A 57,035-nucleotide genomic window follows, 5' to 3' on the forward strand; every position below is an offset into this window, starting at 1 on the left:
CCCAGCCCGGCCTGAGCATTACCACACTCCACCAACCCACTCCGACCAGCACAAACCACGATGAAACAACCCCAATGTGGCGTTGGGTGCGTCCAACGCACCCAACGTGGCGTTCGGTGCGTCCAACGCACCCAACGTGGCGTTCGGTGCGTCCAACGCACCCAATGTGGCGTTCGGTGCGTCAGATGCGCCCAACGCCACATTGGGGCGGTGTGGGCTGAGCTCCTGCCGCCGGGCGGAAGGGGCCGTGGAGGGCGGCCCACTGCAGGAGCAGGATCGTCTTGGCGTCTGCGATCTCGCCCGTGCCGATCATCTCCAGGGCTTTGGCGAACGGGAGTTCGAGGACCTCGATGTCCTCGCCTTCTTCGGCCAAGCCGCCGCCGGCGCCGCGGTCGGCCGGGTCGTAGGGCGCGGCGTAGCAGTGGAGGCGCTCGGTCACCGAGCCCGGGCTCGTGTAGGCGTCGAACACGTGCTCCAGCGCGCCGATCCGCACGCCCGTCTCCTCTTCGGCCTCGCGGCGGATCGCCGTCTCCGGGTCGTCCGCGTCCAGCAGGCCCGCCGCCGTCTCGATGAACATGCCGTCGGGGTGGTCGTTGACGTACACCGGGTAGCGGAACTGGCGGGTCAGCAGTACCGTGCCGCCCTCCAGGTCGTAGAGCAGCACCGTCGCCCCGTTGCCGCGGTCGTAGGTCTCGCGCTGCTCGGTCGTCCAGCGGCCGTCGGCGTGCTGGTAGTCGAACGTCGTCCGGCGCAGCACGTACCAGGCCGACGACAGCAGCTCCACGTTCGTGACCCGGACACGCGGGTTGCGGGACAGGCTTGTCGAAGAGGTCATGCCGTGACCATAATGTGCATGACTCGGAAAGAACAAGGAGGATCGTGCATGCTGGTCGGGGAACGCCGTGAACTGCTGCTCGCCCGGCTCGCCGCCGACGGCAAGGTGCTGGCCAAGGACGTCGCCGCGGAACTCGGGGTCTCCGAGGACAGCATCCGCCGGGACTTGCGCGACCTCGCCGCGGCCGGGCTCTGCCAGCGGGTCTACGGCGGTGCACTGCCCGTCTCCCCCGCCGTCGCCGACTACGCCGGCCGGACCGCCATCGCCCGCGACGCCAAGGACCGGGTCGCCGAGGCCGCGGCCGCGCTGGTCCGGCCCGGCTCGACCGTCATCCTCGACGGCGGCACCACGACCCTCGCGGTCGCGAAAGCCCTCCCCCACGACCTCGAGGCCACCGTCGTCACGCACAGCCCGACCGTCGCGGTCGCCCTGCTCGACCACCACGGCATCGAGGTCTTCCTCCTGGGCGGGCGGCTGTTCCGGCACTCCGCGGTCACCTGTGGCGCGGCCGCCGCCGAGGCCGCCCAGTCGATCAGCGCCGACGTCTTCCTGCTCGGCGTCACCGGCGTCCACCCCGAAGCCGGCCTGACCACCGGCGACGCCGAGGAAGCCGCGATGAAACGCACCCTGGCCCGCCGCGCGGCCGACACCTACGTCCTGGCCAGCGCCGAAAAGCTCGGCGCGGCCTCGCGGTTCACCGTGCTGCCCCTCGCCGACGTCGCCGGGATCGTCACCGACGCCGCAGACCAGAACGTGCAGAAACTTGCAGACCAGGGTGTGCCGATCCTGACGGCTTGACCTCGGCGTACCACTCCCGCCCGGCGACCAGCCCGAACAGCGGCGCCGGCAGCCACACGAGCACCCGCAGCACCGCCGAGAGCCGCCCGGTGCCGCGCACGTCCGACACGTGCGCGGCCAGCGCCGCCTGCTTGCGCGCGGCGAAGCGCCGCACGTCGAACCGGTGGGTGATGGCCGAGGCGGGGCTGTAGCCGAGCGCTTCGACGTCGTAGTCGAACGGGATCCGCAGCGCCTTGACCACCCGCACGAACCGCTGCGCGAAGTCGCGGGGCAGGGTGGCTTCCAGCAGCCGCGTTCCGGTCAGCCGGGCCGCCCGGCGGGCCACCTGGTGCACCTTGACGTGGTCGCGGTGCCCGTAGCCGCCGTTGGCGTCGTAGCCGAGCAGCAGGTCGGCGCGCTCTTCGTGCAGCACGGCCGCGAGCCGGTGCGCGGCTTCCTCGGTGTCCGCGCGGGCGAAGCGCTGCCGGCCCGGCGGGTCCGCGAAGAGCCGGGGACCGTGGCCGCTGTCGGCGTAGCCCAGGTGCACGACGCGGTGCACGCCGAGGATGGCCGCGGCCGCCTCCAGCTCGGCCCAGCGTGGCGTCGGGTGCTCGGCGGCCATGCCGTCGGTGGCCACGACGACCACCACCCGGTGCCCGTCGGCCGCGGCGCGGGCCAGCGTGCCGCCGCTGAGCAGGACGGGGTCGTCTGCGTGCGCGTGGAAGGCCACGATGGTCGTCACCGGGCCCATCATGGCCCAGAACGGCCGAAAACGGCTCAGGCGCGCTTGACCAGCTTGCGCAGCTGGTGCCAGCGGCGCCCCAGGCCCCACTTCGCCACCCGTAGGAACGCCTCCTGGATGATCGAGCCGTTCATCTTCGACTCGCCGATCTCGCGCTCGGTGAAGGTGATCGGGACCTCGACGATCTCGAAGCCCGCCTCGTCGGTGCGGATGGTCAGGTCGATCTGGAAGCAGTAGCCGTGCGAGTTGACCTCGTCCAGGGCCAGCTTCTCCAGCACCGGACGGCGGTAGGCGCGGAACCCGGCGGTGATGTCGCGGACCCGCATCCCGAGCGCGACCTGCGAGTAGAGGTTCGCGCCGCGGGAGAGGACCTGGCGCTTGAGCGGCCAGTTGACGACGCTGCCGCCCGGCACGTACCGCGAGCCGATCGCCAGGTCGGCGTCGCCGACCGCGTCGAGCAGGCGGGGCAGGTCCTCGGGGGCGTGCGAGCCGTCGGCGTCCATCTCGACGATCGTGTTGTACTCGCGGGCCAGGCCCCAGCGGAACCCGGCGATGTAGGCGGCGCCGAGGCCGGCCTTCTCGGTGCGGTGCAGCACGTGGACGTGGTCGTTGGCCGCCGCGCGCTCGTCGGCGAGCTCGCCGGTGCCGTCCGGGCTGCCGTCGTCCACCACGAGCACGTGCACGTCCGGGAGTGCCTTGTGCAGGCGGTCCAGGATCGGACCGAGGTTCTCCCGCTCGTTGTAGGTGGGGATCACCACCAGCACCGGCTCGATTCCCCGGGCCCCCCGCGGCGCCTGCGACATCCGTGCTCCTCCGATATCCGCGGCGGTCAGTCCGCCGCTTCCCCTGCCGTGCCGGCGCTGCTGCGCCGCGTGCGAAAACGGAGTACGAGCCCACCGGCCACCCCGGCGATCGCCAGAGCCAGCAGCCCGTACTCCGTCCACGCACCTAGTTGATCCGACAGCGTAGTCTGCGTCCGCAGCGGGACGCGCCCGACCAGGGAATCCGCCGTGAAAAGGCCCGTTGAGCTGGTCACGGTCCCGTCGGGCGCGACGATGGCGCTCACCCCGGACACGGCCGACACGACGACGGCGCGGCCGTGCTCGACCGCCCGCAGCCGCGACATGGCCAGCTGCTGGTAACTCATCTCGCTCTCGCCGTACCAGGCGTTGTTGGTCGGTACTACGAGCAGTTCGGCGCCGTCGCGCACGGCGTCGCGGGCCGGGTAGTCGAACGCCGTTTCGTAGCAGATGAACACGCCGACCTTGGTGCCCGCGGCGGCCATGGCCTGGTTGGCGCCGTCGCCGGGGACCATGTCGACGGTCTCGGAGTCCAGGAACGGCGTGACGAGCTCGGCGACCTTGCGGGCCGGGACGTACTCGCCGAAGGGCACCAGCTGCTGCTTGGCGTAGCGCGGCCCGGGCCCGGTGCGCGGGTCCCAGGCGATGACGGAGTTCTGCAGGTGCCCGTCGGGCAGCCGGTAGATCGCGCCGATCAGCGCGGGCACGCCGAAGTTCGCGACCAGCTGGTCGACCTGCAGGTCCGGGCCGGTGACGGTGGTCGCGCTCTCCGGCCAGACCAGCAGGTCCGGCTTGGGGATCTTCCCGGCCTTGATGTCGGCCAGCAGCCGCCCGCTTTCGGCGATGGTGTTGTCGCGCAGCACGGTGCGCTGCCCCTGCAGGGCGAGCCCGATGTCCGGGGCGTTGCCCTGGACGGTGGCGACGGTGCGTTCGCCGTCCTGGGCACCGGTGCCGATGGCCGGCCACAGGGCCAGGCCGGCGACGACCGGCAGCAGCGTGCCGAGGGCGGCGAGGGTCACCGGCCGGGTGAGCTTGCGCACCTCCCACAGCCGGGCGGCGAGGCCGGCCAGGCAGAAGCCGGTCAGGACGACGGCCAGACCGAGCAGCGGCGCACCGCCGACGGAGGCCAGCGGCAGGAACGCGCCTTCGGGCTGGCTGAAGGCGACCCGGCCCCAGGGGAAGCCGCCGAAGGGGAACCACGCGCGTGGCGTCTCCAGGGCGATGAACACCAGCGCGCCCCACAGCGGCGCGGCCGGGAGGCGGGACACCAGGGTGATCAGGCCGCCCGCCAGGCCGTGGTAGAGCGCCAGCGCGACGGACAGGCCCAGCCACGGCCAGGGGCCGAAGTCGGGGCCCAGGAAGTCCAGCAGCCAGGTCAGCAGCGGCAGGAAGAACACGAACCCGAACGCGAAGCCGTAGCCGAAGCCGGCCCGGAAGCGGCGGCCGCGCAGGACGAGGGCCAACCCGGCGAAGGCCAGCGGCGCGAGCCACCACAGCGGGCGCGGCGCGAAGCTCAGGTAATAGGCGAACCCGGACACCACGGCCGCGATGGTGCGCAGCAGCCAGGCCGGGGGGAACCGCCGGGTGCGGGCGGGCTGGTGCTGGGCGCCCGGTTCGGGGTCGGCCACGGTGACTGCCACAGGTGCCAACTCTAGGAGATCGTGTCGTGGAGGACGGCACCCGCGCGGACCGTGCGCAGGCACCGCGGGAGGGTGGCGTCCGGTTCCAGCCTCGGCAGCGGCGGCACACCGGCCCGCGGGTCGGTGGACCAGCGCTGCACGCGGCTGTCCGGGGTGGCCACCACGAGGTCGGCGGCGTCCCAGATGGCGTAGTGCGCCGGCGCGCCCGGCACGAGGCTGCCGGTGACGCCGTCGTTGACGCCGGCCGCCCGGTGCCCGGCGCGGGTGTGGGCGGTGAACGCCGCCCGCGGGGACAGGCCGGCACCGGGTGTCCGGTGGTAGGCCGCGGCGCGGACGCTCGCCCACGGGTCCAGCGGCGTCACCGGCGCGTCGGAGCCGAAGGCGAGCAGGACGCCTTCGGCGGCCAGGGTCGCGAAGGGGTTGAGACCGGCTGCGCGGTCCGCGCCGAGGCGTTCGGCGTACATGCCTTCCGGGCCGCCCCAGAGCACGTCGAACAGCGGCTGCATCGAGGCGGTCACCCCCCAGCCGGCCAGGTGCTTGGCCTGCTCGGCGGTGACCATCTCCAGGTGCTCGAGGCGGTGGTGGCGGGCCGCGAGGGCGCGCTGCCCGACCTCTTTTTCGGCCAGCCGGAAGCCCTCGACGACTTCGGCGACCGCGGCGTCGCCGATGACGTGGAAGCCGGCCTGCAAGCCGGCCTCGGTGCAGGCGGTGAGGTGTTCGGCGATGCGGAGGGCGTCGAGGTAGCGCGTTCCGGTGCTCGCGTGGTCGGCGTAGGGCTCAGTGAGCGCGGCGGTGTGGGAGCCGAGGGCGCCGTCGACGAACAGGTCGCCGGCCAGGCCGCGGGCGCCGAGGTCGCGGGCGGTGCCGACGGCGCCGAGCTCACCCCAGTAGCCGACGACCTCGGGCGTGCCGGGTCCGGCGAGGGCGAGGAGGGCGGCGAGGTCGTCGCGGCCGGAGATGTCGGGGCCGGCGCACTCGTGGACGCTGACGATGCCCTGCTTCGCGGCCTCGGCGAGGAACGCCCGCTGGGCGCGTTCCCGCTGTTCGGGGCGGATGGCGGCGCGCACGGCCGCGCGGACGGCGTGGTGGGCGGCGCGGGTCAGCGGGCCGTCGGGTGACCAGCCGTCGGCGTCGCGGGCGGTGGGGGCCAGCTCGACCAGGGCGGTGGAGACGAGCGCGGAGTGGACGTCGACGCGGCTGAGGTAGACCGGCGTGCCCCCGGCGGCGGCGTCGAGCTCGGCGCGGCTGGGCAGGCGCGGGTCGGTCCAGGTGGTCTCGTCCCAGCCGTGGGCGAGCAGGACCTGGCCGCCCACGGCGGCGTTGCGCACGCGGACCAGCAGGTCGGCGCCGCTGCGGACGCCGGTGAGGTCGAGGCCGGTCAGGTGCAGGCCGGTGGCGGTGGCGTGGACGTGCGCGTCGACGAACGCGGGGGCGACGAAGGCGCCCTGGAGGTCGATTTCGCGGGCGCCGGGGTGCAGGGCGCGGGCCGGGGCGTCCTGCCCGACCCAGACCACGGTGCCGCCGGTGACCGCCATCGCCGTGGCGTCGGGACCGGCGGGGGTGTAGATGCGCCCGCCGAGCAGGAGCGTCGTCTGTTCGTCCGTCACGCCCCTGAGTCTGCCCCCTGCGTCCACGTGGGGGACGCCGCCCCGGCAGGCAGGAAGATTTACTCCGTGAGAACGTTATGACAGGATATTTTAACGCGTTCCCGACGACTAGGAGTACAAGTGACTGCGATCCAGGAACCTGTGACGCCTGCCGCCGCCTTCGACCAGCCCTACGAGTACGCCCGCGCCGAGCTGGTGGAACCCGATTGGCGCCGCTTTCCCGGCTGGCACGACGTGACCGAGGCCGAGTGGCGTGACGCGCAGTGGCAGCGGGTGCACTGCGTCCGCAACGTCAAGCAGCTGCGCGCCCTGATGGGCGACCTCCTCGAGGAGCGCTTCTACGACGACCTGCTCGCCGACCAGCGCGAGATGGCCACGATGTCGATGCTGCTGCCCCCGCAGATGCTCAACACGATGGCCCCCACGGCCGGCACCGACCCGGCCAAGGTGACCGAGGCGTTCTACGCCGACCCGATCCGCCGCTACATGCTCCCGGTCCGCAGCGACCGCGACCCGGTCTGGGCCAGCCACCCCCACTCCGAGCGCGACTCGCTGCACGAGGCCGAGATGTGGGTCGTGGAGGGCCTGACCCACCGCTACCCGACCAAGGTGCTGGCCGAGATGATCTCGACCTGCCCCCAGTACTGCGGCCACTGCACCCGCATGGACCTCGTCGGCAACTCGACGGAGACGGTGGAGAAGCACAAGCTGACCCTCAAACCGGTCGACCGCCAGGACGCGATGATCGCGTACCTCAAGAAGACGCCGGGCGTCCGTGACGTCGTGGTGTCCGGCGGCGACGTGGCCAACGTCCCGTGGCCGCAGCTGGAGTCGTTCCTGATGCGCCTGATGGACATCGAAACGGTCCGCGACATCCGCCTGGCGACGAAGGCCCTGGCGGCCCTGCCGCAGCACTGGATTCAGCCGAAGGTGGTCGAAGGCCTGGAGCGCGTCGCGGTGACGGCCCAGCGTCGCGGGGTCAACCTGGCGATCCACACCCACGTCAACCACGCCCAGTCGGTGACCCCCCTGGTGGCGGAGGCGGCCCAGACGGCGCTGAACGTCGGGGTCCGCGACGTCCGCAACCAGGGCGTGCTGATGCGCGGGGTGAACGCCACGCCGGCGGCGCTGCTGGACCTTTGCTTTGCGCTGCAAGGGGAAGCGAACATCCTGCCGTACTACTTCTACATGTGCGACATGATCCCCAATGCCGAGCACTGGCGCGTGGCGGTGTGGGAGGCCCAGGAACTGCAGCACTCGATCATGGGGTACCTGCCCGGGTACGCGACGCCGCGGATCGTGTGCGACGTGCCCTACGTGGGCAAGCGGTGGGTGCACCAGCTCGCCGAGTACGACCGGGAGCTGGGGATCTCGTACTGGACCAAGAACTACCGGACCGGCATCGAGCTGGACGACCCCGAGGCCCTGCAGCGGCGGTACCCGTACTACGACCCGATCTCGACGCTGCCCGAAGCCGGTCAGACCTGGTGGAGCACCCAGCCCCGCCCCTGATGACGGCGGAAGCGCCGGGCTGAAGACGGGGCTGTCGACGGACTGCAACCGAACTGTCGACGGTCGCTGCAAGACTCTGCCTGCCCCGGGGCGGGCGCCGTCTCCAGCCGCCCTGCGTGGCGCGCGCGGCGAGGGGCGCCCGCGATGAGGTTCTGGGGGAACGGTGAACCAGCAAGCGAACGAGCTCGCGTGGACGCCCGCGCTGCCGGCCCGTCGGCACCTGACCCGGCGTCGTCCCGGGATCGAAGTGGTGCCGGACGTCCCGTTGGCGACGGTGGTGCTCGCGGACACCCGGCCGGCGGTGCGCCGCGGCGTGCGGTCGATGCTCGAACGCTCCGCGGCGATCAGCGTGGTCGGCGAAGCCGCCACCACGGCCGCGGTGCTCGCCGAGACCACGCGGTTGCGGCCCGACGTGCTCGTCACCGACCTGCAATTCGGTGACGACGACGGCATCGCGGTGATCGCCGGGATCGTGCGCGCCGCGCCGGGAACGGCCGTGCTCGTCTTCAGTGAGGTCGACGCCGATCGCACGATCACCGCGGCGTTCCAGGCGGGGGCGCGCGGGTACCTGATCAAGGACGCCGGCGCGGACCAGATCCTCCGTGGCGTGCAGGCGGTCGCGGCGGGCGAGCTGATCGTCGGCCGGGCGATCGCCGGGCGGCTCGGGGCCTGGCTGCGTCCGGGCGCCGAGCCGGAGCCCTACCCGTTCGCGCAGCTCACCGCGCGCGAACGAGACGTACTCGACCGCGTCGCCGCCGGCAAGTCGAACTCCGCGATCGCGAGCGAGTTCGCGCTCACGCCGAAGACGATCAGCAACCGGGTGTCCGCGATCTTCGCCAAGCTCGGCACCGCCGACCGCGCCCGGCTCATCGTGATGGCGCGCGACGCGGGGCTCGGCCTGGACTGACCCAGGACGGCTACCCCGCAGCCCGGGAACCGGACCCCGGTTCCCGGGCAGCCGTGGGCCGGGCTCAGCTGGTGAGGCCCAGGCAGAGGCGGAACTCCGGGGTCCCGCCCAGCAGGTGCGCTCCCGCCGACTGCAGGATGCGGTCCTGGGCGAGCAGGTGCTGGCACATCGTCGTGGTGTCGCGGAGCCAGCGGTCCAAGGGACCACTGCGGTGGATCGAGCCCGTCTGCATCAGGTCGTACAGGCGCGCCACGACCGAGCGGGCCGTGCGCAACGCGTGCAGCCGGGACAGCGGCAGCGCCGCCTCCAGCTCCACCGGAACCTCCGCGCCCGCCGAGAGCAGCTCCCACTGCTCCCGCATCGTGCTGTACACGCCGGCGCGAGACGCGATGAAGTCGGCTTCGCACTCCGCGAGCGTCACCTGCATCCGCCAGTTGTCCGCCCACGGCACCCCGGTCGCGCGGTCCACCCGGGTCCGCACGATTTCGCGAACGTGGTCGAGCGCGGCCCGCGCGACCCCCAGCGGCACGCCCGGCACCGTGCGCATGAACGACTCCGGCCGCGCCAGCGGGCTCGGCCTGCCGTGGACCGTGTCGAACGACAGCGTGCGGTCCTCGGGCACGAACACGTCGGTGATCGTGTAGTCGCAGCTGCCGCTGCCGGCCAGGCCCGTGGTGTGCCAGTTGTCGATGACCTCCGCCTCCGAGGCCTTCACCATGAACAGGCGCGAGTCGTGCGGGTCACGGCCGTCCGGGCTGGGCTCCGGCTTGCCGTCGCGGTAGAGGAACGCGCCGGAGATGACCCAGTCGCAGTGGGTGATCCCGCTGCCGAACGTCCACCGCCCGGTCAAGCGGTACCCGCCGGGCACGCGCTCGGCGCGGCCGGCCGGGAACAGCATGCCCGCGGTGATCAGGTCCAGCCGCGGGAACATCTCCCGCGCGGCGGCGTCGGACAGGAACGACGCGTACAGCCCGGTGCCGGACCCGATGATCGCGCACCAGCCGGCCGAGGTGTCCCCGTACGACAGGGCCTCGATCACCTCGGTCTGCTCGATCGACGTCAGTTCCGGGCCGCCGAACTCGCGCGGGAACGCCATCCGGAACACTCCGGTGTCGCGCAGCAGCTCGACGACGTCCGGGGGCAACCGGCGGGCCTGTTCGAACTCGGCTGCCCGCTCACGCAGCACCGGCGCCAGGGCCTTCGCCCGGGCCAGGATCTCTCCGGCGGTCAGCGGCGGCGCCGGGCGGGTCATGCTGCCGGCGGTCATGCGTCCACGTCCGACAGTCCGGCGGGCATCACGAACGACGGCCCGGGCTCGGGTGGGTCGAGCGGGGCTGCGTCGACGTCGACGAGGGCCGCTGCCGCGTCGAGCCGCCGGCCGCAGGTCGCCACGTCCTCACCCTCGCACACGACGAACGAATGCCGGGCCAGGTAGCCGCCCGGGGGCAGCCGCAGCGACGCGCCGGGTTCGACCATCCGCGCCGCCGTGACCAGCCCCGGTGCCGCCGCCGGCACGGTCACCGATCGCACGACGCAGTCGTGGTCCGGGCAGCCGAACCGGATGCCCACGACCGACCGGCGGGTGGGAGCCAGGTCCGGCCGCCGGCCGGTGGCGACGTCGAAGAGCACCTCGCCCGGGTCGATACCGGTCGCGGTCAGCCCGAGGAACGGGATGAGGTCACCGCCGAGCCTGCCGTTGACCTCGATGATCAACGGCCCGCGCTCGGTGAGCCGGACCTCGGTGTGGGTGATGCCGTCTTCGACGCCGAGCAGCCGGTGCGCGCGGGCCAGGGTGTCCACCAGCTCGCGGTCGTCGAGCAGCGGGTCGGCCGCGTCCACGATGTGCCCGGTCTCCTCGAAGTACGGCTCTTCGCCGCTTTGCTTGCGGGCCAGGAACATCGGCCGGTACTCGCCCTTGTGGACGGCGGCGTCGACGCTGATCTCGGGACCTTCGGCGTAGCCCTCGACGAGGGCACTGCCGCCGTACGGTGCGTTCTCGGCCCGGCTCGCTCCCGCCGCCACTTCGAACGCCGTCGCGACCTCGGCCGCGTCGGCGGCGAGCACCACGCCGATGCTGGCGCCCATCGCGCGGGGTTTCACCACCACCGGGTAGCCGATTCCGCCGGCCGCGACGACGGCTTCGCGCACTGTCGTCACCGTCGCGAACCCGGGCTGGTGGAGACCGCCCGCGGTGAGCACCGATCGCGTCCGGTACTTGTCCCGGCAGCCGTGCACGCCCCGCACGCTCAGCCCGGGCACGCCGAGTTCGGCGGCGAGCTCGCCGGCGGCCAGCACCAGGGGCTCGTCCCAGCACGTCAGCCCGGCGATCGGCGCCCGCGCAGCCACCTCGCGGGCAGCCGCGGTCAGCGCTTCGGGGTCGAAGACGTCGGTCACGACGATCTCGTCGAAGTACTTCCGCTGCCACGTCGGCTCGAGGTGGTTCAGCAGCACCAGGCGCAGGCCCGCCGACCGGGCCCGCCGGTGGATCGACCGGACGAGGTATTCGCGGTAGAGCTTCAGCCCGCTGCCGATCACCAGCAGCACGCCGTCGGGCTCGGTCATGCCTTCTCCCCCACAGGTTCGGTCGCGGCGACCACGGCCGGCGCGGTCTTCTGCTTCATGCCCGCCCAGGCGAAGAGCCCGGCGGCGACCGCCATGGCCCCGCACAGCGGCCAGATGCCGCTGCCGAGCCGAGTCCAGGCGAACACCCCGAACGCCGGGCCGAGCGCCGAGGCCAGCCCGATCACCGCGTGCGAGGTGCCGACATACCGGGCCTTCACGCGGGACGGCGACTTCGCCGGGTGCGCGAACATGCTCGGGCCGGAGATCATCAGGCCGGACACGAAGAACACCGCGCTGACCAGCACGAGCACGCTGGACCCGGCGGACAGGCCCCAACCCGCGACGCCGAGCGCGAAGACGAAGTGCCCGAGGCCGCCGGCCAGCTGCGGCGGCCATCGCGTGACGTAGGTGGTGAGCTTCAGCTCGGTGACGATCAGCACGATGGACGACGTCGCGAGCACCGCGCTGTAGAGCGCCTCGGGGTGCCCGTCGGCGACGATCTGCAGCGGCAGCGCGACGGTGAACTGGGCGTAGACGATCGTGCCGACGAAGACGGCCCCCAGGTAGAGCAGGAACCTGCCGTCGCGGACCAGGGTCGCGTACGCCGAGCGCCGGTCCTCCTCGGGCTCCGCCGCTTCCTTTTCGGCCCCGGCGGTCTTCGGCAGTAACGCGAACGCCAGCAGCGCGTACAGGGCCGCGGTGAGGCCGTCCAGCCAGAACAGCAGGTCCCAGTCGAGCAGGATGAGTCCGGCGGCGATCAGCGACGCCAGCGCAGCGCCGATGTTGAGCGCGATCCGCATCATCGAGAAGCCCATCACCTGGTACCGCTCGGGCATCAGGTCGGACAGCAGGACCGCCGCCGCGGGCCGGTAGGCCTGGGTGACCAGGCCGGCCAGCGCCACCACGGCGAACAGCGGCCAGATCAGGTCCGGGCGACCCAGCCACGGGATCGACGCGACCAGCGGTGCCGACGCCGTCATCGACGCCACGATCGTGGCCCGCGGGCCGAGCCGGTGCGTGAGCTCGCCGCCCAGCAGCGTCCCGAAGATCGCCCCGACGCTGTAGGCGACGAGGCACAGGCCCGCGAGACCGACCGAGACACCGCGCACCGTCAGGTACAGCAGCAGGAAGGTCTGGACGAACGCGCCGAGCTGGTTGACCAGCACACCCCCGAGCAGGTAGCGGACGGGGGTGGGGGTCGCCTTCAGCACGGCGAACACACCCGCCGGGGCATCGTGGCTCATGCCGTCTCCTCTGCGATGGTTTCGACGATCCGGCTCGCGGCCGGCAGCTCGGCGAGGCCGGGCGACGAGGAACACCGGGTCCGTGCCGAACGGCACCCCGCGGCCGGTGACTGCCGCGTGCCGGACCGATGCTAGCTGCGCGTTTTTCCTGGCCGACAGGGAAAACGTTCCCGGGCGGCCGGGAAAAACGGCCCGTGCGCCGCAGAACCGTTCGAGGAAGGCGACCATCGAATCGACGGCGAGCTCGGTGCCCGACCCGACCGTGACAGGTCCACCGGAAACGGACTTTTCCGGCACAGGGCGGCAAACCGCAAATCGGAAAACGCTACCCGGCGGGCGCACCGCCCTTCCGCAGACGCCGGCGGCGCCCGCGGACGTCTGCCCTTCCGACCCGGAAACCTGCCCCGTCGGGCAAGCCGGCGCCGATCCGAAGACCACTCTTGGGGGCGTTGCTATCCTCCGGCCGAGTGATTGACACGGTTCGCCGTCCCCTCGGAAAGGTCGCGTAGTAGTGGGAAACCCGCTGGTCGCGGAGACGAAGGATTCCACCAAGGCGTACTCGGGCATTTCGCTGCTGGAAACGGCGAACGACCTGAAGTCGGCCATCGAGAGCGGGGACTGGGCCTCGGTCGCCCTCGGAGCTGTCGGGACGGCGCTGGACGCGCTGTCGATGGCGATGGACCCCTTCGGCGCGATCCTCGCCGCCGGAGTCGGCTGGCTCATCGAGCACGTCGGACCGCTCAAGGAAGCCCTCAACGGGCTCACCGGCAACGCCGACGAGATCGCGGCGCAGTCGGAGACCTGGAAGAACATCGCGACCGAGCTGGGCAGCGTCGGCGAAGACCTGACCGGCATGGTCACCGCCGACATCGCCTCCTGGACCGGCGCCGCCGCCGACACCTACCGGCAACGCGCCCAAGACACCGTCACGCTCCTGGAGACCGCGCAGAAAGGCTGCGAAGGCGCCTCCAGCGGCGTCAAAACCGCCGGCGAGGTCGTCGCCGCGGTCCGCGCACTCGTGCGCGACATCATCGCCGAACTGGTCGGGCACCTCATCAGCTGGGCACTACAGGTCGTGTTCACCCTCGGCATCGGCATGACCTGGGTCGTACCCCAGGTCATCAACGCCGTCGCCAAGACCGCCTCCAAGATCGCCGACCTGGTCAAACGACTGGTAACGGCGTTGAAGGCCCTGGTACCGCTGCTCAAACGCGCCGGGGACCTGTTCTCAGACGCGGCCAAGGCCTTACGGAAGATCAAGCCGGGCAAAACCGCGCCGCCACCCAAACACGCCGACATCAAAAGCGGCCCGAAGGACATCGGCGGCCCCAACGGCAAGGGCGGCCCGGACGCGCCGCCGCCGAAGGGCGACGACACCTCGCCCTCGGGGGCGAAAGGCGACGGCACCAGCACTTCCGGCGCCAAAGGCGACCCGCCGCCCAAGAGCGACCCGCCTCCGGGCTCCAAAGGCCCCGACGACACCCCGAAGGGGCCGGATTCCTCCCCCGATGGCGGCTCGACCACGCCCTCCGGCGGCGGGAAGGGCGCCGGGAACGGCGGTGGCAAGCCGCGCAGCGGCGGGCTTGCCGACCAGAACGGCTCCCCCAAGGAGAACTCGACCCCGACCGACTGCCGCCCGGGCAGCGGGGACCCGATCGACATGACCACCGGGCGGATGATGCTCGCCCAGACCGACGTCGAGATCGACGGCGTCCTGGCGCTCGTTCTGGACCGCGCCCACTTCTCCGGCTACCGCAGCGGTGTCCACTTCGGACGCTCCTGGGCGTCGACCGCGGACCAGCGCCTGGAAACCGGAACCGACCGCGTCGACTTCGCCGCCGAGGACGGCACCCTGCTCGTCTACCCCCTCCCGGGCGCCGCCGCCGTCAAGCCGGTCGAAGGTCCGCTGTGGCCGTTGCGGCGGCTCGGGGACGAGTACGTCATGGAGCAGCCCGACCTCGGCCGCACCCTGCACTTCCCCGCCGGCGGGGACACCGGCTGGCTGGCGGCGATCTCCGACGCCGACGGCAACCGGATCGTCTTCGACCGCGACCCGCACGGCACGCTGCGGGAGGTGCGGCACTCCGCGGGGCACCGCGTCGCCGTCACCACGGCCGGCGGCCGGATCACCGAACTCACCTCCGTCGGCGCCCGCGACGACGACCGCGTCACCCTCGCCCGGTTCGCCTACGACGAGCGGGCGAACCTGGTGGAGGTGGTCAACTCCTCGGGCCGGCCCTACCGGTTCGGCTACGACGAGGCCGGGCGCATCACCAGCTGGCAGGACCGCAACGGCCGGGGCTACGCGTTCACCTACGACGAACTCGACCGCTGCGTCCACGGCACCGGCCCGGGCGGCGTGCTCGCCTACACCTTCGCCTACGACCGGGAAAACCGCGTCAACCGCGCGACCGACTCGCTCGGGCACACCACCACCTTCGAGCTGAACGAGGAGTTCCAGCTCGTCCGCGAGACCGATCCGCTCGGCGGCGCCACGACCTACGACTGGGACCGCCACGACCGGCTGCTCGCCGTGACCGACCCCCTGGGCCGGACCACCCGGTACGGCTACGACGAGCACGGCAGGCGGACGTCGGAGACCCGCCCGGACGGGAGCGTCCACAGCGTCTCCTACGACGGGCGCGGCCGACCGCAGGCCACCGTCGAACCGGACGGCGCGGTCTGGGCCCACGAGTACGACGAGACCGGCAGGCTCGTCGCGACCACCGACCCGATGGGCGGGGTCCGCCGCTACGGCTACGGCCCGGGCGGGGCGCTCGGCTCGTTCACCGACGAAGAAGGCCGCACGACCCGGATCGACTGCGACGGCCTCGGCAAGCCCCGGACGGTCCTCGACCCGGCCGGCGGGCGCACCACCTACACCTACGACCGGCTCGGCCGCGTCGAGACCGTCACCGACCCGGCGGGTCACACGACGACGTTCGCGTGGACGGTCGAGGGCGAGCTGTGGAAGCGCGTCGCCCCGGACGGCTCCGTGGAGCGCTTCACCTACGACGGCGAGCTCAACGCGACCGAGCGGACCGACGCCGCGGGCGCGGTGACCCGGACCGACTTCGGCCCCTTCGACCTGCCCGTCTGCGAGATCGCGCCGGACGGCAGCCGCACGCGGTTCACCTACGACACCGAGCTGCGGCTCGTCGCGGTGACCAACGCCGCGGGTGCGCAGTGGCGGATCGACTACGACGCCGCCGGGCGGGTCGTGCGCGAGACCGACTTCGACGGCCGGGTCGTCACCTACCGGAGGGACGCCGCCGGCCAGCTGCTCGAAAGCGCCACCGGCGCCGGGGAACCGACGACCTACACCTGGGACGCGCTGGGCCGGCTGACCGCCAAGCGCCGTGGGGACAGCGTCACGACCTACGCCTACGACGCCGCGGGCCGGCTGGTGCGCGCGACCAACGCCGACGCCGACCTCACCTTCGCCTACGACCGCCTCGGCCGGGTGGTGGCCGAGACGTGCAACGGCCGGGAAGTCCGCTCGGGCTACGACCGCAGCGGGCTGCGGACCGCGCGCCGCACCGCCTCGGGCGTCACCAGCACCTGGACCTACGACGCGGCGAGCGCGCCGGCCGAGCTCGGCACGGCAGGCCGGACGATCCGGTTCGCCCACGACCCGGCCGGCCGCGAGATCGGCCGCGTCTTCGGCACCGCGACGCTGACCCAGACCTGGGACGCGAACGACCGGCTCGTCGAACAGGTCGTCGCGGGAGCCGACGGGCGGCCGCGGCAGCGGCGCGCCTACCGGCACCGGGCGGACGACGTCCTCGCGGGCGTGGACGACCTGCTCTCCGGCCGCCGCGAGTTCGCGCTGGACCGGCTGGGCCGGGTCACCGGGCTGCAGCGGCCCGGCGCCAGCGAGCGGTACGCCTACGACGCGGCGGGCAACATCGCCGTGGCGGAGTGGGCCGCCCACCCGGCCGCGGGCCCCCGCGAGTACACCGGGACGCTGGTGCGGCGGGCCGGCGACGTCGAGTACCGCTACGACGACCTCGGCCGGCTGACCTGGCGGCAGCAGCCGGGCGGCCCCGCCGGCTGGAGCTTCGCCTGGAACGCCGACGACCGCCTCGAGCAGGTGCGGACCCCGGACGGCCACGAGTGGCGCTACGCCTACGACGCGCTGGGCCGCCGGGTCGCCAAGCGCCTGCTCGGCCCGGACGGCACGGTCACCGCCGAGACGGTCTTCGTCTGGGACGGGATCGTCCCGGCCGAGGAGATCGTGACGACCGGCGGCGCGCCGGCCCGGACCACGACCTGGGACTGGGAGCCGGATCGGCCGGTGCCGGTCAGCGTGCTGGACCGCCGCACCCGCGCCGACGGCGGCCTCGACGAGCAGTTCCACGCCGTCGTCGCCGACCTGATCGGCAGCCCGGCGGAGCTGGTCGACGAAGCCGGCCGGATCACCTGGCACTCGGCGCAGACCCTGTGGGGCCTGGACGCCGGCGGCCCGGCGCCGACGCCGCTGCGGTTCCCCGGCCAGTACTTCGACGCCGAAACGGGCCTGCACTACAACGTCAACCGGTACTACGAGCCGGAGACCGGGCGCTACATCAGCCCGGACCCGATCGGGCTCGGCGGCGGCACCAACCCGCACGCCTACGTCCGCAACCCCACCGGCTGGCTCGACCCGGTCGGCCTCAAGGGCGGCAAGGGCAAGTGCAAGGGCGGCAAGGCGAACAACCCGGTGCTGGCCAACAACCGCCCGGGCCAGCCGGTGTTCCACGGCAACGCGAACGTGCCGGTGACGGAGATCAGCGACAAGAAGTTCGTCGGCATCCTGGAGAACCTCGCCGCCGGCCGCGGCGAAGGCGCGCGCCGCGCGAAAGAACTGCTGAAGCAGATGCAGGAGGGCCGCGGCTGGCAGCAGACGGCCGGCATCCACCAGGGCGGTCTCGGCGGGGCGGCGGGCGGCGCCGACCCGCGGCCGCACATCACGGTGAACGTGGGCGGCCGCGGCTACCACGTCCACGTGGGCAGCTCCAACGGCAACCTCTTCGCCCAGGACATCACGCCCAACCCGATCCGCTGAGAGGAGCGGGCACCCGCGGCGGGTGCCCGCTCCGGCGTGGTTGGATACCTCCTCACCGGTCTTGTCGGCGGCAAACGGTTTGCGCTACGGTGACCTGGGAGCGCTCCCAGTCAGGCGAAGTTCCGCACCCTGCTCGCAAGGAGGCGACGCATGGCTGTCTGCGCACGAAAGCCTGGCGGGCCGGCATCGCGCCGCGTCCGGACCGGCTCGGCTCCGCGAAGAAACCGCTCGGCCTTCCGAACGCTGAGCACGGTGGTACTCGTCGGCCTCGGTATCGCCGTTCCGGCACCGGCCGCCTCGGCCGCCACCGTCGACACCAACGCCTCGTACGTGCTGGTCAACCGCAACAGCGGCAAGGCGCTGGACGTCGCCGGGAGCGCCACCTACGAGGGCGCCCGGGTCACCCAGACCACCCGCGACGACCGCGCCTCCCAGCAGTGGCAGTTCGTCGACTCCGGCGGGGGCAACTACCGCATCAAGTCCAGGCACAGCGCCAAGGTCCTGAGCTTCCCGTCCACCGCCGACCGGGCCGGGCTGGTGCAGAACACCGACGCCGGGCGCGCCGGGCAGCAGTTCCGGCTGGCCGACTCCGCCGGCGGTGACGTGCGGCTGCTCAACCGGGCCAGCGGGAAGGCCGTGGACGTGCTCGGCTCCGCCACCGCCGACGGCGCGCGGGTCGTCCAGCTGCCCGACACCGGCGGCGCCAACCAGCGGTGGCAGCTGGTCAAGCTCGCCGCCGACACCACACCGCCGACCGCGCCGGCCAACCCGCGCACCTCGAACCTGACCTGCGCGACCGTGACGTTCTCGTGGTCGGCGTCGTCCGACGACGTCGGGGTCGCCTTCTACGACATCTTCCACGACGGGCAGCTCATGACCTCGGTGCCGGGCACCGCGCTGTCGGCCGAGCTGACCGTCGCGCCGGGAGCCACCTGGGGTCTGTACGTCAACGCGCGCGACGCCGCGGGCAACGTCTCGCAGGCCAGCCCCACGGTCACCGTCAGCGTGCCGCAGTGCCAGGCCGACACCGAGCCGCCCAGCACGCCCGCCGGCGTGACCGCGACGGCCTCGGGCACCACCGTCACCGTGCGCTGGTCGCCGGCCACCGACAACGTCGGCGTCACGGGCTACGAAGTGCTGCGCGACGGCACCGTGGCCGGCTCCACCAGCGGCTCGGCCACGACCTCGTTCACCGACAGCGGCCTGGCCGCGAACACCCGCTACCAGTACCAGGTGCGGGCGCGCGACGCCCAGGCCAACCGGTCGGCCCCGAGCTCACCGGTCACGGTCACCACCGGCGCCTCCTGCGCCACCGCGGTCTGCTCGGTCACCAGGGTCACCACCGAAACCGACCTGCCGTGGGGGCTGACCACCCTGCCCGACGGACAGGTGCTCTACGGCCGCCGCGACGCCTTCGAGATCGTCCGGCTCGACCCCGCCACCGGCACGAAGACGGTGGCCGGGCGGATGCCGAACGTCGCGGGGACCGACGGCGAGGGCGGGGTGCTCGGCCTCGCCGTGGCCACCGACTTCGCGGCCGACCCGTGGTTGTACGTCATGCACACCAGCACGACCGACAACCGGGTGGTGCGGATCCGCTACACCGGCGGGGTCCTCAGCGGCACCCCGCAGGTGCTGCTCACCGGCATCCCGCGCAACAAGTACCACAACGGCGGCCGGCTGCGGTTCGGGCCCGACGGCAAGCTCTACATCGCCGCCGGCGACGGCCAGAACGGCGACTGGGCCCAGGACCTCACCAACCTGGCCGGCAAGGTGCTGCGGATCAACCGCGACGGCACCATCCCCTCGGACAACCCCTTCGGCACGCCGGTGTGGAGCTACGGCCACCGCAACCCCCAAGGCCTGGCCTTCGACGCCCAAGGCCGGCTGTGGGAACAGGAATTCGGCAACAACGTCATGGACGAGACCAACCTCATCGTCCGCGGCGGCAACTACGGCTGGCCCCGCTGCGAAGGCACCACGGGCAGCTGCGCCGAAGCCGGGTTCGTCGCGCCCAAGCGCACCTACCCCGTCGCCGAGGGTTCGTGCAGCGGCATCGCCGTGGTCCGCGACGCCCTCTACATCGCCTGCCTGCGCGGAACCCGGCTGTACCGGGCCGAGATCTCCGGGGACAGCCTGACGAACGTCCAGCAGTACCTCACCGGCACGTACGGGCGGCTGCGCACCGTGGAACCGTCCGCCGACGGCGGCCTGTGGCTGACCACCAGCAACTACGGCGACAAAGACAGCATCGCCAACAACAGCAACGAAAGCATCTTCAAGGTCGAGCTCGGACGGTGAACCCCGGCGGCGGGCCGGGACCACCGGCCCGCCGCCGTCCCCCTCGCGAAAGGAGAGCCGGCATGGCTCACCGCAGGACATCCCGCCACCGTCGCGTGTGGACGGTGGCGGCGACGGCGATCATCACCGCGGGCGTGGTGGCGCCCGCGGCGTCCGGCACCACGACGGCCGGACCGTGCACGCCGGGCGCGACCTACGGCTCGCCGTTGCCGAGCCAGGCCGTGACGGCCCGGCTCATCCGGAGCGGGTTCACCTTCCTCGAAGGACCGACCTGGGACCGGCGGACGGGCACCCTGCTGCTGTCGAACATGCAGAACGCCACCGGTCCCCAGGGCGTGCAGCCCTCGGCGATGCTCCGGTTCCGGCCGCCGGCCACCTTCGAGACGTTCATCGCCGATTCCGGCAGCAACGGCCTGGCGATCAGCGCCGACGGGACGCGGGTGCTCGCCGCCACCCACGACAACCGCACCGTTTCGGCCTACAACCTGGCCGACCGCAGCCGGACGACCGTCGCGGCCGGCGCCCCCGGCCACGCGTTCAACTCGCCGAACGACCTGACCACCGGCCAGGACGGCACCACCTACTTCAGCGACCCGAACTACCAGCGCGGCAACCGCGCCGACGAGCAGGGCGGCCGGACCGGCGTCTTCCGCGTCCGCGACGGGGTGGTCAGCCTCGTCGACGACACGCTGCCGCAGCCGAACGGCGTCGTCCTGTCCCCCGACGGCAAGACCCTCTACGTGGGGGCCACCGGCGCCGACACGATCGTGAAGTACCCCGTCTTCCCCGACGGCAGCACCGGCAACCGCACGACGTTCGCGACCATGCGAACCCCCGACGGCGCGACCATCGACTGCGCGGGCAACCTGTACTGGGCCTCCTTCGACGAAGGCCTCGTCCACGTCTTCTCCCCGTCGGGTGCCCCGCTCGGCACCATCTCCGCCGGCCGCAACACCACCAACGCGGCGTTCGGCGGACCGGACGGGAAGACCCTGTACCTGACCTCCGGGGTTTCGGGCGCGTTCGGCCTCTACCAGACGCGCCTCAACGTGCCGGGCAACCCTTACTGACGTGCCGAGTAGGCGCCCGCGTCGAGGTCTTCGAGCAGGGTCGGCCCGGTGGGCGTCCAGCCGAGCAGCTCCCGCGTGCGCTCGCTCGTCGCCGCGAGGTCCATGGCGAAGAAGCCGCCGATCCAGCCGAAGTGGTCCTGGACACCGGCCTCCGGGATCGACGCGGCCGGCAGGTCGAACGCACGGCCGATCGCCTCGGCGATCTCGCGGGTCGGCACGCCCTCCTCGGCGACGGCGTGCAGGCGCGCGCCGGCGGGCGCCTTCTCCAGGCCGAGGCGGACCATGCGGGCGGCGTCGGTCACGTGCACGGCGGCCCAGCGGTTGGTGCCGTCGCCCGGGTAGCCCGAGACGCCCTTCTCGCGGGCGATCGCGGCGAGGACCGCGATGAACCCGTGGTCGCCGGTGCCGTGCGTGGTCGGCGAGAACCGCAGGCTCACCGGGTGCACGCCGCGGGCGGCGAATTCGAGCGCGAGGTTCTCGGAGCCGCCGCGCGGGGAGTCCGGGCCGTGGAACGGGGAAGCGTCGGCTTCGGTGGCGGGCCGGCCCTTGGCGAGGGCGGCGATTCCCGAGGCCAGCAGGAACGGGCGGCCGCTGTCCGCGAGCGCGTCGCCGATCGTCTCCACGGCGGCCCGCTCGGCGGCGTTCGACACGGCCGGGTTGGCGAAGTCGTGCTTGTTCGCCAGGTGGATGACGGCTTCGGCCGCTTCCGCACCCGCGCGGATGCTGCCGATGTCGTCGAGGTCGCCGCGCCGGACGTGGGCGCCTTTGGCTTCGAGCTTCGCGGCGGACGCGGCCGACCGGGCCAGCCCGGTGACCTCGTGGCCGCTTCCGAGCAGCTCGTCGACGACGGCGGAGCCGATCCAGCCGGAGGCTCCGGTGACGAAAACGCGCATTGCGTGAACTCCTTCTCACGGTTGATGTCAGTGACGGACGTCAGTCGCTGACATCAACACCGTACGCCTGTATGTCAGCTCCTGTCATCACTAGACTCGGCCGCATGGTGCGCTGGGAACCCGGAGCCGCGGAACGGCTGCAGAAGGCCGCGCTCGAGCTGTTCGTCACCCGCGGGTACGAGCAGACGACCGCGGCCGAGATCGCCGAGGCCGTCGGCCTGACCGAGCGGACCTTCTTCCGCCACTTCAGCGACAAGCGCGAAGTCCTCTTCGACGGCCAAGAACGCCTCGAGCGGGCGTTCCTCGACGGCGTGACCGCCGCCCCGGCCGACGCGTCCCCGCTCGAGGTCGTCGCCTCCGCGCTGCGGTCGGCGTCGACCTTCTTCCCGGACGAACGGCGCTCGCGCTCCCGCACCCGGCAGTCGGTGATCGACCGCAACCCGGCGCTGCAGGAACGGGAACAGCACAAGCTCACCGCGCTGGCCGCCTCGGTCGCCGATGCGCTGCGCGCCCGGGGTGTCGACGATCTCGCGGCCACCCTGGCGGCCGAGTCGGGGGCCACCGTCTTCGGGATCTCGTTCACCCGGTGGCTGCGCGACGGCGAGGAGCGCACCCTCGCCGCCATCGCGACCGAGGTGTTCGACGAACTGCTGGACCTGGCCGGGAAGGCCGCCGCGGCCCGGTCGTGACGGCGGGCCGGCTCAGGCCGGCCGGAAGCTGCCCAGGCAGGGGTAGCCCGGGAGACCGGCCTTCGCCGGTTTGCCCGCCGGCGGGTAGCCCAGCAGCCACAGCTGCCCGGTCACCGCGACGTTCGCGGCCAGCGAGATGTCGGCGACGAGCTTGAAGCGCGTCTGCCGCCCGTCCGGGTACAGCGCCCAGCCCGTCAGCCGGACCGCGGTGCGCGCTCGCGGCACGAACGGGGTGTCGAGCGCGATCCGCAGTTCCACCCAGCCGTCCTCGGTGATCGGACGGCGGGTCCGCAGGCTGCCGACGGCCGTCAGCAGGCCCAGCATCAGGAAGACCGCGCTGCCGCCGGCGACGCCGCCCAGCCCGGCCGCGTCCGCAATGCCTCCGGATTCGTACTCCAGCGACGACACGAGGGCGAGTCCCGCCGCGCCCAGCGCCAGGAGCGTCACCCCGGTGACGGCCGACCGCCGCGCCTGGAACGCGCGGTGCGCGGCGAGCACCGGATCACGCGACGGCGGTGCCGGGAAGCGCGGGACGAACTCGGCAGGCACCGCCCCGGCGGCCGGGGCGTCCTCGATCCGCCCGGACCGCACCCACATCGCCCCCGGCGGGCGGACGAACATCCGCGGGCCCCTGCCGAGCACCCACAGCCGGCGCTCACCGGCCAGCTGGACCCGCGGCCCGTCGGACAGGCGCGTCCGCAGCCACCGGCCGTCCGGCAACCGCACCGAGACCCGCGAACCCTTGGTGCGCAAGCCATCGGGAGCGACGTCGAGCCGGTGGTAGGGCTCGCCGAAGAGGCTCCGGAGGCGCCGGTACAGGATCAGGACGTATGTCCACAGCAGAAGCAGGCCACCGAACGTGCCGAAGTAGACGTAGGGCAGCGCGCTCCCCCACCCTTCGACGACCACGAGCAGCACACCCAGCAGGACGAGCGCTCCGCTGAGTCCCATTCGGACAATGGTCAGCCCGGTCAATTCGCGGACAAATCCGGCAAACAGCGGTTCGGCCCCGGACGGCGCATTCGGCAGGGGTTCGTGCACGCGGACTCTGCCCGCGCCGGAAGTGCCGTCCATGCGTTGTCCCCCATCGGTTCGTGTGCTCGGCCGCGGCAGCGTATCCGGACACGGGCCGCTTACCGGAAACCGGGCGGGCAATTCCCGGAATAGGCGATCAGAGGTCGCCGAGCCGCTGTTGCACGCGGCGGACGTCGTCGGTGCGGCCCTGCTCCCGGAACGGCCCCAGGCCAGGTGCCAGACCGTGGCGTGCCAGTGGTGACGAGCCGCGGTCTGCTGCGCGGCGAGCAGATTCGCGTGCTCGGCGTCGCACCACGCCAGGGCCGCCGCCGCGTCGGCGTGCGGGTGCGCGTCGGCATCGGGCAGGGCGAGCGGGACCGGGTCGCGGTGGGGGTTCAGCAGCCGGTCGGCGGCGTTCACCGTGCCGGTGTAGAAGTCCAGGACCCGGCGCAACGCCGTTTCCCGCACCGCGGCCGGCAGTTCGGCGGCGACGGCGGTGGCGTAGGCGCGCACGAGATCGTGCATGCCGTACCGGCTGCCGGGGGTGCGATCGAGGAGCGACGCGTCGGCCAGCGCGCGCATCGTCATGTGCGTTTCCCGCTCGGGCAGGCCGATCAGGTGGACGGCGGCGGACAGGCCGATGTCGGGACCGGGCGCGATGCCCAGCAGGGCGAAGGCGGTGCGTTGCTGCTCGGTGAGGTGCCGCAGCGACCACGACAGCACGGTCGGCAGGCTCGCCGTGGGGTCGGTGGGGTCTTCGGAGTCGAAGACCGCCAAGCCGAGGGCCCGGAGACCGGCGACGACGTCGGCGAGGGCCAGGCGCGGGTCGGCGGCGGCGCGGGCGGCGATCAGCGCCAGCGCCAAGGGAAGCCCGCCGCACAGCTCGGCCAGCTCCGCGAGCGCCGGCTCGGCCGTCCTCGCGCGGCCCGGACCCGGCGCAGGAGGCGATCGGCCGGCACGGGCTGTCCGGCGTCGACCGCCAGCGCAGCCAGCACACCGCTGCCGCGGGGTCCCGAGGCCGACCGGCCGGGCACCGACCTGGGCCGTCACCTCGCCGAGCAAGGCGATCCGGATCGGTGTTCCCCGAGCAACAGCGCGGTGACCAGGCACATGCAGAAGTCTGGCAAGAGATCGACACGGAGGGCCGGGCAGGGTGGCTTCGGGAGGGAGTCAGGTGCGAACGAACCACCACCAGCGCAACGGAACCTTTCCCGCGCCCGGCGGTGTCCGTTGCTGTGCGTGCCGCAACGCTCCGGCCGGTGCTGGTGCTTTCGCTGTTATCACAGGAGGAGATGCCGTGCTGCACGGATCGACGTGGGTCTGCCGCGGCGTCCCGGCGGGGCCGCCGGTGATCGGTGTCCGCTGGTGAATCCCCCGGTGGGTTCTTCGTTGCTGGGGGCGGAGAACCCACCGGGCCACCGGAGTCAACGGCAGGCGCCGGTGCCCGTGGCGTCGATCCAGACCGTGATGTCGTTCTCCCCGCTGCCGCCCGGGGTGGTTTCCACCACCCGCAGCGAATGCGCGCCGACGGTCAGATCACCGGGTGCCATGATCGCGCCCTGCTGGAAAAGGTACGCCTCTTCGAAGTCGAACAAGCCCGGATCCAGGAACCGCTTGACCGACGTTCGTTCGGTGGCCAGCGGCGAGCCGTCGAGAAAGAACTCCAGCCGCACGGCCTTCAATTCCGCCTTGGCTTCCTGCATGGTGAGGGACTTGTCGCCGCCGGCGATTTCCGCCACCAGGACGACGTGCCAGTCGTCCTGGCAGAATTGCCGGCCGTCGACCGACGGCAGCACGCGGATGGCCACCCGCCGATCGATGTCGGCCGGCGAGCCGCGACCGGCGGTGCCGTGGATCCGGCCAGCCGCCCCACCGGTGCCGCTCGCGTGCAGGACGGCCTCCGCGTCACCGCGGCTGGTGCGACCGGGAGCCGCCTGGGCGGGCGTACAATTCAGTACTCCGATCACCGCCGATCCGGCGACGATCGCGACCTTGAAAACAACGCCGATCCGGCGATTCCGGCGAAAGAAGAACGGTTTCATCGGGCCTCCTCGGGACGTGAGTGCCATCCAAGTCGCCGGTCCCGGCGGATTGGTTACAGACAAAACGCCGACGGGGGGGGGGAGCGACGTGGCGCAGTTGCGCATTCACTTCACCGACACCGACATCGCGCGGACCCGGCTGAAACTGGAGATCGACCTCATGTGGGAGATCGTCGGCAGCGTCCAGGTCCTGCAGCACGCGGACGGGGGCCTGTCCTTCGACTCCTGGCGCCGCCGGGTGTGCGGGGGCATGAGCCGGGACCGGGACCTGCGGGCGGCCGTGTCGACCCTGGTGGCGGTGGCGCCGCACGCGGCCTACTTCCCCGATTTCCTCACTCCCGCCGTGGATGGGTGCGATATCGGGGAGAGCGTCGACGCGGTTCTGTCGACGCCGGCCCGCCGGCTCGGTGCCGAGATCCGCCGCCTCCGGCCGACCGGGAGTCCGGCGGCGCGGTGGCTGGACGACCTCGGCCGCGGGAAGCCGGCAGCGCTGAAGCATCTGCGGTGCGCCTTGCGGCTGTACTTCAAGGCTCTCGTCGAGCCGTACCTGCAGGTGATCGACCACGGGCTGCGAACGGAGTGCGCCGGCGGGATCCAGCGCTACCTGCGGAGCGGCCCCGAGGGACTGCTGGCGCGGCTCGGGCCGGGCGCGAGCTGGCAGCGGCCGATCCTGACCGTCGACTACCCCGTCGATCGGGACCTGCACCTCGACGGCCGCGGCCTGCTGCTGATTCCCGGCTACTTCTGCGTCTACCACCCCGTGGCCCTCGCGGATCCGCTGCTGCGCCCGGTCCTCGTGTTCCCGCTCCGCACCGAATCCCGGGTGCTGGCCGGCGCTTGCAGCGGTGATCACGTGAGCGCGCTGCTGGGCACGACCCGGGCCACGATCCTGCGCTCGGTCGTCGACGGCAGCACCACCACCACGCTGGCCCGGCGGATCGGCGTCACCCCGGCGACCGTCAGCCACCACACGAACGTGCTGCGGGACGCCGGGCTCATCACGACCGACCGGCACGAGAACTTCGCGACGCACTGCATCACACCGCTGGGGCTGGAGGTGCTGACGTCCGGCTCCCGCCGGCAGCGGTGAGCACGGCCCGGCCCAACCCGGTCACGGGCCACCCACAGCTGCCTCAGCCGAGGTCGGCGGCTCGGTCCAGCAGCGTGTTCGACGACCGCACGAACGAGTCCGCGCAACCGCACGAACCGCGGATCGCCAGCCGGGTGGGCAAGGTCTGCAGCCCGCTCGGCCGCGCTTCGCTGTCGAGCGCTCCCACCAGCAGTTCCGCCGCCAAGCGGCCCATCTCGAAGATCGGCTGCTCCACTGTGGTGAGACCCGGGCTCGTGTACGCCGCGTACTCGATTCCGTCGAACGAGGCCACCGCGAGATCGTCGGGGACGCGCAAGCCTCGGTCGGTGGCCGCGCGCAGGAGGCCCAGTGCCGCGAGGTCGCTCGTCACGAACAACGCCGTCGGCTGCTGAGGGCCGGCCATCAGCGTCTCGAGTGCTTCGTACCCTGCGCGGCTGCCGAATGGGCGGCGCAGCACCGGCAAGCCTTTGAGGCCGGCTTCGGCCAGCGCGCGCTCGTAGCCCGCCACGCGGTCGCGGGACGTCGAGACTTCCGGGCCGCTCAAGCACGCTATCCGCGTGTGGCCGTGGCCGATCAGGTGGGCCACGGCCACACGGGCGCCGTCCGCCGCGTCGGCCACCACCGTCGGCAGCTCGCCGCCGTCGAACGAGCGGTCCACGAGGACCACCGGGGTCGGGATCTTCGCGTACTCCGCCCGCAATCCGGGGCTTGCCGTCGACGGGATCGCCAGCACGCCCTCGACCTGCCGGTCCATGAACGCGCGCAGGTAACCGAGCTCGCGGCTCTCGTCGTCGGCCGCGTTGCCGACCAGCAGCGGGTAGCCGAACCGGTGCGCCGTCTCCTCGACCGCCCGGGCCAGCAACGCGAAGTAGGGGTTCGCACTGTCCGGGATGACCAGCCCGATCGCGTGACCGCGGGCCATCCGCAACGAGCGGGCCACCGTGTTCGGCCGGTAGCCGAGCTCCTCGATCGCGGCCAGGATCCGCTCCCGGGTCTCCGGCGCGACGCGCCGCGGCCCGTCGTTGAGCACGTAACTGACCAGCGCCGGAGACGTCCCCGCCCGCCGGGCGACGTCCGCCCGCGTCACCGCCATCCAAGAACTCCGATCCTCGGTTCGAGTCTTGACAAGCAGTGTGCCAGAGCACAGGATGCCTCATCAACACGAGTTGACACGCCTCCGCACCGCGGAATCAACACGAGTTGAATCACTCTGACCAGGGAGAACGCTCATGGGAAGCTGGAACCTTCGCCGCATCGTCGCGGTGACGGTCGCGGCCGTCGCGGTCACCGGGCTGACCGCGGCCTGTGGCCGCGGTGGTGACGACGCCGGGCAGGCGAGCGGTCCGCGGATCGCCATCGTCACCCGCAACTTCACCAACCCGTACTGGGCCGCGCTGCGCGACGGCGCGCTGGCCGAGGGCAAGCAGCGCGGCGTCGAGGTCAACGTGCAGGCGGGCACGTCCGAGACCGACGCCGACGGCGAGAACGCGAAGATCTCCACCCTGGCCGGACAGGGCTACGACTGCTTCGGCGTCGTCCCGGTCAACGCGAGCAACGTGATCACCCCGCTCGTGCCCGTCGCGCGCAAGAAGACCCCGATCCTCAACCTCGACTCGCAGATCGACCCCGCGGCCTCGAGCGCGGCGGGCGTCTCGTACGCGTCGTTCATCGGCTCGGACAACATCGCGGCGGGCACCCTGGCGGGCCAGAAGATGCTGACCGCGCTCGGCGGCACCGGCAAGGTCGTGATCCTGCAGGGCATCGCGGGCGAGCAGAACGGGATCAACCGCGAGAAGGGCTTCACCGAGGCGACCGGCGGCAAGCTCGACGTCGTCCAGCGCGCACCGGCCGACTACGAGCAGGACAAGGCGCTGCAGGTCACCGAGGCGATCCTCAAGGCACACCCGGACATCACCGGCATCTTCGCCGCGAACGACACCATGGGCCTCGGCGCCGTCCAGGCGATCAAGAACGCCGGGCTGGCCGGCAAGATCAAGGTGATCTCGGTCGACGGCATCAAGGACGCGCTCGACTCGGTCAAGCGCGGCGACCTCTACGGCACGATCACCCAGTACCCGTACGCCGAAGGCCAGCTCGCGGTGCAGGCGTGCATCGCCGCGCACGCCGGCAAGCAGATCCCGCAGCGGGTGGTCGCGCCGATCGCGTTCATCGACAACTCGGTCGTCGACCAGCAGCTCGCGTCCTTCCCGAAGCCGTTCGCGCCGTTCGACAACCCGCTCGCCCCGCTGGTCGCCGGATGACGGCCACGGCGGCCCGGCCGCGTTCGGTCGACCTCGCCCGCGCGGCCGACTACGCCGCGCCCGGCGCGCTGGTCGTGGTGTGGATCGCGTTCTTCATCGCGACCCCGCACTTCCTGACCCCGAGCAACCTCGGCGACCTGCTGGTCGCCTCGTCCATCCTGGCCGTGCTGGCGCTGGGCCAGCAGTTCGCCGTCGTGGTGGCCGGCATCGACCTGTCGGTGGGCGCGAACCTGCCGTGGGCGGCCGCGCTGCTCGGCGCGACGGCGACCGCCGGCGTCCCCTTGGGACTGGCGATCCTGCTCGCGATCGCGGGCAGTGTCGTCGTCGGTGTCGTCAACGGGTTCCTCGTGGGCTACCTGAAGATGACCGACTTCATCGTCACGCTCGGCTCGCTGAGCGTGGTCTCCGGGATCACCCTGCTGCTGACCGAAGGCAACACGGTCGCGGTGTCCTCGCCGTTCCTGCAGGCGATCGCGCTCGACGGGGTCGGGCCGGTGCGCTGGTTCTGGCTGATCGCCCTGGCCGCCGCGGTCCTGGTGTGGTTCACGCTGTTCCGGACCCGCGCCGGCACGCACCTGCTCGCCGTCGGTGGCGGCTCGGACGCGGCGCTGGGCTCGGGCATCCCGGTGCGGCGCGTGCGCTTGGCCGCCTACGCCGCGTCCGGCCTGCTGTGCGGGGTCGCCGGCGTGATGCTGGTGGCCCGCAACGGCGGCGCGGACCCGTCGCTGCAGACGAACTACCTGCTGAGTTCGATCGCCGCGGTGGTGCTCGGCGGCTCGTCGCTGTTCGGCGGCAAGGCGTCGGTCGTCGGCTCGGTGACCGGGGCGGTGCTGCTGACCAGCCTGGTGAACGGCTTCACGATCATCGGGATCTCCCAGTACTTCCAGACGATCGCCGTCGGCGCGGTGGTGCTGCTCGCGGCCCTGCTCGCCCGGTTCCGGAAGTGAGGCCGCAGATGACAGCGGAGTACCTGATCGAGGCGCGCGACCTGGTGAAGTCGTTCGACGCCGTGCGGGCGCTGGACGGGCTGACGGCGGGCTTCGCCGAGGGCGAGGTCACCGCCATCGTCGGCGACAACGGCGCCGGCAAGTCCACGCTCGTGCGCTGCCTCACCGGCGTGCACCCGCCCACCGAGGGGCAGCTGCTGTTCCGCGGGGAGCCGATCCGGCTGTCCTCGCCCCAGGCCGCGCGCGACCTCGGCATCGAGACCGTCTACCAGGACCTCGGCCTCATCGACGACCTCGCGGTGTGGCAGAACCTGTTCCTCAACCGGGAGCTGCTGCGGCCGGTGCCCCTGCTGGGCGTGCTCGACCGGCCCCGGATGATCCGCGAGAGCCGCGACATCCTGAGCGGGCTCGACGTCAATGTGCCGTCGGTGCGCACGACGGTCCGGCGCATGTCCGGCGGGCAGCGGCAGAGCATCGCGATCGCCCGCGCGGTCACCTGGGGCCGGTCGCTGGTGATCATGGACGAGCCGACGGCGGCCCTCGGCGTGCGCGAGACCGCGGCGGTGGAGAAGCTGATCCTGTCGCTGCGCGACCGCGGTGTCACCGTGCTCATCATCAGCCACGACCTCGAGCAGGTGATGCGGGTGGCCGACACCGTCGTGGTGCTGCGCCGAGGGCGGGCGGTCGCGCGCCGCCCGGTCGCCGGCGTCACGGGCGACCGGCTGGTCGGCCTGATCACCGGAACGATTTCGGAGGACGGGTGAAACGCACCGGCCTGATCAACGGGCAGCTGACCAGGGCCTTGGCCGACCTGCGGCACACCGACCTGTTCGCCGTCAGCGACTCGGGCCTGCCGGTGCCCCTCGGCGTCGAGGTGATCGACCTCGGCGTCGTCTACGGCACCCCCGGCTTCTTCACCGTCCTGCGGCCGCTGCTGGCCGAGGTGACGGTCGAGGCGGCCTGGGCGTCCCGGGACGTGGTGGCCGCCAACCCGGACGTCCACCGGGAGCTCGGCGAACTCGTCGAGCCGCAGCTCGTCGCGCACGAGGACTTCAAGGCCCGGCTCGGGCAGTGCCGCTTCGTGGTCCGGACCGGGGACGCGACGCCGTACGCCAACGTTCTGCTGCGGGCGGGGGTGGCGTGGTGACCGGGTCCGTCGTCGTGGTCGGCGCCGTGAACGTCGACCACGTCGTCGTGGCCGATCGGCTGCCGCGCGCCGGGGAAACGGTGGTCGGGCCGGCGATGGTCCGGCACGGCGGCGGAAAGGGGGCGAACGCGGCGGTGGCGGCCGCCCGCTTCGGCGCCCGGGTGCAGCTCGTCGGCGCGGTCGGTTCCGACGACGTCGGCGCGGGCGCGCTGGCCGAGTTGGCGGAGTCCGGAGTGGACACCCGGCACGTCGACCGGCTCGCGCGGGTGCCGACCGGTGCGGCGCTGATCGTCGTGGACGTCCACGGCGAGAACCAGATCGCCGTCGGCGCGGGCGCGAACGCCCACGTCGACCCGGACCGCGTCCGGTCCGCGCTGCGGGAGGCGTTGCCGTCCTGCGGGTGCGTGCTGGTCAGCACGGAGATCCCGGAGGCGGCCGTCGCCGCGGCGGTCGAGGAGGCCACCGGGGCCGGGGTGAGCTGCGTGCTCAACCCGGCCCCGGTCGTCCCGGTGGTCAGGAACTTGTTGCGGCACGGGCCGATCCTCACGCCCAACCGCGGCGAGGCCGGGGAACTCGCGCCCGACCTCCTGACGCTCGTGGGGCGGACGGGGGCGCCGGTGGTGGTGACGCTGGGCGGCGACGGCGTCCGGTACGCACTGCCGGGCCAGGCCCCGGTCGACATCCCACCGCACCCGGCGACGGTGGTCGACACGACCGGGGCCGGCGACACGTTCAACGGGGTGCTGGCCGCACGCCTCGCGGCCGGCGACCCCTTGGACCAGGCGGTCCGGACGGCGAACATCGCGGCCGCGCTGTCGGTGTCCTCCCCCGGTGCCCGCGCGGGCGCCCCGACCCCGGCGGCGGTGGCGGCCGCCCGGCCGTGACCGGTGTTCACCGCCTTCGCAGCCAGACCCGCATCCGGCGCCCGCCCACCAGGAGGGCCGCGCCCGCGGCGACCACGAGTCCGGCGACCGTCAGCACCGACCCCAGTGACGGTGGTGCCTCCGGGGCGGGCGCCACGGCGACCGGGACCTCCGGCTGCGCCTGCACCGCACCACCGCCGTTCAGGGCGATCGCCGGGGGCCGGATCGCGCCCCACGGCTGCTTTTCGCCGGTGGCCATCGGGGCCGGTGGCGGGGTGATCGCCAGTCGTCCGGGCAGTGTGAGCGTGCCGATTTCGTAGTCGGCGAAGATGCCCTGGCGGGCCGAGACCCGCCAGTCGCCGTCGTGGGGCAGGGCGATTGCGGCCGCGTAGTGCGCCGGCTCGCGCAGGGCGACTCCGGGGAACACGACGGGGTCTCCTTGCGAGGGCGTGAACACCAGCGCGGTCGCGCCCAGTTCTCCGTAGGTGGGGTGGGAACCGTGCTGCAGCACCCAATAACCGACGGTGTAGGGCTGGCCGGCCCGGACGGTGTCCGGCAGCGGGTCGAGGTAGGTGACCGCCCAATTGCCCGCCACGGCCGCGGGCGCCGCCACCAGCAAGGCCGTCAGAACCGTGGCGAACACCGAGACTGCTCGTAGCTTCATGCCCGTTCTACACCGCACAACTCGCGCCGGTTCCGCGGGAACCTCCCGGCCGCGGCCGGTGTAGAGGAAGGTGGAACACCGGCAGGAAGGGGGCGGGTGACGGACGACGACGCGGTGGTGGCGCGGATCCGCGACGGCGACCCGGCGTCCTACGGGACGCTGGTCGACCGGTACACCGCGCTCGCCCACCGCACGGCCTACCTGCTGGGCGCCGGGCACGAGGCCGAAGACGTCGTCCAGGAAGCGTTCGTGAAGGCGTTCCGGGCGCTGCCGTCGTTTCGCGGCGGTGCCTCCTTCCGCGCCTGGCTGCTGCGCATCGTCGCCAACGAGACGCACAACCTCGTCCGCTCCCGGCGCCGGCGTGTCGCGACCGAGCTGCGCGCGACGCGCTTGGAACTGGTCCGGGACGACGACCCGGCGGCCCGGGCGCTGACCGACGCGGCCGGAGAGGGTTTGCTGGAGGCGGTGCGGGCCCTGCCCGAGAAACACCGGGCCGTCGTGATCTGCCGCTACTTCCTCGACCTCACGGAAGGGGAAACCGCGGAGGTGCTCGGCTGCCCGCGCGGTTCGGTGAAGTCGCGGGCGCACCGCGCGTTCGCCCGGCTGCGGGCGCAGCTGGCCGAGCCGGACAAGGAGGCGGTCGGTGACTGATCCCCGGGACGCCCGGCTCGCCGCCGCGCTGCGCGAGCTCGGCGACCGCCTCGACGTGCCACCCGCACCCGACGTGCGCGCGGCCGTCGTGGCCCGGCTGCCCGCACGGCCACGACGCACGATCCCGCGCTGGGCCACCGTCGCCGCGGCGCTCCTGCTGGTGTTCGCCGCCGCGGTCACGCTCTCGCCCGCGGTCCGCGCGACCGTGACCGACCTGTTGCGGTTCGCCGGCATCGAGCTGCGCAGCCAGCCCGGGCCCGCCCTGCGCGGCCAGGGACTGCTCCCCGGCGAACGCTCGGTGGAGCTCACCGAGGCGCGCCGCCTGGCCCCCTTCCCGATCGCGGTTCCGGCCGCCCTCGGCGAGCCGGACGACGTCCGGATCGCCGACGCCCCGGCGCGCGTCGTCTCGCTGCTCTACCAGACCGGACCGGGCCGGCCGCCCGCCGCGGCCGGGCCGGTCGCCGTCCGGCTCGACGAGTTCGACGGCCGGCTCGGCCCGGTCTTCGAGAAGTTCCTCGGCATGTCCGACGGCCGCCAGGTCGGCGTCGCCGGAACCCCGGCGATCTGGCTCGACCGGCCCCACGAGCTCATGTACGTCGACCGGGCCGGGCAGTGGCGCACCGAAACGGCCCGCCTAGCCGCCCAGTCGCTGATCTGGCAGCGCGGCACCGTCACCTACCGGCTCGAAGGCGCGTTCACCCTCGAGGACGCCCTGCGGATCGCGGCGACGGTGTCGTGAACCGGTCATCCGCCGGTGCCGGGCGGCCGGGCGCACGCGGCCAGCACGGTGCCGCCCATCTTGATCCGCAGCTGGGTCGCCGTGGCCTCGCCGACCAGCTGCCCGGTCGGCGTCAGCGGCGGCGGTCCGGGACAGAGGACGGTGCCGTTGTCACTGCGATAGATGCCGAGCCCGGCGACCGCGGTGCCGGTGGACGCGAAGACGAAGAACGCGTCGCCGGTCCCGGTGCTGAACTGGACGCCCGGTGGGCTCACCGCCGCCGAGGGCGCGAGGACGGTCAGGATCGGCCGCTCGGTGGGCGGGGTGGTGGTGAAGTCCACAAGGGACACCGAGCGGCTGCCGGGGCCGCCGCCGGTCGAGGACTCCAGGATCAGGACGTGGTTGCCGGTGCCGATGAACATGTACCGCGACACGCCCAGGGTCTGGTGGAACACCGACCCGCTCGGGCCGCTGACGACCAGCCCCGGCAGGCCGGTGGTGGTCCTGGTGACGGTCCGGTCGGCCATCGTGGTGGCCGGCGCCGAGGACCAGGCCGGCGCGGCGCTGTTGGTGAACAGGCCGGTGGAGATGGTGATCGGGTCCGCGGCCGCCGCCGGTGTCCCGGCCGTGGCCGCGAACGTCAGGATGGTGCACGCCGCCAGGGCCACGCGACGGACCGGGCTCATTGGTGCGCCCAGGTGACCGCGAAGTTCTGCCCGTTCCGGCCGGCGTTTTCGGTCGTGGCGTAGGTGGTGGTCGCGTCCTGCTCCTGGATCTTCGTCCGCTGCCAGGTCGAGCTGGCGGTCATCGACCCGCCGTGCCCCGCGTCGTCGGAGGCGACCGCGTTGCCCATCAGCGCCCGGCCGTAGTTCGCCAGCGGGAACAGGTCGCTCGTCCCGAACCGGCCCGGGACCTCGACGATCCATTCGGCGCTGGTGCGGGCGCAGACGAGACCGGCGGCGCACGTCTGGGTGGTGGAGAAGCTCGTGTGCTTGGTGGCGTCGGCGACGGTGATGGTGAACTGCGTGGTCGCCGCGTCGTAGGCGACGTCGGCGCTGACGGAGTCACCGGCGTCGATGGTCAGGACGGGCTGGATGGCGTTGGTCGGGAACATCTCCCACCACAGCTGGTAGACCGGGGTGCCGTTGACGCACCGGGCCGAGCTGCCGCCCTGTTCGACCGTGCCGTTGGTCCACCCGTCGAAGCCGGCCCAGAACACCGCCCAGGCGTCGGACGCCGGGCAGGTGACCGGCCGCTGCGTCCACGACGCGTGCACGTGGGTGAACGTGGCGGCCGGGGTGGACAGTGAGGTGATGGCGTAGCCGGCCCAGTTCCGCGAGGTGGCGTTGACCAGCGGACCGGCGACCGAGGGAGCCAGGCCGGTGTGCTGGGCCGGACCGGCGTATCCGAGGGGGGTGCTCGCGGGCGCCGCGGCCCCGGCGCTGAACACGACTGCCACCGCCGCGAGGGCGGTCAGCGGCTGGAGCCGTCGAAGTTTCATGGCGCCGACGGTGGCACGGCCCGTCGACAATCCGTCGACAGTCCGGTTTCAGGGCACGACGACCGGTGGGCTGAGGGTGATCGCCCCCGAGCCGGGCGGGCCGACGGTGACCCCCGCGCGGTAGGTCCGGGGCACGCCGCCGCGGGTGACGCGGATGTCGTAGACCGCCGATTTGAGGAACTTCTCGATCAGGCCTCGGTCGAGCGCCAGCCGGGTGATGATCTTCTTGTCCCCGCTGGTGAGCATGCCGCGGATGAACGGCGAAAGCTCGTCGCCGTTGAAGGTCGTGTACGCCACCTTGAAGTCGACGTCGGCGCCCGTCTTGAACTCCTGGCGCATGAAGCCCTCGATGTGGTTGTTGGCGAATTGGTTCGCCCGCTCCGGCGCCAGGAAGATCGGGTACGCCTCGTGCCCGAGCCCCGGCCCGTGGAGGTGGTAGCGGATGTAGTCGGTCAGACCGTACTTGCTGCCCAGGTGCAGCAGTGATTCGTCGCCGCCGCGGACGAGGGCGGCGGCGACCCGGCTCCAGTCCAGGGTGCGGCTGATCGTGTGGATCCGGGCCGCCATCTGGGACAGCACGAGCATCCCCTGCACCCGGTTGCGGGCGATCGCCGACAGGCCGAGGGTGCCGATGTCCAGGATCAGGTCGGCGTCCGCGGCGCCGCGCTGCGCGGCCCGCCCGGCCGCGCCGGTTCGCCCCGTCGGCATCAGCGACGGCCATTTCGCGCCCTGCAACGCCGAGCCGGCCCGGCCCGCGGCCCGCGCGACACCGGACGCGGCGGCGGACACGTAGGGCAGGGCGCTCGTGATGATGGTGAACACCATCGCCGCCCGCTTCGCGTCGGCCTGCTCGCGTGCCGCCTGTGCGGCGTCCTTGCTCGCCATCTGCGCGGCGGCCGCGGCGCCGAGCATGTCCGCCCGCCGGTTCGCCGCGACGGAGTCGGCGACGGCGCCGCCCGCCGCGGCCACGTCCATCACCGCGAGGAACGCACCGGCGGCCGGGGCGGCCGGCGTCAGCAGCGCCAGCATCGCGACCACATTGGCGACGGCGAGCCCCAGTTCGGCCTGCGCTTTCGCCTTCTCGGCCTCGGTGATCTTCTTGTTGTACAGGTCCACGAAGTACTTCACGCCGGCGGTGGACCAGTCCCGCCGGCCGCTCTCACCGCTCAGCAACCGGCTGATCGACGGGCCGAGGATCTTCCAGTCCACCTTGCCGGGCGTGCCGAGCATGGTGAGAAACGTCTTCGCGTCGGTGGCGTTCTGCTTCGCGGTCCGGATGATCGCGTCGGTCGCGGCGGCCTCGGACTGACCGGACAGCGCACTGACCGATTTCAGCTCGTGCCGCTCGTGCAGCACGGCGAGGTTGGCGTCCTCGGCCAGCATCGCCGCCATCAGTTCCTTGAACGTCCCGGTGTTTTCGACGCACTGCCGGTGGACGTCGCGCAGCACGCCCAGCGCGACGTCGTCGATCTCCCCGCCCCGCTTGCGTTCGGACTCGACGTCGAGGTTCGGGTCGAACAGCACCGGCGAGAGCTGCTCTCCCGGCGGCTCCGCGGCGGCCGGGCCACCGGGTCCGGGCAGCAGCGCGGGTGCCGGAGCGGGCGGCGGCCCGGGTGGCGCCAGCAGGCTGATGTCGGTGCGCCGCACCCCGACCTGCGCCCCGCGCAGGATGTCCGGCCAGTTCTCGAGGAAGTCGACCACGGTCGCCGCGTCGACCAGGCTGCCCGCGTCGGCCAGCGGTTTGGGGGCGGTGCTCCGGCTCACCAGTTTCTCTTTGTCCTCGACGCCCTCCGGGCCGCTGTGGTCGGCCGGCATCCTGGACTGGTTTTCCTTCGCCTTGTCCTCTTTGGCTTTCTGCAGTTCCTGGGCCAGGTTTTCCAGGCGGACGACCTGCGAGCCCAGCGTGGACTGCGACAGTGCCACGGTGTCGGACGCGAACGCGGACAGCAGCGGGCGAGCGGCGGCGACCGGGTCGATCCCCTCCTTGGTGACCGAGCGGTCCCACAGGTCCTGGTACGCCGGATCGGCGATGGCTTCGGGCAACTGCAGGCCGAGCTTCGCCCAGAGCTCCTCCAGCGTGCTGTTGAACGGGATCAGGCTGTCCAGTTCCTTCTTGATCGGAGCGGCCTGGCTCGGGTCGACCTGCCGGGACACGCGCAGGCCGCCCGGCCGCTCCAGGAACCGGCCCACGGCTTGGTTTCCGGCCAGCCGCTGCAGCCGCAGGAGTCCCCCGGGCGCGTCTTGCCGCGTGCCGGTGGGCTGGGTCTTCGGGTGCGCGCGGGCGACCGGTGCGGACGTCCGCTCCACGTGCTCCGGCATGGGTCAACGGTACGTCCGCGGTGTCCGGTTCCGCGCCGTCCAGCAGCCGCCTTTCCGGGCAGCCCGGGCTGCCCGGAAAGGCAGTCAGGCGTAGAGCGTCGTCCGGATGATGTCGGTCAGGACCTCGACGACGTTCTCGTCGTGCTCCGGCTCGGTGCCGCGGACGAGGTGGCTGCCCGCACGTTCGACCATCCAGGTGAGGACGGCGGCGGTCTCGGCCGGGCGGACCGGGCGCATCACGCCGGCGGCCTGGCCGCGTTCGATCGCGTCCCGGGTGGCGTCGATGATCGCCTGCATCAGCGCCTGGACCTCGGCGGCGACGGTCGGGTCGTACGCCGCGGTTTCGGAGATGACGGTGAAGGCGGCCGCCCGGCGGCGGTAGACGGCCACGATCGCGGTGACGGCCTCCGCGAGACCGGCCTGGTCCGCCGTCTGCCACCAGGTGCTGGAGACCTCGCGCAGCTCGGTCAGCACGGAGCCGGCGAGCCGCCGGACCAGGTCGCCCTTGTCTTCGAAGTGGACGTAGAAGGTGGAGCGGGAGATCCCGGCCGCCGCGGCCAGCCGCTCGACGCTGAGCTCGGTGAAGCTCTCGCCTTCGCCGACGAGCTCCTCGGTGGCCGCGAACAGCCGTCGTTCCAGCTCTTCGCGGCGGTCCTGCCGTTTGCGGCCGGCGGGCCGGGTGACTGAGGGCACGTCCGGATCATAGCGGGACAGGATATCCGGACATGTTGTCCAGACAGTGTGTCTTGACGAGATGTCCGGAGGCGGCGCATGCTGGGCGCGACGGGCCCGGGGAGGCGTTGTGAGAGTTTTGTGGATCGTGTGGGGTATCGCCGTGGTGAACGTCGTGGCGTTCTTCGTGAGCTTGGCCGAGTACCTGATTCGGGCCCGCTTCACCAAAGCGGGTATCCCGTCCGTGCCGCTGATCTCGCTCTTCTTCGCCGTCGGGACGACGCCGGTGGGTGGCCTCTGCGGTCTGCTGCTGATCGCGCTGACCGACGCCGGCGTCGGCCTCCTCGCGGGCACGGCCGTCGTGCTCGCCGGGCCCGCGCTCGTCCTCGCGTTGTTCGTCGACAAGTGGTGGGCGTTCTTCCCGGTTCACGGTCGGCCGTGGGTCACCGCCGACCAGGCGTCGACCGCGCCGTGTCCGTAGAAGCCGTTGAAGGACGGGTCGCCCGCGCATGTTGCCGTGTATGAAGCGTCGTGGCCTTCGTCGAAGTAGTCGACCGTGCGCGGGACCGGGCAGGGGATCTTCGCCGCCGTCCGCTCGAGGATCCGCTGCACGACGTCCGGGTCGAGGCCCAGTCCCCCGCCGCGGAGCGGATGGCCGTACTGCGCCACGATCAGCGCCGCGACGCCGGCCGCGTGCGGGGCCGCCATCGACGTTCCCTGCAGCCACCGGAAGTAGCCGGCCCGGCCGTCGGCGGCCGTCTGCTTCTCGATGCCGACCGACGCACCCGCCGGGGTGATGTCGCCGGCGGCGTCGATGTACCCGGCCGCCACCCCGACACTGCGGGCGTAGGTCGAGAAGATCTCGTTGTCGCGGCTGTCGTACCACGGCGTCCCGAAGTAGTCGCGTTTGTACCCGCCGGGCGCGGACACCGAGATCCGCTCGAGGCCGTAGTTCGAGTAGTCCGCCTTCGCCTGGGACGGGCCGAACCCGGCCACGCCGATCGTGTGCGGCCCTTCGAGCGGCAACGTCAAGCAGGTCGCGTTGTCCACCGTGCGCGGGTGCGCCCGGTTCGAGGGGTAGTCGGGGCTCGTCGCGTCCGGCTGCGGCGCGCCCAGGTCGCTGTGCTGGTTGCCCAGGGCCACCACGATCGTGACGCCCTTGCGGTGGGCGTAGTCCAGCGCGCGTTTCGTCGCCTCGATGACGGTGCGCTGCTCGGCCTGCTCCGCGGGGGAATCCGCCGGGTTCGCCGGGCAGTTGAACAACCACGGGTCGATGTAGAACGACATGTTCACGACGTCGATGCCCGCGTCGCCGGCGTAGGTCAGCGCGTCGACCGTCGGCTGGAGGAAGTAGAAGCCCGAGTCCTGGGCGGCGCGCAGGCTCACCAGGGTCACGTTCGGCGCGACCCCGGAGACCCCGAAGCCGTTCGCGGCCGCCGCGATGGTGCCCGCGAGGTGCGTGCCGTGCCCGGTGCCGTCGACGTCGACCGGGTCGACGCAGCCGCGGTACTCGCACGGCCCGTCGACCGGCACGCCGTTCTCGTCGGCGACGATGTCCTTGGTGAAGTTGCGCGAGCCGGCGCGGTCGAAGTTCGGCGCGAGGTCCGGGTGGGTGGCGTCGATCCCGGAGTCGATCACCCCGACCTTGACCCGCTTGTCGCCGGGCTGGACCGTGCGGGCGAGGTCCGAGCGCACGGACTTGAGGCCCCAGAGCCGGTCGTCGAGCGGGTCGAGGCCGGCGGAAGAGCCCTTCGGCTTGGCCACGCCGCGGCCGGCGTCCGGCTCGGCGACGTCGGGTTTCGGCACGGTCCGGCCGGCCTGGGGCACGGTGCCGATCGACCTCGACCGGCCGGCGCCGAACACCGCGCGGTCGCCCGTGACCCGGTCGAGGAACCCGCCGGCGGGGGCGCTCGCGGTGATCAGGCCGGCCGCGGCGTTGCTCGTGACGACCGTGCCGCCCGCCGCGCGGATGGCCTTCTCGGCCGCCGCCACGTCGTAGCCGCCGGCCTTCTCCCGGGCCAGGACGGAGAACTCGGTGGTGGGGCCGGACAACCGCGGCTGCGCCGAGCTGGGCACGGCGAGCGCGCCCAGCAGCGGCACGGCCACGGCCAGTGCGAGAGATCTCTTCACAGCTGTTCTCCCGAGTGACGCAGTTCCAGCGTGCAGCACTTGACGCTGCCGCCCCCTTTGAGCAGTTCCGACAGGTCGGCGCCGATCGGCTCGAAGCCCCGTTCCCGCAGCTGCGCGCTCAGCCGCGTGGCGGCCTGGGGCAGGACGACGTGCCGTCCGTCGGAGACGGCGTTCAGGCCGAACGCCGCGGCGTCGGCGGCGGAAGCGATCACGGCGTCCGGGTACAGCCGCTCGAGCCGCCGCCGGCTGGCGTCGGTGAACGCCTCCGGCCAGTAGGTGATCGTCTCGTCGTCGAGCACGGCCAGGGCGGTGTCGAGGTGGTAGTGCCGCGGATCGACCAGTGTCAGCCCGACCACCGGCAGGCCGAAGAACGCCGCGGCCTCCTCGTGGGCGCGGGGGTCGGTGCGGAACCCCGATCCGGCCAGGATCCGGGGGCCGGCGACCAGGAAATCGCCTTCGCCTTCGTTGTGCCACCGCGCCTGGCGGACTTCGCGGTACCCGCGCCCGGCGAACCACTCCGCGTACGCCGCGGACTCCGGTTGGCGCTGCCGGTGGCGGAAGCGCGCAACCAGCACCCGGCCGTCGACAACGGTGGCCCCGTTGGCCGCGTACACCATGTCCGGCAGCCCGGGCCGCGGGTCGAGCAGGTCCACCCGGTGGCCCAGGTCGAGGTAGAGGTCGCGCAGCCACTCCCACTGCGTGACCGCCAGCCCGGTGTCGGTCGGTTTGCCGGGGTCCATCCACGGGTTGATCGAGTATTCGACGTCGAAGTGGCCCGGTCTGACCATCAGGTAGTGCCGCACTGTTCTCCTCGGGTGATCAGGCCGTCTGCAACGACTTCGTGGTGCCCACCAGCCGCTTGACCAGCTGGTCGCGGATGCGGGGCGGGATGTCCGGGGCGAACCGCCGGAAGTAGCTCTCGGCGTGCGCCGGGCTGTCCATCAGGAACGGCAGGTCGAACACGACCAGCTTGCGCACGGCCAGCAGCGGGACCGGCGCGCGCAGCGCCTTGAACTCGTCGTTCCACAGGCCGGGCTGGTCGCAGACCGGGTGGAACTGCCCGATCATCAGCCCGTCGGCGACGAACCCGTCCTTGGCCTCGCGCTGCAGGTCGTCCAGCGGGGTCGCGTCGTGGTGGTCCAGCTGCGGCAGCACGAGCAGGATCGTCAGCAGCTCCCGGTGCTCCGGCGGGAAGCCGGCCGAAAGCCGCTCGTACCACGCGCGCAGGCTCTCGATCGCGGCGTGGGCGTCGACGTCGCCGCTCGGGGCGGTCAGCGCGGCCAGGTGGAAGAGTCCTTTGTGGAGCGACGGCTGGGTGTAGGGGCACACCGGGCCGTTGCGGCCGAGATCCGGGTGGGCGGACACCAGGTACCGCCACGCCCAGGCGAGGATCTCGCGCAGGGGCGGGAGGTGCTCGGCCGGCACGGCGCCGCTGCTCACCTCGGCCGCCGTCCAGATGCCCACCTTGTCGTCGCCGATCATGAGCCGATGCTTTGCGCGAAGGTGAAGAACCCGTCCGGATCGACCCGCTCCTTGATCTCCTTCAGCCGCGGGTAGTTGACGCCGTAGTAGGCGGTGCGCCAGTCCGCGAGGTCGGGGTCGGTGAAGTTCTGGAACGCGCGGCCGGACACGTGCGGCGCCATCGCCTCCCCCAGCTCGCCCAGCCAGCGGAGGTTGGCCTCGACCACGGCCGGTTCGTCGTCTTCGGCCCACGAGGTGTCCATGGCCAGCAGGAACATCGTGTCGCGGTGGACGAACGCGGTGTCCGTCGCGCCCACGCGGTTGATCGCGCCGCCCCAGGAGAACAGCGCGGCCCCGCCGCCGTCCGGGTTGCCACTGGCCGGACGGCGTTCGACGAACGACAGCATCGTGGCGATCGCCTCGTCGGGCAGCGGCCGCGTGGCGATGTTCGTCCGGGACGCGAACGCGCCCTCGGCGGTCTCGTGCCGCAGGTCGTCCTTGGCCTGCCAGAAGGTCCGGTCCGCGATGGCCGTGCGGACCGGCGCGGCGACCGACAGCACGGGGTCGAGGATCTCCCGCAGTTCCGCGGCGGACCCGAAGTGCTGCCCGACGGCCGAGACGACCGGGTCGCCGCCGGCCTTGCTGACGCCGATCCGGGCCGCGAACTCGTCCGGGGCCTGCCGCACGGTGTCCTGGAGGACGGAGAAGACCTTCGCCGCGTCCGCGCTGTCCCACAGCAGGACGTAGGTGGCGCAGCCGGCCACCGGCCGCGCCTGGAAGGTGAAGGACACGTTGACGCCGAAGTTCCCGCCGCCTCCGCCGCGGCAGGCCCAGAACAGGTCGGCGTTGGTGTCGGCGTCGCAGTGCAGCAGCTGCCCGTCGGCGGTGACGATCGTGGTCGCGACGAGCGCGTCCGCGGTCAGCCCGTACACGCGGGAAGTGGCGCCGCACCCGCCGCCGAGGGTGAGCCCGCCGATCCCGACCGTGTCGCTGTTGCCCAGCGCGAACGCCATTTCGTGGGGTTCGATGGCGGCGTGGACGTCCGCCATCAGCGCGCCGCCCGCGGCGGTCACGAGCCCGGTCGAGCCGTCGGCGGTCACCGTGTTCAGGGCGCCGAGGTCGAGGACGAGCCCGGTGCCGACCGAGTGGCCCGCGAAGCTGTGCCCGCCGCCGCGGGCGACGACGCCGACGCCGGTGTCGCGCGCCCACGTGATGGCGCGCTGCACGTCCGTCGCGTCGGCCACGGACACCACGCCGGCGGGGGTGATGCCGGCGAAGCGTTTGTTGAACGGCGTGCTCGCCGCGCGGAACCCGGCGTCGCCGGGCCGCCGGACGCGGCCGGTGACCGCGCGCTCGAGGCGTCGCCAGTCCTCGTCGGAGGGGCGCCGGGCCACTAGCTCACCTCGTCGAGGTAGGAGACACCGGTGGCGGCGTGCGGGCCGTAGCGCTCCCACACCTCGCGCAGCCGGAGGTGACCGTCTTCGGCCACCTCCGGGGTGTTCACCGTGTGCCCGCAGATCACCTCGCCGGTGGCGAGCACCAGCGTGTACCCCAGGTGGAGGACGCCGTTCTCGCGCTGGGTGCCGGTGAGCGCGCCGCGCCGCACCTCTCCCCCGGCGAACTCCGCCCAGACGACGTCGTCCTCCTGCCGGTACACGGCCACGGCCTCGGCGCCGGGCTTGCGGAACTTCCGCCCGTCGTAGTCGATCACGCCGGTCCCGCCTCACCGGTGTCGTGCGCGACGAACTCGGCCGACATCTCGCGGTCCCACCAGATCGCGTAGTAGGAGAAGTCTTCGCCGTGGGCGGGGTCGTTGAAGAGGTGGTGTTCGAGGCCCGGGCGCAGGAACACGAGGTCCCCGGCCGCGAACGCGTGCCGCCGCCCGTCGCCGGTGACCACCTCGGCCCGCCCGGCCATGCCGATGAAGATTTCGTGTTCGTGGTGGGCGTGGGCGACCGAGGCGTCACCCGGGCGCAGCACGCACCAGGCCCCGCGGAAGGGGGCGGTCAGCCCGTCCCACGGGTAGAGCAGCTTCATGTCCAGTCCGTAGGCCCGCGTCAGGTTCTCGGGCTCCAGCCTGCGGATGTCCAGGAGGGCAAGGTCTTGGTCAGTCACATCCCACTCCGATCAGCGTGGTCCGACGCCGATCGACGCTAGGTGCGGCCGGTTTCCCGGCGATAGGGGAACTGTTCCCGATCGCCGGTGAATTCGCCCCGGCCGAGGCCCGCGTCCCGCGCCAGCACGATCGCCTGTGCCCGATCGGCTACACCGAGTTTCGTGAAAATTGCCGACACACGATTGCTGATGGTCTTGGACGCGAGGCCGAGATCGCGGGCGATCACCGCATTCGAGCGGCCCGCGGCGATGCGATCGAGCACCTGCCGTTCCCGGGTCGTCAGGTGCGGAAAGGGATACGGTTCGGGACCGGCGGTGCGCACCAGAGTGCTGAACCGGGCGGCGATCGCCCGGCCGACGATCGCCTCGCCGGCCGCCACGACCCGCACCCCGCGCACGATCTGCTCGGCGTCGGCGCCCTTGACCAGGTACCCGCGCGCCCCGGCGTGGATGGCCGACCGGACGGCGGTGTCGTCGTCGGCCGCGCTCAGCACGAGGACCTTCGTTTCCGGCGACACCATGGCCACCCGGCCGATGACATCGACCGGCCCGGACCCGCCGAGCTGCGGATCGACCACCAGCACGTCCGGGCGGTGCCGGGCGGTTTCGGCGATCGCCCCGTTCGCCGTGGCCGCCTCGCCCACCACGAACACGCCGCCGGCGTGCTCCAGCGCGGCCCGGACCCAGTGCCGGACCGACGACTGCGGGTCGGCGAGCAGCACGGTCAGCGGGGCGAGATCGGGGTGTTCGACCGGCCACAGCCGGGCGGTGTAGCCGAAACCGGTGGCGTGACTCATCGTTCCCCCAAAGTGAACTGCTGCCGATCCGTCGCCGATCGGCTCCTCCCGGTGAAAGCGCGTGCCGCGCCTTCCATATCCGACAGGAGAGTCTCGCCGTAAGGGATAATTGATCGCAATCAATTTCCTTGATCGCAATCAATTCGCCAGGACGGCGGCCGGGACGCAAACGATCTCGGCGAGATTCCCGGAAGCCAGGGAAAGCCGTCCCTACCACCCGGGAAAGAGTGCTCCTTACGATCGGTCCGGCGGCACGCGGCACGCCGACCTATTCCCAGAAATCGGAGTGTATCTGTGACCGAAGTACAGGTGGGTTTGCTCGCGATCGGCGCCGGACCGGCGAACCTCGCGCTCGCGGTGGCCATCGAGGAGTCCGGGCACCCGGAACTGGCCCGGCAGACACTGCTGCTGGAGCAGGGACCGGACATCAAGTGGCAGCGCGACCTGCTGATGCCGTGGGCGCGCAGCCAGGTCTCCTTCCTCAAGGACCTGGTGACCCTGCGCAACCCGCGCAGCAAGTTCTCGTTCCTCAGCTTCCTCCACGACCAGCAGCGCCTCGACGAGTTCGTCAACCTGGGAACGTTCCATCCCTTCCGGTGGGAGTTCTCGGATTACCTGCAGTGGGTGGCGAAGTCGCTGGAGGAGGTGCGGATCCGGTACGACGCGAAGGTGCGGAGCATCGAGCCCGCGCGCGACGCCGACGGGTCCATCGTCGGCTGGGTCGCCACCCTCGCCGGCGGGGACACCATCCGCTGCCGCGACCTGGTCGTCGGCGGCGGCCGGGACACGCACGTGCCGGACGTCTTCGCCGGCCTGCCGGCGGACCGGCTCATCCACAGCGCCCAGTACCGTCGCCGGATCGCGCAGCTGCCCGCGGACGCGCCCCTGCGCGCCGTCGTGGTGGGCGGGGCGCAGAGCGCGGCGGAGATGTTCATGGCGCTGCACGACAACCTGCCCAACAGCACCCGCACGATGATCGTGCGGTCGGTGGGCCCGCAGAACTACCAGACGAGCAAGTTCGTCAACGAGCTGTTCTTCCCGTCGTTCGTCGACCGGTTCTACGACAGCCCGCCCGAGGTCCGCCAGCAGGTGCTCGACGAGATGCGCCTGACCAACTACGCCGGCGCGGCCCCGCCGTTCCTCGACCACATGTACACCACGCTCTACCAGCAGCGCGGCATCGGGCAGCACCGGTCGGAGGTGCGGACGCTGACCGAGGTCGTCGGCGCCCGGGTCACCGGCGACGAGGTCGTGCTCGACCTGCGTGACCGCACCAGCGGCAAGGTGGAACCCCTGCACTGCGACCTGGTGCTGCTCGGCACCGGCTTCGACAACCGGATGCCCGCGCTGGTGCGCGACCTGGCCGAGCACGTGGGCCTGGCGGAGATCTCGGTCAGCCGCTGCTACCGGGTCGACCTCGGCGAGTCCGCCTGGGGTGCGGTGTACCTGCAGGGCGTCAACGAGGCCACGCACGGGATCGCCGACTCGCTGATCAGCGTGCTGGCCCACCGGTCCCGCGACATCGTCGACGACCTGCTCGCCCGCCGCGGCGGCGGCGAGCGCGAGGCCGTCTGATGGACCGCCTCGTGGTGATCTCACCCGCGCCGACGGCGAACGGGGACCTGCACCTGGGCCACCTCGCGGGGCCGTTCCTGGCCGCGGACGTCTGTACCCGCTACGCCCGCGCGACCGGCCGGGAAGCCTTGTACGGCACCGGCATGCACTTCACGCAGAACTACGTCGTCGCCGCGGCCGAGCGCCTCGGCGTGGACCCGGAGGACCTGCGGGAGCGCTCGGCCGAGCAGGTCCGGCAGACGTTCTCCGCGATGGGCGTCGAGATCGACGGGTTCGGCTGCCTCGGCGACCGGTTCACCGCGATGGTGACCCGCTTCTACGAGCGCCTGCACGCCCGGGGCCTGCTGGAGCTGCGGGCGGTGTCGTTCCCCTACCTGCCCAGCACGGGCGAGTACCTGATGGACGCCTACGTCACCGGCGGGTGCCCGTTCTGCCTCGCCGACGGGTGCGCCGGGATCTGCGAGAGCTGCGGACTCCCGATCGCGCCCGGGGAGCTGATCGGGCCGCGCTCGGCCACGCGTCCGGACGAGCCGCTGGAGCTGCGCGAGGTGAACATCCTCGTGTTCCCGGTGGAGCGCTACCGCGCCGCGCTGGAGGCCTACTTCGCCCGGACGCCGATGCGGCCCGGCATGGCCCGGCTGATCGAGGCCGCCCTGGCGCGGCCGCTGCCGGACTTCCCGATCACCCAGCCGGCGTCGTGGGGCATCCCGGCGCCGTTCCCGGAGGTGGCCGGGCAGGTGTTCTACGCGCACATGGAAGGCATGCCGTGGAGCATGTTCACCACCGCGCTGGGCGCCGAGCGGCGCGGGGCGGTGCTGGCGGCCGACGACGAGCTCTGGCGCTCCGGCGCCGGCACGACGGTGGTGTACTTCCTCGGCCTGGACGCGACCTACCCGTTCGCGATCGTGGGCACGGCGTTGCTGACCGCGCTCGGCGAGCACGTGCTGCCGGCGCAGTACCTCACCAACGAGTTCTACGAGCTGGCCAGCGAGAAGTTCTCGACCAGCCGGGGGCACGTCGTGTCCGGCCGGGAGCTGGCCACCGAGGTGCCGCGCGACCTGATCCGGTTCCACCTGTGCGCCACGAGCCCGGAGTACCAGCGCACGGACTTCACCCGCGAAGCCCTGCTGCGCGTCGGCGAGACGCGGCTGACGGGGCCGTGGAACCGGGTCGCGGCGGCGGTCGACCGGTGGGTGGACCGCGGTCCCCTGCTGGTGTCGGCCTCGGCGAGGCGGACGGCCCGGCGGATGGCGGAGCGGTTCGCCGACGGCTACGAGCTGCGGCGGTTCAGCCTGACGGCGGCGGCTTCGACGCTCGCCGAGCAGCTGGCCCGACTGGACCGGCTGGCCGCGGCGGTGACGTCGGAGACGGCCGGTGACCTGTGTCATCAGGTGGACGTGTTCTTGAGGTGCGCGGCGCCGATCCTGATCGACCTCGCGGCCGCGGCCCTGCCGGACACGATGCTGCCGGGCCACCCGGACGCGGACACGGTGACCCCGAAGCGCTTGCCGCGGCTGTCGGTGACGGTCAAGGCGGCTGAGGCGTCCGGCGTGACTGACGCAGTGGGCGCGGCCGGCGGCACCGGGCCGGCCGCGGTGGCACGAGCGCGGACCGCGCCCGTCGCCCCCGAAGCGGCCAGCCAGGGAAGCGCTCCGCCGGCCGGGGCGACGGCTCGCTGATGGCTACGGTCGCCGTCGTCGGGGCCGGGGTGACCGGGCTCGTGACCGCGATCGGGTGCGCCCGGGCCGGGCACCGCGTTCTCGTCCTCGACCGCGGTGCCATCCCGAACCCCGCGTCGACGTCGTCCGACCAGCACCGGGCCCTGCGGGTGCTGCGCCCGGACGACGTCGACGGCACCGCGCGGATGGCCGAAGCCCGCCGGCGGTGGGCGGAACTCGAAACGCTGCTGCGGGCGCGCTTCGTGCGGCCCGTCGGTGTCGTCACCGCCGGCACCCCGGACGAGCTCGCGCGGGCCTTCGACACCGCCCGCCAGGCCGGGATGCCCGCCACCGCCGTCGCCCCGGACACGCTGCCGCCCGTGGTGTTCCCCGACGGGACCGGCGGCGTGTTCGACCCCGGCGGGGCCGTGCTGCTGGCCGATCGGTTCCTGCGCGCGGCCGTCGACTGGCTCGCCGCGCAGCCCGCCGTGACGCTGCGGTCCGGGTGCGCCGCCGCCGGTGTCCAGGACCACCGGCTGGTCCTGGACACCGGCGAGGAGCTCGGCGCGGACGTCATCCTGCTCGCGGGCGGGCCGTGGACCAGCGCCCTGGGCGGGCCGCCCGTCGTGCTGTACCGGCAGACCATGGCCTACCTGCGCCCGCCGCCGCACCTGGCGGCCTGGTGGGCGTCGGCGCCCGGGGTCGGCCGGATCGGGGGCGACCGCCGGGCCTGGCTGCTGCCGCCCGGGGGCGGGACCCTGCTCAAGATCAGTTCGGACGCGGTGTGCCGGGAAGTCGCCACCACCGCGGATCCCGACCGCGCGCCGTGGGCCGGCCGGCTGCTTTCGGAGCGGCTCCTCGCCGGGGACCACACCGTGGTGGCGACCAAGGACTGCCACTACGCGGCCGATGCCGTCACGGGTGGGCCCGTCCTCGCCCGGATTCACCCGTCGGTGTGGGCCCGCTCGGCCTGCGGCGGCTCCGGGTTCGGCGCCGCTCCGCTCGTCGCCCGGGAAATCCTCGGCGCCATCGAAGAAGTGACCGACAAGGAGTGTGCGTAGTGGAGTTCACGATCGTGGGGGCCGGCATGGCCGGCGCGTTCCTCGCGCTCTCGCTGGGCCGGCAGGGACACGTCGTGACGGTGTACGACCGCCGCCCGGACCCGCGGGGGACGACCGTCGCGGCGACGTCGATGAACCTGGGCCTGTCCCGGCGCGGCCTGGCCGCTCTGGACCGCTTGGGGCTGCAGGACGAGGTGAAGCGGTTCGTCGTGCCGATGCGCGGGCGGCTGCTGCACAACACCGACGCCGGGCTGCGGTTTTCGCCCTACGGCGACGGCGGCATCCTCGCCATCCAGCGCCAGGACCTCAGCGCGGTGCTGGTGGACGCCGCCCTCCGGGAACCCGGGGTGCGGTTCGTCTTCGACACGCGGTGCACCGGCGTGGACCGCGACCGGCCGTCGGCGACTTTCGAAGGCCCGGACGGAAAGTCCATCACGGTGCAACCGGACGTCGTGGTGGGCGCGGACGGCGCGTTCTCGGCCGTTCGCCGGTTCATGCACCACGAGCTGCGCGCGGAGTTCTCGCAGAGCTACCTGGAGTGGGGCTGGCGCGAGCTGCACATCCCGGCCGCCGCCGACGGCAGCCACCGGATGGCCGACGACGTCTTCCACCTGTGGCCCCGCGGCGACACCATGATGTTCGCCCACCCCAACCGCGACGGGTCCTTCACCTGCTCGTGCGTCCTGCCGTTCCACGGCCCGGCCGGCTTCGACTCGCTGCGGACGGCGTCGGACGTGGAGGCGTTGTTCCGCCGGGAGTTCCCCGACGTCCTGGCCCTGGTCCCCGACCTCGGCGAGGCGTTCCTACGCCGGCCCACCTTCAACCTGGTCACCGTCAGCACCGCCCCGTGGACCTACGAGGGCAAGGTGGTGCTGATCGGCGACGCCTGCCACGCCGTCTACCCGTTCCTGGCCCAGGGCATGAACTCGGCCTTCGAGGACGCGCTCGAGCTGACCGACAGCCTGGCCGCCCACCCGGCCGACCCGGCGGCGGCGCTGGCCCGGTACTACGCCCGCCGCAAGCCCAACACCGACGCGCTCGCCACCATGTCCCACCGCAACTTCGCCGAGCTGCGCGACACGGTCCGGTCCCCGGCGGTCCGCCTGGAGCGGGCCTGCGACACGGTGCTGGAGAAGCTGTTGCGTCACCGCTGGATGCCGTTGCACGCCATGGTCACCAACACCACGATCCCCTACCGGCAGGCCCAGCACCGGGCCAGCCGCCAGCACCGCCTCCTGAAGTTCCTCGGCGCGACCGCCCTCTCGGCCGCTGCCCTCGCCGCGGGTCGCCGGCTTCGCCGCTGACCCCCGCATCGGAAAGAGGCCTTCGCCGAACCAGCGGCGAAGGCCTCTTTCCGTTTTGCGGGAACGCCCTTATCCGGGACGGACCTCGATCCGCACCAGCCCGGCGGCTTTCTCCGCGCGCTGCAGGGCTTCGGCCGGGTTGTCCGCCTGGGCCATGACCAGGCCCGAGCGGTCCCAGGAGCTGCGCAGGCCGGCGAACCGGTGCCCGGGGCCGACCTGGAGGTCGACGAGGAACACGCCCTCGACCCGGCGGGCCTGCTCCAGGCCGACCACGGCCTCGATCACGCCGGGCTCCATCGGGACGAACCGGACCGCCGCACCGCCGGTCGCCTGCGCCGGCAGTGCGGGCGGGGTTTCGCCGCGCATCACGGCGAAGTACGCACGCAGCAGCTCGATCGAGTAGGCGCGGTCGATGATCTCCATGATGCCGTCCCCGGCGATCCGGCCCGCGCACTCCACCAGGTACGGCACGCCGTCGTCGCCGACGATCCACTCGCAGTGGACGATCCCGTCGGCGAACCCGGTGGCCGTGACGACCCGGCGGGTCACCTCCGCCAGCGTTTCGGTGAGCTCGCCGGGGATGTCGGCCGGCACGATGTGGGCCAGCTCCACCGGGTACGGGCCCGGGTAGAGCTGTTTGCCCGTGACGTTGGCGAACAGCTGCCGGCCGCCGCGGACGAGCAGCTCGACGCTGTACTCGGCGCCGGGCACGTACCGCTCGGCCAGCATCCGCAGTTCCATCGGCCGGTCCGGGACGAAGATGCCCTCGTCCTGCTCGACGCAGTTCGCCCAGGCCCGCTCGGCCTCGGCCGGGTCGCGGACGATCCGGGTCCCGACGGAGGCCTGCCGGTTCGCCGGCTTGAGCACCACCGGCCCCGGGTGGGCGCGCATGAACTCGAGCACGTCCGCCGGGCCGGTCACGGTGGTGCTTTCCGGGTTGGCCAGCCCGGCCGCCGCGCTGACCCGGCGCAGCACGGCCTTGTCCCGCAGGATGAGCGCGGCGCCGAGGCTCGCGCCCGGCAGGCCGTAGCGTTCGGCGAGCCGGGCGGCGAACGGCGTGGCGTACTCGATCAACGGGATCACCGCGACTGGGTCCAGGTCCGGGTGGGCAGCGTGGAACTCGTCGGCCGAGCCGGGCCGGGCGTGCTCCCACTCGACCAGTTCCCGCACCAGCGCGGACCCGGCCAGGCGGGCACGCAGGTCGCGCTTGCGGACCACGTCCGGCTCCTCGACGAGGACGACCGAGCCGTCGGGCTCGGCGCCGGTGAGGGCCAGCAGCACCGGCGTCACGAACCCGACGACCAGGACGGGCCGCTCACGCATCGGCGTCGGACTCGGTCTTCGGCTTGTCCACGATGCCGAGCATGAACCGCATGGAGGGCCGGGCCCCGACCAGGTGCGCCCCGACCGTCTGGGTGACGCGGTCGCGGGCGGTCGGGTGCATGGCCATGGTCACCGCGTCGCGGAGCCACCGGTTCATCGGGTCACCGGAGCGGATCGCGGCGGTGCCGAGCAGGTCGCACAGCCGCAGCACGACCCGCTTGGCCATCTGGAACGCCTGCCAGCCGGTCAGGGCCGGGGCGACCCGCTCGTCGGGGGTGAGGTCGTCCAGCGTGCCGGTGCCGTCCGCGGTGACCTCCCACTGCCGTTCCAGGGCGCGGTACACCCCGGCCCGGGTGGTGCTGTAGTCGGCCTCGCACTCGGCCAGGGTGATCTGGATGTGCTCGTTGTCCTTCCAGGCGAGGCCGCTCATCCGCCAGGGCGAGCCCTTCAGCATGTCGACGCGCTCGATGGTGAGGTCGCGGACGTAGTCCAGGGCGGCCCGCGCGACGCCGAGCGGGGCGCCGCACATGCTGCGCTGGATGACGTCCGGCTGCACCAGCGGCCCGTTGGGGACCTTCGGGTTGTCGAAGGTCAGGGTGTGGTTCTCCGGGACGAAGACGTCGGTGATCGTGTAGTCGCTGCTGCCGGAGCCGCACAGGCCGAGGGTGTACCAGTTGTCGAGGGAGCGGATCTGCTCCTGCGGCACCATGAACAGGCGCGACTCGTGCGGGTTGCTGCCGTCGGGGCTGGCGTAGGGCTCGCCGTTCTCGAACACCATGGCGCCGGAGGCCACCCAGTCGGCGTGGGTCGACCCGCTGCCGAAGCCCCACCGGCCGGTGAGCATGTAGCCACCGGGGACGCGTTCGGCGTGCCCGGTCACCGGGAGCACCCCGGCGGAGTGCATGTCGATGCTGGTGAACATCCGGCGGGCTTCGTCCTGGTCGAGGAAGTTCGCGTGCAGGCCGATGTCCGAGCCGAGCTTGGCGCACCAGCCCACCGAGGCGTCGCCGTAGGACAGTGCCTCGATCACTTCGGTCTGCTCCATCGAGGTCATCTCGGGGCCGCCCCAGGCCCGGCTGAAGCCGATGCGGAAGACGCCGGCGTCGCGCAGCAGCTGCACGACGTCCTCGGGCAGGCTCCGGTTCGCCTCGATCTCGGCGGCCCGTTCGCGCAGGACCGGCGCGAGCGCCTTCGCGTTCTCGAGGATCTGCGCGCCGGTCAGCGGCACATCGGTGCGGGCGGGCTCGGTCATGGTCATGCGGAAACTCCCTCGTGTTCGTCGACGTCGAGCAGCCCGGCGGGCATCTCGAAGGCGGTTCCGGGTTCCGGTGGGCCGACCGGGACGGCGTCGACCCGCACCGCGGCGGCGGCGGTGTCCAGGCGCCGGTCGCAGGTTTCGGGGTCGTCGGCCTCGCACACCACGAACGAGTGGCGGGCGAGGTAGCCGCCGGGGGGCAGCCGCAGGGTGGTGCCGGGTGCGGTCATCGGCGCCGCGAGGACCAGCCCGGGCACCTGCGCGCGATCGGTGGGGACGGTGATCTCGTCGACTCGGCAGTCGTGGTCCGGGTAGCCGAACCGGATGCCGGCCACCGCGTTCCGGCTGCGGGTGATGGCCGGCCGGTGCCCGGTGGCGACGGCGAACAGGACGTCGCCGGGATCGATGCCGGTGGCCGTCTTGCCGAGGAACGGGATCAGGTCGCCGCCGAGGCGCCCGTTGACCTCGATGATCACCGGGCCGCGGTCGGTCAGCCGGACCTCGGTGTGGGTGATGCCGTCTTCCACGCCGAGCGCGCGGTGCGCCCGCACCAGGACGTCCAGCAGCTCGGTGTCGTGCAGCAGCGGGTCGCCGGCGTCGACGACGTGGCCGACCTCTTCGAAGTAGGGCGGGTCGCCGGTGTGCTTGCGGGCGACGAACATCGGCAGGTATTCGCCCTGGTGCACGGCGGCGTCGATGCTGATCTCCGGCCCGCGGACGAAGCCTTCCACGATCGCGGCCCCGCCGTAGCGGCTCTGGTCGACGGTGGCCGCTCCCATCGCGACCGCGAACGCGGCGTCCAGCTCGGACTCGTCGCCGGCGAACACCACGCCGATGCTCGCGCCCATGGCCCGCGGCTTGAGCACGACCGGGTAGCCGATCCGGGCGGCCGCCGCGCGGGCCTCGCCGAGACCGGTGGTCAGGGCGTACCCCGGCTGCGGCAGCCCTTCGGCGGTCAGCACGGTCCGGGTGCGGTTCTTGTCCCGGCAGCCGCGGACCCCGGCCACGCTCAGGCCGGGCACGCCGAGCTCGGCGGCGAGCTCACCGGCGGCGAGCACGACGGGTTCGTCCCAGCACATCAGGCCGACGACGTGGTGCCGTGCGGCGACTTCGCGGGCGGCGGCGAGCATCTCGTCGGCGTCGAACACGTCGACGTGGACGATGTCGTCGAAGTAGGCGCGCTGCCAGGTGGGCTTGAGGTTGTTCAGCAGGACCAGCCCGAGCCCGGCCCGGCGAGCGCACCGGTGGATCGACTCGACGAGGTATTCGCGGTAGGTCCGCAGTCCGCTGCCGATGACCAGCAGCACGCTCTGGGGTTCGTTCACGATCGTTCTCCCACGGCTTCCGGTTCGGGGACGGGCACCGGCGCCGGGGGCGTCCGGAGACCGTAGATGTGCATCGAGCCGGCGGCGACGGACAACAGCGCGCAGCAGGCCCAGAACACCGGCCCGCCGTAACGGCTGAAGACGAACAGCCCCAGCACCGGGCCGACCGTCGCGGCCAGGCCGGACAGCGTCTCCTTCGTCGCGATGTACCGGCTGCGCACCGGCGCCGGGAAGGTGGCCGGGTGCGCGGCCGTGCTCGGCCCGTGGATCATCAGCCCGGACACCGCGAACAGCGCGCCGGCGAGCACGAAGAACGGGGACTGCGCGATCAGCCCGTAGAGGGTGAACCCGAGCCCGCTGACCAGGTTGCCGGTCAGGCCGGCCACGTACTTCGGGATGCGGACGATGTAGGTGGTGATCTTCAGTTCGCAGGTGATCAGCACGACCGAGGAGATCACCAGCACCGTGCTGTAGAGCCCGACCGGGTAGCCGGCGGAGACGATGTTCAGCGGCAGCACCGCGACCGACCCGGCGTAGACCATCATGCCGAACACGCCGGCTACCAGGTAGCAGAGGAACCGGGTGTCGCGCAGCATCGTCCCGTACACCGCACGGGCGCTCGCGGCCCTCGCCGGAGCGCTGCCGGGCTCGGTGCGGTGCCGGTCCGCGGTGCGCCGCGGGAGCAGGGTGAAGGCCAGCAGCGCCCACGCCGCCGCGGTCGCGCCGTCCAGCCAGAACAGCAGGTCCCAGTTCACCAGGATGAGCACGGCCGCCAGCAGCGGCGCCACGGCGGCGCCGATGTTCAGCGCGATGCGCATCATCGAGAAGCCCATGACCTTGTGCTCTTCGGGCATGGACTCGGCGAGCAGCACCGCGGCCGCCGGCCGGTAGGCCTGGATGGCCAGCCCGGACAGCGCGACCACCGCGAGCAGAGCCGCGGGCACGCCCCGGACCAGCGGGATCGACGCGACGAGCGGCGCCGCGCAGGTCATCACGGCCACGATCGTCGTCCGGCCGCCGAACCGGTGGGTCAGCTCGCCGCCCAGCATGGCGCCGAAGATCGCGCCCACACTGTAGGCGGCGAGGCAGACCCCGGCGAACCCGGGCGAGCTGCCCCGGAAGGTCAGGTACAGCACCAGGAACGTCTGGACGAACGCGCCCAGCTGGTTGACGAGCATGCCGGCCAGCAGGTACCTGACCGGGGCGGGGGTCGCCCGCAGCACCGCGAAGACGCCGGTCCGCGTACTGCCGGTCACCCGGCCACCTCCTTGGTCGGTCGCACAGTCACCTCCGTGGTCACGAACTCACGACGGCCGGCGGCGCGCGGGAGCCCGCTGCGTACACAGTGGACAGTGAGCGCCGCCGGCCCGATGCACGAAGGCTAGGTTCGGCCGGTTCCCGGAGGGTAGGGGAACTATTCCCGGCGACCCGGGAATCTCGCCGCCGCTTCCGCGGCGAACACCTTGACCAGCTCGGGAATCGCGTAGCGACCGGCGACGTCGGCGCGCCGGAGGAGCCCGGCGTCCACAATGGATTCCAGGAGCTCGTCGGCGGTCTCGGTGGCGACCCCGATGGCCGCGGCGATGCGCGCCGGTGTCACGCTGCCGGTCCCGAAGTGGTGGACGGCCGCACGTCCGGCGGCGGGAAGGCTTTCGTACGCCGCGGTGAAGCGGTCGCGGACGTTGACGTCCCCGACGCTGAGGCTGTCCAGGAGCCGGTCCCGGCCGGTGGTGACGGTGATCGCCCGTTCCGGGCGCGCGGCGATCTTGCGCCCGATGACGCTGACGGCCAGCGGCAGATCGCCGCAGCGGGCGGCGATGGCGTCCGCTGCGGCGTGTTCGGCGTGGATCCGGCGTTCGCCGGCGAGCTTCCCGAGCAGCGCCAGCGATTCCGGGCGGGTGAACGCGGTCAGCTCGACCCGGTGGGCGTCCTCCAGGGCCGGTAGCCGGGCGCGGCTGGTCACTACGACCTGGCTGTGGGCCGACCGGCCGAGCAGCGGCCGCACCTGTGCCTCCGTGGCCGCGCCGGTGAGCAGGACGAACAGCCGGTGTTCGGCCAGCAGCGACCGGTACAGGTCGATCCGGTGCGCCGGGTCGTCGGGCACGAGGTGGGCCGCCACGCCGAGGGCGCGCAGGAAGCCCCGCACGATGCCGTCGGTCGAGCGGCCTTCACCGAGGTCGGCGTAGAGCTGCCCGTCCGGGAAGCCCGCGGTGATCTCTTCGGCCAGCCGCAGGGCGAAGGTGACTTTGCCGGTTCCGATCGGCCCGGTGACGAGCACCGGCGCCGTCCCCGGGCCGCTCGCCGCGACGGCGTTCGCGAGCTCCGGTTGCCGGCCGACGAAGGTTCTCGAGCCGGGTGGTAGTTGCGCCGGCCGGACGGTTCTGCCGCGGGACTTCGGTGGTTCGTCGTCTCCCTTCTGGCCGGCGATGCTCCGCCAGCGCTGTTCCCACGCCAGGCGGTCCCCGCCGCAGGCGGACACGAAGGCCAGTGTCACGGCCAGGGTCGGCAGCCGGCGG

Annotated in this window: 48 protein-coding genes and 1 pseudogene (1 of these 49 running past the window's edge); 20 read left to right on the plus strand and 29 right to left on the minus strand. The window is 72.6% G+C overall.

All coding sequences use genetic code 11. The features are described 5' to 3' along the window. Window positions 1-181: 181 nt before the first annotated feature. A complete protein-coding gene (locus ACWEF6_RS18300; protein ID WP_449684016.1) occupies window positions 182-835 on the minus strand; it encodes an NUDIX domain-containing protein in 654 nt (217 codons plus the stop codon). 48 nt (window positions 836-883) lie between these two features. Here ACWEF6_RS18300 and ACWEF6_RS18305 point away from each other — a divergent pair, with 48 nt between their 5' ends. Next, window positions 884-1,633: a DeoR/GlpR family DNA-binding transcription regulator gene (locus ACWEF6_RS18305; protein ID WP_449684017.1), complete on the plus strand. Its 750-nt coding sequence runs from the start codon at window positions 884-886 to the stop codon at window positions 1,631-1,633. On the opposite strand, the gene ACWEF6_RS18310 is transcribed toward ACWEF6_RS18305, so the two are convergent. From ACWEF6_RS18310 to ACWEF6_RS18325, 4 genes are read right to left on the minus strand one after another with little or no spacing between them, the layout of a single operon-like run. After that, a complete protein-coding gene (locus tag ACWEF6_RS18310; protein WP_449684096.1) occupies window positions 1,566-2,363 on the minus strand; it encodes a PIG-L deacetylase family protein in 798 nt (265 codons plus the stop codon). The genes ACWEF6_RS18305 and ACWEF6_RS18310 overlap by 68 nt on opposite strands. Before the next feature lie 26 nt (window positions 2,364-2,389). After that, window positions 2,390-3,157 (minus strand): polyprenol monophosphomannose synthase, encoded by a 768-nt coding sequence (locus ACWEF6_RS18315; RefSeq protein ID WP_449684018.1) that lies wholly within the window; start codon window positions 3,155-3,157, stop codon window positions 2,390-2,392. 26 nt (window positions 3,158-3,183) lie between these two features. Then, window positions 3,184-4,794 (minus strand): apolipoprotein N-acyltransferase, encoded by a 1,611-nt coding sequence (gene lnt / locus ACWEF6_RS18320; protein ID WP_449684019.1) that lies wholly within the window; start codon window positions 4,792-4,794, stop codon window positions 3,184-3,186. A gap of 11 nt (window positions 4,795-4,805) precedes the next feature. Next, window positions 4,806-6,401, minus strand: a complete 1,596-nt coding sequence (locus ACWEF6_RS18325) for an amidohydrolase (RefSeq protein ID WP_449684020.1) — start codon at window positions 6,399-6,401, stop codon at window positions 4,806-4,808. 120 nt (window positions 6,402-6,521) lie between these two features. On the opposite strand from ACWEF6_RS18325, the gene ACWEF6_RS18330 reads away from it, so the two are divergent. Both ACWEF6_RS18330 and ACWEF6_RS18335 read left to right on the plus strand, forming a co-directional pair. Then, entirely contained in the window at window positions 6,522-7,913 is a 1,392-nt protein-coding gene (locus tag ACWEF6_RS18330; RefSeq protein ID WP_449684021.1) for a KamA family radical SAM protein, read from the plus strand. A 163-nt stretch (window positions 7,914-8,076) separates the two neighbouring features. Next, on the plus strand, window positions 8,077-8,820 hold the full coding sequence (locus ACWEF6_RS18335; protein ID WP_449684022.1) for a response regulator: 744 nt from the start codon (window positions 8,077-8,079) through the stop codon (window positions 8,818-8,820). 64 nt (window positions 8,821-8,884) lie between these two features. Here the strand turns inward: ACWEF6_RS18335 and ACWEF6_RS18340 are convergent, their stop codons facing one another. From ACWEF6_RS18340 to ACWEF6_RS18350, 3 genes are read right to left on the minus strand one after another with little or no spacing between them, the layout of a single operon-like run. Then, window positions 8,885-10,087 carry an acyl-CoA dehydrogenase family protein gene (locus ACWEF6_RS18340; RefSeq protein ID WP_449684023.1) on the minus strand — a complete coding sequence of 401 codons (1,203 nt, stop codon included), beginning with the start codon at window positions 10,085-10,087 and terminating at the stop codon, window positions 8,885-8,887. Further along, window positions 10,084-11,382 (minus strand): ATP-grasp domain-containing protein, encoded by a 1,299-nt coding sequence (locus ACWEF6_RS18345; protein WP_449684024.1) that lies wholly within the window; start codon window positions 11,380-11,382, stop codon window positions 10,084-10,086. Before ACWEF6_RS18345 ends, ACWEF6_RS18340 begins: the two co-directional genes overlap by 4 nt. Then, window positions 11,379-12,626 carry an MFS transporter gene (locus tag ACWEF6_RS18350; protein ID WP_449684025.1) on the minus strand — a complete coding sequence of 416 codons (1,248 nt, stop codon included), beginning with the start codon at window positions 12,624-12,626 and terminating at the stop codon, window positions 11,379-11,381. The genes ACWEF6_RS18345 and ACWEF6_RS18350 overlap by 4 nt, the downstream gene beginning before the upstream one ends. Before the next feature lie 511 nt (window positions 12,627-13,137). On the opposite strand from ACWEF6_RS18350, the gene ACWEF6_RS18355 reads away from it, so the two are divergent. The 3 genes from ACWEF6_RS18355 (at window position 13,138) to ACWEF6_RS18365 (ending at window position 21,044) form a co-directional block, all read left to right on the plus strand. Further along, on the plus strand, window positions 13,138-17,673 hold the full coding sequence (locus ACWEF6_RS18355; RefSeq protein ID WP_449684026.1) for an RHS repeat-associated core domain-containing protein: 4,536 nt from the start codon (window positions 13,138-13,140) through the stop codon (window positions 17,671-17,673). A gap of 243 nt (window positions 17,674-17,916) precedes the next feature. Further along, window positions 17,917-19,974, plus strand: coding sequence for a PQQ-dependent sugar dehydrogenase (locus tag ACWEF6_RS18360; protein WP_449684097.1), 2,058 nt, complete (start codon window positions 17,917-17,919; stop codon window positions 19,972-19,974). A gap of 62 nt (window positions 19,975-20,036) precedes the next feature. After that, on the plus strand, window positions 20,037-21,044 hold the full coding sequence (locus tag ACWEF6_RS18365; RefSeq protein ID WP_449684027.1) for an SMP-30/gluconolactonase/LRE family protein: 1,008 nt from the start codon (window positions 20,037-20,039) through the stop codon (window positions 21,042-21,044). Here ACWEF6_RS18365 and ACWEF6_RS18370 read toward each other — a convergent pair. After that, complete coding sequence (locus ACWEF6_RS18370; protein WP_449684028.1) at window positions 21,038-21,937, minus strand: SDR family oxidoreductase; 900 nt, start codon at window positions 21,935-21,937, stop codon at window positions 21,038-21,040. The genes ACWEF6_RS18365 and ACWEF6_RS18370 overlap by 7 nt on opposite strands. 104 nt (window positions 21,938-22,041) lie before the next feature. Between ACWEF6_RS18370 and ACWEF6_RS18375 the strand changes: the two genes are divergently transcribed. After that, complete coding sequence (locus ACWEF6_RS18375) at window positions 22,042-22,626, plus strand: TetR/AcrR family transcriptional regulator (RefSeq protein ID WP_449684029.1); 585 nt, start codon at window positions 22,042-22,044, stop codon at window positions 22,624-22,626. A gap of 12 nt (window positions 22,627-22,638) precedes the next feature. Here ACWEF6_RS18375 and ACWEF6_RS18380 read toward each other — a convergent pair whose 3' ends face one another. Beyond that, entirely contained in the window at window positions 22,639-24,504 is a 1,866-nt protein-coding gene (locus tag ACWEF6_RS18380; protein WP_449684030.1) for a hypothetical protein, read from the minus strand. A gap of 560 nt (window positions 24,505-25,064) precedes the next feature. After that, a complete protein-coding gene (locus ACWEF6_RS18385) occupies window positions 25,065-25,787 on the minus strand; it encodes a hypothetical protein (protein WP_449684031.1) in 723 nt (240 codons plus the stop codon). Here ACWEF6_RS18385 and ACWEF6_RS18390 point away from each other — a divergent pair. Next, window positions 25,771-26,772: an ArsR/SmtB family transcription factor gene (locus ACWEF6_RS18390; protein ID WP_449684032.1), complete on the plus strand. Its 1,002-nt coding sequence runs from the start codon at window positions 25,771-25,773 to the stop codon at window positions 26,770-26,772. The two genes, ACWEF6_RS18385 and ACWEF6_RS18390, sit on opposite strands and share 17 nt — an antisense overlap. A gap of 43 nt (window positions 26,773-26,815) precedes the next feature. Here the strand turns inward: ACWEF6_RS18390 and ACWEF6_RS18395 are convergent, their stop codons facing one another. Continuing rightward, complete coding sequence (locus ACWEF6_RS18395; protein WP_449684033.1) at window positions 26,816-27,865, minus strand: LacI family DNA-binding transcriptional regulator; 1,050 nt, start codon at window positions 27,863-27,865, stop codon at window positions 26,816-26,818. A gap of 136 nt (window positions 27,866-28,001) precedes the next feature. Here ACWEF6_RS18395 and ACWEF6_RS18400 point away from each other — a divergent pair, with 136 nt between their 5' ends. From ACWEF6_RS18400 to ACWEF6_RS18420, 5 genes are read left to right on the plus strand one after another with little or no spacing between them, the layout of a single operon-like run. Further along, window positions 28,002-29,033, plus strand: coding sequence for a sugar ABC transporter substrate-binding protein (locus tag ACWEF6_RS18400; protein ID WP_449684034.1), 1,032 nt, complete (start codon window positions 28,002-28,004; stop codon window positions 29,031-29,033). Beyond that, complete coding sequence (locus tag ACWEF6_RS18405) at window positions 29,030-29,980, plus strand: ABC transporter permease (protein ID WP_449684035.1); 951 nt, start codon at window positions 29,030-29,032, stop codon at window positions 29,978-29,980. Before ACWEF6_RS18400 ends, ACWEF6_RS18405 begins: the two co-directional genes overlap by 4 nt. Before the next feature lie 8 nt (window positions 29,981-29,988). After that, window positions 29,989-30,744: an ATP-binding cassette domain-containing protein gene (locus ACWEF6_RS18410; RefSeq protein WP_449684036.1), complete on the plus strand. Its 756-nt coding sequence runs from the start codon at window positions 29,989-29,991 to the stop codon at window positions 30,742-30,744. Then, the gene (gene rbsD / locus ACWEF6_RS18415; RefSeq protein ID WP_449684037.1) at window positions 30,741-31,127 is read left to right on the plus strand and encodes a D-ribose pyranase; all 387 of its coding nucleotides are present in this window, start codon (window positions 30,741-30,743) and stop codon (window positions 31,125-31,127) included. The genes ACWEF6_RS18410 and rbsD overlap by 4 nt, the downstream gene beginning before the upstream one ends. Continuing rightward, complete coding sequence (locus ACWEF6_RS18420) at window positions 31,124-32,011, plus strand: PfkB family carbohydrate kinase (RefSeq protein WP_449684038.1); 888 nt, start codon at window positions 31,124-31,126, stop codon at window positions 32,009-32,011. The genes rbsD and ACWEF6_RS18420 overlap by 4 nt, the downstream gene beginning before the upstream one ends. 7 nt (window positions 32,012-32,018) lie before the next feature. On the opposite strand, the gene ACWEF6_RS18425 is transcribed toward ACWEF6_RS18420, so the two are convergent. Next, window positions 32,019-32,654: a hypothetical protein gene (locus tag ACWEF6_RS18425; RefSeq protein WP_449684039.1), complete on the minus strand. Its 636-nt coding sequence runs from the start codon at window positions 32,652-32,654 to the stop codon at window positions 32,019-32,021. Between the two features lie 96 nt (window positions 32,655-32,750). On the opposite strand from ACWEF6_RS18425, the gene ACWEF6_RS18430 reads away from it, so the two are divergent. Both ACWEF6_RS18430 and ACWEF6_RS18435 read left to right on the plus strand, forming a co-directional pair. Continuing rightward, window positions 32,751-33,305, plus strand: a complete 555-nt coding sequence (locus ACWEF6_RS18430; protein WP_449684040.1) for an RNA polymerase sigma factor — start codon at window positions 32,751-32,753, stop codon at window positions 33,303-33,305. Next, a complete protein-coding gene (locus tag ACWEF6_RS18435; protein WP_449684041.1) occupies window positions 33,298-34,044 on the plus strand; it encodes a hypothetical protein in 747 nt (248 codons plus the stop codon). The genes ACWEF6_RS18430 and ACWEF6_RS18435 overlap by 8 nt, the downstream gene beginning before the upstream one ends. A gap of 5 nt (window positions 34,045-34,049) precedes the next feature. On the opposite strand, the gene ACWEF6_RS18440 is transcribed toward ACWEF6_RS18435, so the two are convergent. From ACWEF6_RS18440 to ACWEF6_RS18455, 4 genes are all read right to left on the minus strand, one after another. Further along, the gene (locus ACWEF6_RS18440; RefSeq protein ID WP_449684042.1) at window positions 34,050-34,709 is read right to left on the minus strand and encodes a hypothetical protein; all 660 of its coding nucleotides are present in this window, start codon (window positions 34,707-34,709) and stop codon (window positions 34,050-34,052) included. Further along, window positions 34,706-35,524: a G1 family glutamic endopeptidase gene (locus ACWEF6_RS18445; RefSeq protein ID WP_449684043.1), complete on the minus strand. Its 819-nt coding sequence runs from the start codon at window positions 35,522-35,524 to the stop codon at window positions 34,706-34,708. The genes ACWEF6_RS18440 and ACWEF6_RS18445 overlap by 4 nt, the downstream gene beginning before the upstream one ends. Before the next feature lie 48 nt (window positions 35,525-35,572). Next, window positions 35,573-37,843, minus strand: coding sequence for a hypothetical protein (locus ACWEF6_RS18450; RefSeq protein WP_449684044.1), 2,271 nt, complete (start codon window positions 37,841-37,843; stop codon window positions 35,573-35,575). A gap of 84 nt (window positions 37,844-37,927) precedes the next feature. Then, complete coding sequence (locus ACWEF6_RS18455) at window positions 37,928-38,536, minus strand: TetR/AcrR family transcriptional regulator (protein ID WP_449684045.1); 609 nt, start codon at window positions 38,534-38,536, stop codon at window positions 37,928-37,930. Window positions 38,537-38,645: 109 nt separating this feature from the next. Here ACWEF6_RS18455 and ACWEF6_RS18460 point away from each other — a divergent pair, with 109 nt between their 5' ends. Continuing rightward, window positions 38,646-38,996: a hypothetical protein gene (locus ACWEF6_RS18460; RefSeq protein ID WP_449684046.1), complete on the plus strand. Its 351-nt coding sequence runs from the start codon at window positions 38,646-38,648 to the stop codon at window positions 38,994-38,996. Here ACWEF6_RS18460 and ACWEF6_RS18465 read toward each other — a convergent pair. From ACWEF6_RS18465 to ACWEF6_RS18495, 7 genes and pseudogenes are all read right to left on the minus strand, one after another. Beyond that, a complete protein-coding gene (locus tag ACWEF6_RS18465; RefSeq protein ID WP_449684047.1) occupies window positions 38,942-40,645 on the minus strand; it encodes a S8 family serine peptidase in 1,704 nt (567 codons plus the stop codon). The genes ACWEF6_RS18460 and ACWEF6_RS18465 overlap by 55 nt on opposite strands. After that, window positions 40,642-41,451: pseudogene (gene ddaH / locus ACWEF6_RS18470) on the minus strand (dimethylargininase); the annotation flags it as partial. The gene ACWEF6_RS18465 and the pseudogene ddaH, both read right to left, overlap by 4 nt. Window positions 41,452-41,464: 13 nt before the next feature. Beyond that, window positions 41,465-42,127: a DUF6875 domain-containing protein gene (locus ACWEF6_RS18475; RefSeq protein WP_449684048.1), complete on the minus strand. Its 663-nt coding sequence runs from the start codon at window positions 42,125-42,127 to the stop codon at window positions 41,465-41,467. After that, window positions 42,124-43,500, minus strand: a complete 1,377-nt coding sequence (locus ACWEF6_RS18480) for an FAD-binding oxidoreductase (protein WP_449684049.1) — start codon at window positions 43,498-43,500, stop codon at window positions 42,124-42,126. The genes ACWEF6_RS18475 and ACWEF6_RS18480 overlap by 4 nt, the downstream gene beginning before the upstream one ends. Then, the gene (locus tag ACWEF6_RS18485) at window positions 43,500-43,817 is read right to left on the minus strand and encodes a hypothetical protein (RefSeq protein ID WP_086837841.1); all 318 of its coding nucleotides are present in this window, start codon (window positions 43,815-43,817) and stop codon (window positions 43,500-43,502) included. The genes ACWEF6_RS18480 and ACWEF6_RS18485 overlap by 1 nt, the downstream gene beginning before the upstream one ends. Further along, window positions 43,814-44,221 (minus strand): cupin domain-containing protein, encoded by a 408-nt coding sequence (locus tag ACWEF6_RS18490; protein WP_310976119.1) that lies wholly within the window; start codon window positions 44,219-44,221, stop codon window positions 43,814-43,816. The genes ACWEF6_RS18485 and ACWEF6_RS18490 overlap by 4 nt, the downstream gene beginning before the upstream one ends. A 38-nt stretch (window positions 44,222-44,259) precedes the next feature. Next, a complete protein-coding gene (locus ACWEF6_RS18495) occupies window positions 44,260-45,141 on the minus strand; it encodes a LuxR C-terminal-related transcriptional regulator (protein WP_449684050.1) in 882 nt (293 codons plus the stop codon). Between the two features lie 171 nt (window positions 45,142-45,312). Between ACWEF6_RS18495 and ACWEF6_RS18500 the strand changes: the two genes are divergently transcribed. From ACWEF6_RS18500 to ACWEF6_RS18515, 4 genes are read left to right on the plus strand one after another with little or no spacing between them, the layout of a single operon-like run. After that, window positions 45,313-46,593, plus strand: coding sequence for a SidA/IucD/PvdA family monooxygenase (locus tag ACWEF6_RS18500; protein WP_449684051.1), 1,281 nt, complete (start codon window positions 45,313-45,315; stop codon window positions 46,591-46,593). Then, window positions 46,593-48,272: a class I tRNA ligase family protein gene (locus tag ACWEF6_RS18505; RefSeq protein ID WP_449684052.1), complete on the plus strand. Its 1,680-nt coding sequence runs from the start codon at window positions 46,593-46,595 to the stop codon at window positions 48,270-48,272. Before ACWEF6_RS18500 ends, ACWEF6_RS18505 begins: the two co-directional genes overlap by 1 nt. Further along, window positions 48,272-49,312, plus strand: a complete 1,041-nt coding sequence (locus tag ACWEF6_RS18510) for an NAD(P)/FAD-dependent oxidoreductase (RefSeq protein ID WP_449684053.1) — start codon at window positions 48,272-48,274, stop codon at window positions 49,310-49,312. Before ACWEF6_RS18505 ends, ACWEF6_RS18510 begins: the two co-directional genes overlap by 1 nt. Next, window positions 49,312-50,616, plus strand: a complete 1,305-nt coding sequence (locus tag ACWEF6_RS18515; protein WP_449684054.1) for an FAD-dependent oxidoreductase — start codon at window positions 49,312-49,314, stop codon at window positions 50,614-50,616. The genes ACWEF6_RS18510 and ACWEF6_RS18515 overlap by 1 nt, the downstream gene beginning before the upstream one ends. Before the next feature lie 69 nt (window positions 50,617-50,685). On the opposite strand, the gene ACWEF6_RS18520 is transcribed toward ACWEF6_RS18515, so the two are convergent. The 5 genes from ACWEF6_RS18520 to ACWEF6_RS18540 form a co-directional block, all read right to left on the minus strand. Beyond that, window positions 50,686-51,939 carry an ATP-grasp domain-containing protein gene (locus ACWEF6_RS18520; RefSeq protein WP_449684055.1) on the minus strand — a complete coding sequence of 418 codons (1,254 nt, stop codon included), beginning with the start codon at window positions 51,937-51,939 and terminating at the stop codon, window positions 50,686-50,688. After that, complete coding sequence (locus ACWEF6_RS18525) at window positions 51,932-53,197, minus strand: acyl-CoA dehydrogenase family protein (RefSeq protein ID WP_449684056.1); 1,266 nt, start codon at window positions 53,195-53,197, stop codon at window positions 51,932-51,934. The genes ACWEF6_RS18520 and ACWEF6_RS18525 overlap by 8 nt, the downstream gene beginning before the upstream one ends. Beyond that, on the minus strand, window positions 53,194-54,519 hold the full coding sequence (locus ACWEF6_RS18530; protein WP_449684057.1) for an ATP-grasp domain-containing protein: 1,326 nt from the start codon (window positions 54,517-54,519) through the stop codon (window positions 53,194-53,196). The genes ACWEF6_RS18525 and ACWEF6_RS18530 overlap by 4 nt, the downstream gene beginning before the upstream one ends. Then, window positions 54,516-55,775 carry an MFS transporter gene (locus ACWEF6_RS18535; RefSeq protein ID WP_449684058.1) on the minus strand — a complete coding sequence of 420 codons (1,260 nt, stop codon included), beginning with the start codon at window positions 55,773-55,775 and terminating at the stop codon, window positions 54,516-54,518. The genes ACWEF6_RS18530 and ACWEF6_RS18535 overlap by 4 nt, the downstream gene beginning before the upstream one ends. 158 nt (window positions 55,776-55,933) lie before the next feature. Then, on the minus strand, window positions 55,934-57,035 hold the 3' portion of the coding sequence (locus ACWEF6_RS18540) for a helix-turn-helix domain-containing protein (protein WP_449684059.1). The gene runs 161 nt beyond the window's last position; 1,102 of the gene's 1,263 nt are visible here — the last part of the coding sequence; the start codon falls outside the window, past its right edge; it ends in the stop codon at window positions 55,934-55,936.

The organism is Amycolatopsis sp. NPDC004772 (assembly GCF_053601215.1).

What these genes read in the sequence shown, in the direction of transcription:
- ACWEF6_RS18300 (WP_449684016.1), bottom strand. Translation starts at nt 835, where the DNA reads ATGACCTCTTCGACAAGCCTGTCCCGCAACCCGCGTGTCCGGGTCACG.
- ACWEF6_RS18305 (WP_449684017.1), top strand. Translation starts at nt 884, where the DNA reads ATGCTGGTCGGGGAACGCCGTGAACTGCTGCTCGCCCGGCTCGCCGCC.
- ACWEF6_RS18310 (WP_449684096.1), bottom strand. Translation starts at nt 2,363, where the DNA reads ATGGGCCCGGTGACGACCATCGTGGCCTTCCACGCGCACGCAGACGAC.
- ACWEF6_RS18315 (WP_449684018.1), bottom strand. Translation starts at nt 3,157, where the DNA reads ATGTCGCAGGCGCCGCGGGGGGCCCGGGGAATCGAGCCGGTGCTGGTG.
- ACWEF6_RS18340 (WP_449684023.1), bottom strand. Translation starts at nt 10,087, where the DNA reads ATGACCGCCGGCAGCATGACCCGCCCGGCGCCGCCGCTGACCGCCGGA.
- ACWEF6_RS18345 (WP_449684024.1), bottom strand. Translation starts at nt 11,382, where the DNA reads ATGACCGAGCCCGACGGCGTGCTGCTGGTGATCGGCAGCGGGCTGAAG.
- ACWEF6_RS18350 (WP_449684025.1), bottom strand. Translation starts at nt 12,626, where the DNA reads ATGAGCCACGATGCCCCGGCGGGTGTGTTCGCCGTGCTGAAGGCGACC.
- ACWEF6_RS18365 (WP_449684027.1), top strand. Translation starts at nt 20,037, where the DNA reads ATGGCTCACCGCAGGACATCCCGCCACCGTCGCGTGTGGACGGTGGCG.
- ACWEF6_RS18370 (WP_449684028.1), bottom strand. Translation starts at nt 21,937, where the DNA reads ATGCGCGTTTTCGTCACCGGAGCCTCCGGCTGGATCGGCTCCGCCGTC.
- ACWEF6_RS18375 (WP_449684029.1), top strand. Translation starts at nt 22,042, where the DNA reads ATGGTGCGCTGGGAACCCGGAGCCGCGGAACGGCTGCAGAAGGCCGCG.
- ACWEF6_RS18385 (WP_449684031.1), bottom strand. Translation starts at nt 25,787, where the DNA reads ATGCGCAACTGCGCCACGTCGCTCCCCCCCCCCGTCGGCGTTTTGTCT.
- ACWEF6_RS18395 (WP_449684033.1), bottom strand. Translation starts at nt 27,865, where the DNA reads ATGGCGGTGACGCGGGCGGACGTCGCCCGGCGGGCGGGGACGTCTCCG.
- ACWEF6_RS18400 (WP_449684034.1), top strand. Translation starts at nt 28,002, where the DNA reads ATGGGAAGCTGGAACCTTCGCCGCATCGTCGCGGTGACGGTCGCGGCC.
- ACWEF6_RS18405 (WP_449684035.1), top strand. Translation starts at nt 29,030, where the DNA reads ATGACGGCCACGGCGGCCCGGCCGCGTTCGGTCGACCTCGCCCGCGCG.
- ACWEF6_RS18410 (WP_449684036.1), top strand. Translation starts at nt 29,989, where the DNA reads ATGACAGCGGAGTACCTGATCGAGGCGCGCGACCTGGTGAAGTCGTTC.
- ACWEF6_RS18425 (WP_449684039.1), bottom strand. Translation starts at nt 32,654, where the DNA reads ATGAAGCTACGAGCAGTCTCGGTGTTCGCCACGGTTCTGACGGCCTTG.
- ACWEF6_RS18440 (WP_449684042.1), bottom strand. Translation starts at nt 34,709, where the DNA reads ATGAGCCCGGTCCGTCGCGTGGCCCTGGCGGCGTGCACCATCCTGACG.
- ACWEF6_RS18445 (WP_449684043.1), bottom strand. Translation starts at nt 35,524, where the DNA reads ATGAAACTTCGACGGCTCCAGCCGCTGACCGCCCTCGCGGCGGTGGCA.
- ACWEF6_RS18450 (WP_449684044.1), bottom strand. Translation starts at nt 37,843, where the DNA reads ATGCCGGAGCACGTGGAGCGGACGTCCGCACCGGTCGCCCGCGCGCAC.
- ACWEF6_RS18475 (WP_449684048.1), bottom strand. Translation starts at nt 42,127, where the DNA reads ATGATCGGCGACGACAAGGTGGGCATCTGGACGGCGGCCGAGGTGAGC.
- ACWEF6_RS18505 (WP_449684052.1), top strand. Translation starts at nt 46,593, where the DNA reads ATGGACCGCCTCGTGGTGATCTCACCCGCGCCGACGGCGAACGGGGAC.
- ACWEF6_RS18510 (WP_449684053.1), top strand. Translation starts at nt 48,272, where the DNA reads ATGGCTACGGTCGCCGTCGTCGGGGCCGGGGTGACCGGGCTCGTGACC.
- ACWEF6_RS18520 (WP_449684055.1), bottom strand. Translation starts at nt 51,939, where the DNA reads ATGCGTGAGCGGCCCGTCCTGGTCGTCGGGTTCGTGACGCCGGTGCTG.
- ACWEF6_RS18525 (WP_449684056.1), bottom strand. Translation starts at nt 53,197, where the DNA reads ATGACCATGACCGAGCCCGCCCGCACCGATGTGCCGCTGACCGGCGCG.